Annotated in this window: 57 protein-coding genes and 4 tRNA genes (2 of these 61 cut by a window edge); 42 read left to right on the top strand and 19 right to left on the bottom strand. The window is 70.1% G+C overall.

Annotation, left to right across the window (positions count from 1 at the left end; genetic code table 11):
* The 7 genes from lepB to NFR93_RS03255 form a co-directional block, all read left to right on the top strand.
* Positions 1 to 577, top strand: the 3' portion of a protein-coding gene (lepB, locus tag NFR93_RS03285; protein ID WP_251449991.1) for a signal peptidase I. Its footprint begins 200 nt before the window's first position; the window shows 577 of its 777 coding nt (coding positions 201–777); its start codon lies off the left edge, out of view; its stop codon occupies positions 575 to 577.
* The gene (gene rnhB / locus NFR93_RS03280; protein WP_251449989.1) at positions 574 to 1233 is read left to right on the top strand and encodes a ribonuclease HII; all 660 of its coding nucleotides are present in this window, start codon (positions 574 to 576) and stop codon (positions 1231 to 1233) included. The genes lepB and rnhB overlap by 4 nt, the downstream gene beginning before the upstream one ends.
* A gap of 23 nt (positions 1234 to 1256) precedes the next feature.
* Positions 1257 to 1580 (top strand): DUF2469 family protein, encoded by a 324-nt coding sequence (locus NFR93_RS03275; RefSeq protein WP_121149251.1) that lies wholly within the window; start codon positions 1257 to 1259, stop codon positions 1578 to 1580.
* A gap of 107 nt (positions 1581 to 1687) precedes the next feature.
* Entirely contained in the window at positions 1688 to 2056 is a 369-nt protein-coding gene (locus tag NFR93_RS03270) for a YraN family protein (protein ID WP_251449987.1), read from the top strand.
* The gene (locus NFR93_RS03265) at positions 2053 to 3579 is read left to right on the top strand and encodes a YifB family Mg chelatase-like AAA ATPase (protein ID WP_251449985.1); all 1527 of its coding nucleotides are present in this window, start codon (positions 2053 to 2055) and stop codon (positions 3577 to 3579) included. Before NFR93_RS03270 ends, NFR93_RS03265 begins: the two co-directional genes overlap by 4 nt.
* Positions 3576 to 4772 (top strand): DNA-processing protein DprA, encoded by a 1197-nt coding sequence (gene dprA, locus NFR93_RS03260; protein ID WP_251449983.1) that lies wholly within the window; start codon positions 3576 to 3578, stop codon positions 4770 to 4772. The genes NFR93_RS03265 and dprA overlap by 4 nt, the downstream gene beginning before the upstream one ends.
* Positions 4773 to 4835: 63 nt before the next feature.
* The gene (locus NFR93_RS03255) at positions 4836 to 5795 is read left to right on the top strand and encodes a tyrosine recombinase XerC (RefSeq protein ID WP_251449981.1); all 960 of its coding nucleotides are present in this window, start codon (positions 4836 to 4838) and stop codon (positions 5793 to 5795) included.
* Between the two features lie 10 nt (positions 5796 to 5805).
* Here NFR93_RS03255 and NFR93_RS03250 read toward each other — a convergent pair whose 3' ends face one another.
* Complete coding sequence (locus NFR93_RS03250; protein ID WP_251449979.1) at positions 5806 to 6357, bottom strand: murein hydrolase activator EnvC family protein; 552 nt, start codon at positions 6355 to 6357, stop codon at positions 5806 to 5808.
* Between the two features lie 309 nt (positions 6358 to 6666).
* On the opposite strand from NFR93_RS03250, the gene rpsB reads away from it, so the two are divergent.
* From rpsB to NFR93_RS03205, 9 genes are all read left to right on the top strand, one after another.
* Positions 6667 to 7599 carry a 30S ribosomal protein S2 gene (rpsB, locus tag NFR93_RS03245; RefSeq protein WP_251449977.1) on the top strand — a complete coding sequence of 311 codons (933 nt, stop codon included), beginning with the start codon at positions 6667 to 6669 and terminating at the stop codon, positions 7597 to 7599.
* Positions 7600 to 7692: 93 nt separating this feature from the next.
* Positions 7693 to 8520: a translation elongation factor Ts gene (gene tsf / locus NFR93_RS03240; RefSeq protein ID WP_251449975.1), complete on the top strand. Its 828-nt coding sequence runs from the start codon at positions 7693 to 7695 to the stop codon at positions 8518 to 8520.
* A gap of 84 nt (positions 8521 to 8604) precedes the next feature.
* Entirely contained in the window at positions 8605 to 9324 is a 720-nt protein-coding gene (gene pyrH / locus NFR93_RS03235; protein ID WP_251449973.1) for a UMP kinase, read from the top strand.
* A 51-nt stretch (positions 9325 to 9375) separates the two neighbouring features.
* Positions 9376 to 9930 carry a ribosome recycling factor gene (gene frr / locus NFR93_RS03230; protein WP_251449971.1) on the top strand — a complete coding sequence of 185 codons (555 nt, stop codon included), beginning with the start codon at positions 9376 to 9378 and terminating at the stop codon, positions 9928 to 9930.
* Positions 9931 to 9938: 8 nt separating this feature from the next.
* On the top strand, positions 9939 to 10985 hold the full coding sequence (locus NFR93_RS03225) for a phosphatidate cytidylyltransferase (protein ID WP_251449969.1): 1047 nt from the start codon (positions 9939 to 9941) through the stop codon (positions 10983 to 10985).
* Positions 10982 to 11548: a DivIVA domain-containing protein gene (locus NFR93_RS03220; protein ID WP_251449967.1), complete on the top strand. Its 567-nt coding sequence runs from the start codon at positions 10982 to 10984 to the stop codon at positions 11546 to 11548. Before NFR93_RS03225 ends, NFR93_RS03220 begins: the two co-directional genes overlap by 4 nt.
* Positions 11549 to 11600: 52 nt before the next feature.
* Positions 11601 to 12383, top strand: coding sequence for an aggregation-promoting factor C-terminal-like domain-containing protein (locus tag NFR93_RS03215; protein WP_251449965.1), 783 nt, complete (start codon positions 11601 to 11603; stop codon positions 12381 to 12383).
* A 4-nt stretch (positions 12384 to 12387) separates the two neighbouring features.
* On the top strand, positions 12388 to 12672 hold the full coding sequence (locus tag NFR93_RS03210; protein ID WP_251449963.1) for an Rv1322 family protein: 285 nt from the start codon (positions 12388 to 12390) through the stop codon (positions 12670 to 12672).
* Between the two features lies 1 nt (position 12673).
* Complete coding sequence (locus NFR93_RS03205) at positions 12674 to 13402, top strand: alpha/beta hydrolase (RefSeq protein WP_251449961.1); 729 nt, start codon at positions 12674 to 12676, stop codon at positions 13400 to 13402.
* Position 13403: 1 nt separating this feature from the next.
* Here NFR93_RS03205 and NFR93_RS03200 read toward each other — a convergent pair whose 3' ends face one another.
* Positions 13404 to 14474: an AI-2E family transporter gene (locus NFR93_RS03200; RefSeq protein ID WP_251449959.1), complete on the bottom strand. Its 1071-nt coding sequence runs from the start codon at positions 14472 to 14474 to the stop codon at positions 13404 to 13406.
* 175 nt (positions 14475 to 14649) lie between these two features.
* Here NFR93_RS03200 and NFR93_RS03195 point away from each other — a divergent pair, with 175 nt between their 5' ends.
* Together NFR93_RS03195 and NFR93_RS03190 are read left to right on the top strand one after the other, a co-directional pair.
* Positions 14650 to 16536 (top strand): DUF8094 domain-containing protein, encoded by a 1887-nt coding sequence (locus NFR93_RS03195; RefSeq protein ID WP_251449957.1) that lies wholly within the window; start codon positions 14650 to 14652, stop codon positions 16534 to 16536.
* Positions 16533 to 17468, top strand: a complete 936-nt coding sequence (locus NFR93_RS03190) for a tetratricopeptide repeat protein (protein WP_251449955.1) — start codon at positions 16533 to 16535, stop codon at positions 17466 to 17468. The genes NFR93_RS03195 and NFR93_RS03190 overlap by 4 nt, the downstream gene beginning before the upstream one ends.
* A 39-nt stretch (positions 17469 to 17507) precedes the next feature.
* Here NFR93_RS03190 and glgB read toward each other — a convergent pair whose 3' ends face one another.
* The 3 genes from glgB to glgX all read right to left on the bottom strand — a co-directional run bounded on the left by glgB (position 17508) and on the right by glgX (position 23904).
* Entirely contained in the window at positions 17508 to 19685 is a 2178-nt protein-coding gene (gene glgB, locus NFR93_RS03185) for a 1,4-alpha-glucan branching protein GlgB (protein ID WP_251449953.1), read from the bottom strand.
* Positions 19682 to 21649 (bottom strand): maltotransferase domain-containing protein, encoded by a 1968-nt coding sequence (locus NFR93_RS03180; protein WP_251451461.1) that lies wholly within the window; start codon positions 21647 to 21649, stop codon positions 19682 to 19684. Before NFR93_RS03180 ends, glgB begins: the two co-directional genes overlap by 4 nt.
* Before the next feature lie 173 nt (positions 21650 to 21822).
* Positions 21823 to 23904, bottom strand: coding sequence for a glycogen debranching protein GlgX (gene glgX, locus NFR93_RS03175; protein ID WP_251449951.1), 2082 nt, complete (start codon positions 23902 to 23904; stop codon positions 21823 to 21825).
* A gap of 51 nt (positions 23905 to 23955) precedes the next feature.
* Between glgX and NFR93_RS03170 the strand changes: the two genes are divergently transcribed.
* Genes NFR93_RS03170 through NFR93_RS03130 form a run of 9 tightly spaced genes read left to right on the top strand, consistent with a single transcriptional unit; the run spans position 23956 to position 34228 of the window.
* Positions 23956 to 25149 carry a cysteine desulfurase family protein gene (locus NFR93_RS03170; RefSeq protein ID WP_251449949.1) on the top strand — a complete coding sequence of 398 codons (1194 nt, stop codon included), beginning with the start codon at positions 23956 to 23958 and terminating at the stop codon, positions 25147 to 25149.
* 9 nt (positions 25150 to 25158) lie between these two features.
* The gene (gene mnmA, locus NFR93_RS03165; protein ID WP_251449947.1) at positions 25159 to 26256 is read left to right on the top strand and encodes a tRNA 2-thiouridine(34) synthase MnmA; all 1098 of its coding nucleotides are present in this window, start codon (positions 25159 to 25161) and stop codon (positions 26254 to 26256) included.
* Positions 26257 to 26284: 28 nt separating this feature from the next.
* Complete coding sequence (gene ligA, locus NFR93_RS03160; protein ID WP_251449944.1) at positions 26285 to 28570, top strand: NAD-dependent DNA ligase LigA; 2286 nt, start codon at positions 26285 to 26287, stop codon at positions 28568 to 28570.
* A 50-nt stretch (positions 28571 to 28620) separates the two neighbouring features.
* Entirely contained in the window at positions 28621 to 28920 is a 300-nt protein-coding gene (gene gatC / locus NFR93_RS03155; protein ID WP_251449942.1) for an Asp-tRNA(Asn)/Glu-tRNA(Gln) amidotransferase subunit GatC, read from the top strand.
* Positions 28921 to 28928: 8 nt separating this feature from the next.
* On the top strand, positions 28929 to 30440 hold the full coding sequence (gene gatA / locus NFR93_RS03150) for an Asp-tRNA(Asn)/Glu-tRNA(Gln) amidotransferase subunit GatA (protein WP_251449940.1): 1512 nt from the start codon (positions 28929 to 28931) through the stop codon (positions 30438 to 30440).
* Positions 30440 to 31969, top strand: a complete 1530-nt coding sequence (gatB, locus tag NFR93_RS03145) for an Asp-tRNA(Asn)/Glu-tRNA(Gln) amidotransferase subunit GatB (RefSeq protein WP_251451459.1) — start codon at positions 30440 to 30442, stop codon at positions 31967 to 31969. Before gatA ends, gatB begins: the two co-directional genes overlap by 1 nt.
* A 47-nt stretch (positions 31970 to 32016) precedes the next feature.
* Positions 32017 to 33330: a DNA polymerase IV gene (locus NFR93_RS03140; RefSeq protein ID WP_251449938.1), complete on the top strand. Its 1314-nt coding sequence runs from the start codon at positions 32017 to 32019 to the stop codon at positions 33328 to 33330.
* Between the two features lie 9 nt (positions 33331 to 33339).
* Positions 33340 to 33660 (top strand): hypothetical protein, encoded by a 321-nt coding sequence (locus NFR93_RS03135; RefSeq protein WP_251449936.1) that lies wholly within the window; start codon positions 33340 to 33342, stop codon positions 33658 to 33660.
* A complete protein-coding gene (locus tag NFR93_RS03130; protein ID WP_251449934.1) occupies positions 33635 to 34228 on the top strand; it encodes a nucleoside/nucleotide kinase family protein in 594 nt (197 codons plus the stop codon). Before NFR93_RS03135 ends, NFR93_RS03130 begins: the two co-directional genes overlap by 26 nt.
* A gap of 1 nt (position 34229) precedes the next feature.
* Here the strand turns inward: NFR93_RS03130 and NFR93_RS03125 are convergent, their stop codons facing one another.
* The 6 genes from NFR93_RS03125 to NFR93_RS03100 form a co-directional block, all read right to left on the bottom strand.
* Positions 34230 to 34718, bottom strand: coding sequence for a DUF2017 family protein (locus NFR93_RS03125; protein WP_251449932.1), 489 nt, complete (start codon positions 34716 to 34718; stop codon positions 34230 to 34232).
* Positions 34715 to 35014, bottom strand: coding sequence for an ATP-dependent Clp protease adapter ClpS (clpS, locus tag NFR93_RS03120; RefSeq protein ID WP_502846251.1), 300 nt, complete (start codon positions 35012 to 35014; stop codon positions 34715 to 34717). The genes NFR93_RS03125 and clpS overlap by 4 nt, the downstream gene beginning before the upstream one ends.
* Positions 35014 to 35367, bottom strand: coding sequence for a metallopeptidase family protein (locus NFR93_RS03115; RefSeq protein WP_251449930.1), 354 nt, complete (start codon positions 35365 to 35367; stop codon positions 35014 to 35016). Before NFR93_RS03115 ends, clpS begins: the two co-directional genes overlap by 1 nt.
* Positions 35368 to 35443: transfer RNA gene (locus tag NFR93_RS03110), tRNA-His, on the bottom strand.
* 37 nt (positions 35444 to 35480) lie between these two features.
* On the bottom strand, positions 35481 to 36107 hold the full coding sequence (orn, locus tag NFR93_RS03105) for an oligoribonuclease (protein ID WP_251449929.1): 627 nt from the start codon (positions 36105 to 36107) through the stop codon (positions 35481 to 35483).
* A gap of 46 nt (positions 36108 to 36153) precedes the next feature.
* Positions 36154 to 36226 (bottom strand) — tRNA-Arg (locus NFR93_RS03100).
* Between the two features lie 101 nt (positions 36227 to 36327).
* Here NFR93_RS03100 and NFR93_RS03095 point away from each other — a divergent pair.
* Entirely contained in the window at positions 36328 to 36540 is a 213-nt protein-coding gene (locus tag NFR93_RS03095) for a methyltransferase (protein WP_251449928.1), read from the top strand.
* 30 nt (positions 36541 to 36570) lie between these two features.
* On the opposite strand, the gene yczE is transcribed toward NFR93_RS03095, so the two are convergent.
* The gene (gene yczE, locus NFR93_RS03090; protein ID WP_251449927.1) at positions 36571 to 37212 is read right to left on the bottom strand and encodes a membrane protein YczE; all 642 of its coding nucleotides are present in this window, start codon (positions 37210 to 37212) and stop codon (positions 36571 to 36573) included.
* 24 nt (positions 37213 to 37236) lie between these two features.
* On the opposite strand from yczE, the gene NFR93_RS03085 reads away from it, so the two are divergent.
* A complete protein-coding gene (locus NFR93_RS03085) occupies positions 37237 to 37437 on the top strand; it encodes a hypothetical protein (protein ID WP_251449926.1) in 201 nt (66 codons plus the stop codon).
* Between the two features lie 10 nt (positions 37438 to 37447).
* On the opposite strand, the gene NFR93_RS03080 is transcribed toward NFR93_RS03085, so the two are convergent.
* Positions 37448 to 37705, bottom strand: coding sequence for a hypothetical protein (locus NFR93_RS03080; protein WP_251449925.1), 258 nt, complete (start codon positions 37703 to 37705; stop codon positions 37448 to 37450).
* Between the two features lie 240 nt (positions 37706 to 37945).
* On the opposite strand from NFR93_RS03080, the gene NFR93_RS03075 reads away from it, so the two are divergent.
* From NFR93_RS03075 to NFR93_RS03060, 4 genes are all read left to right on the top strand, one after another.
* Positions 37946 to 38464 (top strand): single-stranded DNA-binding protein, encoded by a 519-nt coding sequence (locus NFR93_RS03075; RefSeq protein WP_251449924.1) that lies wholly within the window; start codon positions 37946 to 37948, stop codon positions 38462 to 38464.
* A gap of 54 nt (positions 38465 to 38518) precedes the next feature.
* The gene (locus NFR93_RS03070) at positions 38519 to 39037 is read left to right on the top strand and encodes a DUF6993 domain-containing protein (RefSeq protein ID WP_251449923.1); all 519 of its coding nucleotides are present in this window, start codon (positions 38519 to 38521) and stop codon (positions 39035 to 39037) included.
* A gap of 103 nt (positions 39038 to 39140) precedes the next feature.
* Entirely contained in the window at positions 39141 to 40820 is a 1680-nt protein-coding gene (gene ettA / locus NFR93_RS03065) for an energy-dependent translational throttle protein EttA (RefSeq protein ID WP_251449921.1), read from the top strand.
* On the top strand, positions 40813 to 41322 hold the full coding sequence (locus NFR93_RS03060) for an acyl-CoA thioesterase (RefSeq protein WP_251449919.1): 510 nt from the start codon (positions 40813 to 40815) through the stop codon (positions 41320 to 41322). The genes ettA and NFR93_RS03060 overlap by 8 nt, the downstream gene beginning before the upstream one ends.
* 8 nt (positions 41323 to 41330) lie before the next feature.
* Here the strand turns inward: NFR93_RS03060 and NFR93_RS03055 are convergent, their stop codons facing one another.
* Complete coding sequence (locus tag NFR93_RS03055; RefSeq protein ID WP_251451455.1) at positions 41331 to 42194, bottom strand: acyl-CoA thioesterase; 864 nt, start codon at positions 42192 to 42194, stop codon at positions 41331 to 41333.
* Between the two features lie 127 nt (positions 42195 to 42321).
* On the opposite strand from NFR93_RS03055, the gene NFR93_RS03050 reads away from it, so the two are divergent.
* On the top strand, positions 42322 to 43002 hold the full coding sequence (locus tag NFR93_RS03050; RefSeq protein ID WP_251449917.1) for a DUF8185 domain-containing protein: 681 nt from the start codon (positions 42322 to 42324) through the stop codon (positions 43000 to 43002).
* Here NFR93_RS03050 and NFR93_RS03045 read toward each other — a convergent pair.
* From NFR93_RS03045 to pepN, 3 genes are all read right to left on the bottom strand, one after another.
* On the bottom strand, positions 42991 to 43464 hold the full coding sequence (locus NFR93_RS03045; protein ID WP_251449915.1) for a globin: 474 nt from the start codon (positions 43462 to 43464) through the stop codon (positions 42991 to 42993). The two genes, NFR93_RS03050 and NFR93_RS03045, sit on opposite strands and share 12 nt — an antisense overlap.
* Positions 43461 to 44579 (bottom strand): mechanosensitive ion channel family protein, encoded by a 1119-nt coding sequence (locus NFR93_RS03040; protein WP_502846250.1) that lies wholly within the window; start codon positions 44577 to 44579, stop codon positions 43461 to 43463. Before NFR93_RS03040 ends, NFR93_RS03045 begins: the two co-directional genes overlap by 4 nt.
* A 77-nt stretch (positions 44580 to 44656) precedes the next feature.
* On the bottom strand, positions 44657 to 47218 hold the full coding sequence (pepN, locus tag NFR93_RS03035) for an aminopeptidase N (protein WP_251449913.1): 2562 nt from the start codon (positions 47216 to 47218) through the stop codon (positions 44657 to 44659).
* Positions 47219 to 47351: 133 nt separating this feature from the next.
* Between pepN and NFR93_RS03030 the strand changes: the two genes are divergently transcribed.
* The 5 genes from NFR93_RS03030 to NFR93_RS03010 are packed head-to-tail and all read left to right on the top strand — an operon-like array spanning position 47352 to position 52280.
* The gene (locus tag NFR93_RS03030; protein WP_251449911.1) at positions 47352 to 48560 is read left to right on the top strand and encodes a ferrochelatase; all 1209 of its coding nucleotides are present in this window, start codon (positions 47352 to 47354) and stop codon (positions 48558 to 48560) included.
* A gap of 20 nt (positions 48561 to 48580) precedes the next feature.
* Positions 48581 to 49126 (top strand): ribose-5-phosphate isomerase, encoded by a 546-nt coding sequence (locus NFR93_RS03025; RefSeq protein ID WP_251449909.1) that lies wholly within the window; start codon positions 48581 to 48583, stop codon positions 49124 to 49126.
* Between the two features lie 4 nt (positions 49127 to 49130).
* A complete protein-coding gene (locus NFR93_RS03020) occupies positions 49131 to 50135 on the top strand; it encodes an Fpg/Nei family DNA glycosylase (protein ID WP_251449907.1) in 1005 nt (334 codons plus the stop codon).
* Positions 50136 to 50139: 4 nt separating this feature from the next.
* Positions 50140 to 50775 (top strand): FMN-binding negative transcriptional regulator, encoded by a 636-nt coding sequence (locus NFR93_RS03015; RefSeq protein WP_251449905.1) that lies wholly within the window; start codon positions 50140 to 50142, stop codon positions 50773 to 50775.
* Complete coding sequence (locus NFR93_RS03010; RefSeq protein ID WP_502846249.1) at positions 50772 to 52280, top strand: amidohydrolase; 1509 nt, start codon at positions 50772 to 50774, stop codon at positions 52278 to 52280. The genes NFR93_RS03015 and NFR93_RS03010 overlap by 4 nt, the downstream gene beginning before the upstream one ends.
* Before the next feature lie 3 nt (positions 52281 to 52283).
* Here the strand turns inward: NFR93_RS03010 and NFR93_RS03005 are convergent, their stop codons facing one another.
* Positions 52284 to 52769, bottom strand: coding sequence for a Dps family protein (locus NFR93_RS03005; protein WP_251449903.1), 486 nt, complete (start codon positions 52767 to 52769; stop codon positions 52284 to 52286).
* A 162-nt stretch (positions 52770 to 52931) separates the two neighbouring features.
* On the opposite strand from NFR93_RS03005, the gene NFR93_RS03000 reads away from it, so the two are divergent.
* Both NFR93_RS03000 and NFR93_RS02995 read left to right on the top strand, forming a co-directional pair.
* Positions 52932 to 55043: an acyltransferase family protein gene (locus NFR93_RS03000; protein WP_251449901.1), complete on the top strand. Its 2112-nt coding sequence runs from the start codon at positions 52932 to 52934 to the stop codon at positions 55041 to 55043.
* Positions 55044 to 55054: 11 nt separating this feature from the next.
* The gene (locus NFR93_RS02995) at positions 55055 to 55594 is read left to right on the top strand and encodes a gamma carbonic anhydrase family protein (RefSeq protein ID WP_251449899.1); all 540 of its coding nucleotides are present in this window, start codon (positions 55055 to 55057) and stop codon (positions 55592 to 55594) included.
* Positions 55595 to 55623: 29 nt separating this feature from the next.
* On the opposite strand, the gene NFR93_RS02990 is transcribed toward NFR93_RS02995, so the two are convergent.
* A tRNA-Gly gene (locus tag NFR93_RS02990) sits at positions 55624 to 55697 on the bottom strand.
* Positions 55698 to 55827: 130 nt separating this feature from the next.
* Between NFR93_RS02990 and NFR93_RS02985 the strand changes: the two genes are divergently transcribed.
* Positions 55828 to 55847 (top strand) — tRNA-Pro (locus NFR93_RS02985) (it continues 54 nt past the right edge of the window).

The raw sequence follows: 55847 nt of genomic DNA, 5'->3' as shown, positions 1-55847 counted from the left end.
GATCCGCGATCGGATCCTCGTCGATGAGATCACCCCGCGATTCACCGACTACGAGCGGGGCGAGATCGTGGTGTTCCGCGACCCCGGCGGGTGGCTCCCGGTGACGCCCGAACCCGATCGGCCCCCCGTCGTCGAGGCGATCGACTGGATGCTCTCCCTGGTCGGGCTGTCCGCCCCCGATAGCGACGACCATCTCGTCAAGCGGATCGTCGGGCTCCCCGGCGACAACGTGGTGTGCTGCAACGCGATCGGGCAGATCACCGTCAACGGGGTCCCTGTGGACGAGAGCGATTACATCAAGACCCCGACGGCCGACTCCGCGGCATCCGCGGATCAGTTCGACGTGACCGTTCCCGCCGACAGCCTCTGGGTCCTCGGCGACAACAGGTATCGCTCGAAGGACTCCCGGTACAACACCGATCAGCCCGGCGCAGGATTCGTGCCGGTCGACAACGTCGTCGGCCGGGTCTTCCTCATCACCTGGCCGTTGAACCGCTTCGGCCCGGTCGACAGTCACAGCGCCGATTTCGCGGGTGTGCCGGAGCCGGTCGTGACGGAGCCCCAGGCGTCCCCATGACCGTCGTCGAGCCGCGGCTGACGCTCGAACGGCGTCTGCTCAAGGAGCACACCCTGGTCATCGCGTGCGACGAGGTCGGACGCGGCGCCCTTGCGGGTCCCGTCGCCGTGGGCGCCGTGGCCGTGGACGCTCCGCGCTCTCGCAAACGCGTCCCCACGGGCTTGCGCGATTCGAAGCTCGTCCCGGAGCACCGCCGCCCCGAGGTCGCCGCGCGGGCTGCGGACTGGGTCGCCGCCAGCGCCGTGGGGTGGGCCAGCGCCCGCGAGATCGACGAGATCGGCATCATCCGCGCACTGGGCCTGGCCACGCTGCATGCGCTGGCGGATCTTCGCGCCCACGGCGTCGCCCCTGAGGATGGGATCGTGCTCCTGGACGGGAACTACGACTACATCACGCCGGCCGGCGGCACCGACCTGCGGGTCCGTCCGGTGATCAAGGCCGACCGGGACTGCGCGAGTGCGGCGGCGGCATCCGTCATCGCCAAGGTGGCCCGGGACTGTCTCATGACCGGTCTCCACGACGAGTTCCCCGCGTACGGGTGGGGCCGCAACAAGGGCTATGCCAGCCCCGACCACCGGGCTGCCATCCGCGAGCACGGCATCTCGGCTCATCACCGCGCGTCCTGGGCGATCACCGACGCGCCGACGCTCTTCTGAGCGCGCCCTAGGATGGACTCACCATGGATGACGACGTCTTCGAAGACTACGACCGTGAGCTCGAGCTGGCCCTGTATCGGGAGTACCGCGACGTCGTATCGCAGTTCCAGTACGTGATCGAGACCGAGCGACGCTTCTACCTCGCCAACGAGGTGAACGTGGTCCGCCGCGACACCGAGCACGACTTCTACTTCGAGATCTCGATGACAGACGTGTGGGTGTGGGACATCTACCGAGCGGATCGCTTCGTCAAGTCGGTTCGCGTCCTCACGTTCAAGGACGTCAACGTCGAAGAGCTGTCGCGCCGTGACTTCCAGCTGCCGGAAGAGCTGTCGCTCGACAGCTGACATTCCGGGGTCATCCTCGACCCCACAGCCGGTCGCGACCGCTCACCTGTCCACGGGACGGTCCCGCAGCGCCGTTTCGACCGCGTCCGCGCGCGAGCATGGCCGGCATGGCAGACAAGGATGTGCTCGGGCGCGCCGGTGAGGACCGCGCGGCCCGCTACTTCGCCGACGACGGCTGGACCGTGCTGGATCGGAACTGGCGGTGCGCCGCCGGAGAGATCGACCTGGTGGTGGCACGCGGGCGCGACCTCGTCGTGGTCGAGGTCAAGACCCGTCGCGGTGAGGCGTTCGGCCACCCCCTCGAGGCGATCGATCAGCGGAAGCGGGAGCGGCTGTGGCGTCTGGCCGTCGCATGGATCGCCGCTCATCGCCCCCTCGCGCAGGGGCGCAGGCTGAGGCTGGACGCGATCGCGGTGGTCGGGCCCGATCCCGCCACCGGCGCACTCGAGCATCTGGTCGATATGGATCTGCAGTGACCGTCGCGCGCACGTGGGCGGCCGGACTGACCGGGCTGGACGGCGGCCTCGTCGCGGTGGAGGCCGATCTGTCGAACCAGACGCCGGGGTTCCGCATCATCGGACTGCCGGACAAGGCGCTCGGCGAAGCCGTGCAGCGGGTGCACAACGCGTGCGCGAACAACGGACTGCCGCTTCCGCGACGGAGGCTGACGGTGAACCTGTCGCCGGCGAGCGTTCCCAAGCAGGGCTCTGCGTTCGACGTGGCGATCGCGATCGCATCTCTCGCGACCGAGATGCGCATGGACGCGATGCGGCTCAGTCGGACGATGCACGTCGGCGAACTCGGGCTGGATGGGCGGCTGCGTCCTGTCCCGGGGGTGCTTCCGGCGGTGCACGCCGCCGCGCAGGCCGGCGTGCGCCGCGTCGTCGTGCCGCACGCGAACCGCGCCGAAGCCGAGCTCATCCGAGGCGTCGAGGTGCTCGGCGCGGTGAACCTCGCCGAGGTCGCCGCATGGCACGGCGCGGATGTGGTGCCGGTGCCGATGGAGCCGGTCACCCACGAGGCGGCGGCGCCCGCGGCGGGCGAGGACGTGGACCTCGCCGACGTGATCGGACAGCGGGAGGCGGTCGAGGCGATGGTGGCCGCTGCGGCGGGCGGCCACCACGTGATGATGTGCGGCCCGCCCGGCGCCGGGAAGACCATGCTGGCGCGTCGGCTCCCCGGCATCCTTCCCGATCTCGACGACGCCGCCGCCCTGACGGCGGCGTCCATCAGATCACTGTCGGGCCAGCCGATCGCGAGCATCTCGCACACGCCGCCGTTCGAGGCGCCGCATCACACCGCGAGCGTCGCGGCACTGGTGGGCGGCGGCTCGCGGATCGTCCGGCCGGGTGCCATCGCCCGGGCGTCCGAGGGGGTGCTCTTCCTCGACGAGGCGGGGGAGTTCCCCGCGCACTGTCTCGACGCGCTCCGCCAGCCGCTCGAGAAGGGCGAGATCACGATCGATCGCGCGGGGATCACGGCGACCTTCCCCGCCCGCTTCCAGCTGGTCCTCGCGACCAACCCCTGCCCATGCGGCGACTACGGCATACGCGGGGGCGACTGCGCCTGCCCGCCCTCCGCGATCCGCCGCTATCTGGGGAGGCTCTCGGGTCCGCTGCTGGATCGCATGGATATCCAGCTCTCGCTGACCCGCGTCGTCGTCGCCCATGCGGATGACTCCGTCCCGCGCCCGACGACCGCGAGCTCGCGCGTGCGCGTCACGGCGGCGCGCGCCCGCGCGGCCCGCCGGCTGAAGGACACGCCGTGGCGGGTCAACGCGCAGGTGAAGGGCACCTGGCTGCGCACGGGCCCGATGGCGCCCCCGCCCGACGTGCGGCGCCCGCTGGACACCGCCTTGAGAAGCGGAGCGCTCACGCTGCGCGGGTACGACCGCGTCCTGCGCGTCGCCTGGACCCTTGCCGATCTGGAAGAGGAGAGCCGGCTGACGCCCGCCCACATCGGCCGAGCGCTGTACCTGAAGAAGGGGATCGCGGCATGAACGCCGGAACCGAACTGACCGAGACCGCGGCACGCGCGGCGCTGCGGGGGCTCACTCCCGACAGCCGGTCGACGGACGCGGTGTCCGATTACGCGCGGGCGATCTGGTCGTTCCTCGCCGAGCCGGGCGACGGGATCGCCGGGTGCCTGCGCCTGGCGCTCGGGCCGGCGGCCGCCTTGCGCGTCGTGCTGAACGGAGAGGCGGTGCCGGCGTCTGCCGGCGTCACGCGCGAAGAGTTCGACCGCGCGCGCGCCCGCTGGGCTCCCCGGCTGGATCAGCGCGCCATCGCTGCGGGGCTCGCCACCGCCCGCGCCGCCGGCATCAGGCTGCTGACCCCCGGGCACGAGGAATGGCCCGGGCGGCTCGACGACCTCGGCATACACGGGCCGGCCTGCCTGTGGGTGCGAGGCGACCCTGCCGCGGCGAGCGCCGCGGTGAGCGTGGCGATCGTGGGTGCCCGCGCGGCGACCTCGTACGGAGAGCTCGTCGCGGGCGAACTCGCCGCCGAGCTCGCCGGCGCCGGGATCCTGGTGGTGTCGGGTGCCGCCTACGGCATCGACGGCGCAGCGCACCGGGCCGCTCTCTGCGCAGGGGGGACGACCGTCGCGCTCTCGGCCGGTGGGGTGGAGCGCCCCTATCCGTCGGGTCATGCCCAGCTGTCCGACCGCATCGCACGCTCAGGCGCGGTGATGAGCGAGGTGCCGTGCGGCGGTGCGCCGACGAAGTGGCGGTTCCTCCAACGGAATCGGCTCATCGCCGCGCTCTCCGACGTCACCGTCGTGGTCGAGGCCGGCTGGCGCAGCGGCTCGCTGAACACGGCCGGGCACGCTGCCGCCCTCGGCCGCCTGCTGGGTGCGGTGCCCGGACCGGTGACCAGCGCCGCCTCCGCGGGGACGCATCGGCTGCTGCGCGAGTACGACGCCGTGTGCGTCACCGGCGCCGCGGACGTGCGCGAGATGCTGGGCGTCGACCGCCCGACGCTCTCGCCGGCGGGGGACGGCAGGACCGACGACGTCACCCGCGTGCGGGATGCGCTCTCGTCGCGGTCACACCGCTCCATCGACGAGATCGCCGCACGCTGCGGGATGCCCCTCGAGGAGGTGACGGCCGTCCTCGGCCTTCTGCAGCTCGAGGGCACGGCCGAGCACGGCTCAGCCGGCTGGCGCCGCCCCACCGGCGCGCGGGCACGCTGACGCGATTCGGCCACGGCGGTGCGCCCCGCGAGCACACCCGGGCCTTCTTGGCACACTGACGGTATGCGCCTGTCCGAAGCCGCCGACCGATATGCGGAGCACCTCGCCCGCGTGCGGCGGCTCTCGCCGGCGACGGTGCGCGCGTACCGCGCCGATCTCGCCGATCTGGCCGCCACCTGCGACGACCGCGACGTGGCATCAGTCGACCTCGAGGACCTGCGCGACTGGCTGTGGCGGTCGACCGAGCGCGGCGATGCCAGATCGACGGTCGCCCGCCGCACCGCGACCGCTCGCGGCTTCTTCGCCTGGGCACTCGAGCACGGGCACGTCGCGCAGGACCCGAGCCTGCGTCTCGTGGCACCGAAACGCGGGCGCACGCTGCCCACCGTGGCAACCGCAGCGAACCTCGGGAACCTGCTCGAAGAGATGGCGACGCGAGCCGCGGGTGGCGACCCGGTCGCTCTGCGAGATCACGCCATCCTGGAGATCCTGTACGGCTCCGGTGTCCGCGTGAGCGAACTGTGCGGACTCGACATCGATGACGTCGACGGCGATCGCCGAACCGTGCGGGTCACCGGCAAGGGCGCGAAGGAACGCGTGGTGCCGTACGGGGCGCCCGCGTCCCGCGCGCTCGAGTCATACCTCGTGCGGGGACGTCCGGCGCTGGCGGCGCGTGCCGAGGTCGGCCCGCGGGGTGCTGCTCGGGATGCCGGTGGACCGCGGTCGTCGGTGGAACGTCCGATGCCCGCGGGTGCCGTCTTCCTGGGTGCCCGCGGCGGCCGGATCGGCCCGCGCGCGGTGTACGACCTGGTCGCCCGCACGGTCGGCCCGCTCGTGGGCGGAGACACCGGGCCGCATTCGCTGCGACACTCGGCGGCGACCCATCTGCTCGACGGCGGCGCGGACCTGCGCACGGTGCAGGAGATCCTCGGGCACGCGAGCCTCGGCACCACGCAGATCTACACGCACGTCTCGAGCGAGCGACTGAACGCGGCCTACCGGCTCGCGCACCCGCGCGCCTGAACGGGGAGCCTCAGCAGCAGGGCAGGAGCACCGCTCGCGGCACCTCGCCGAAGAGAGTCATCGGGTTGATGTACTCCCCATCCATACGCACGCCGATGTGGAGCGCGCCGGGCTCGGTGTGTCCCCCGACGGAGAGCTCCCCGACGGTGTCGCCCGCGGTGACGGGTTCGCCGGGCGACAGGGCGGATGTCACCGGTTCGAGCGTCGTGACGAGCCCGCCGCCGTGATCGATCGTCAGCACGTCGCGATCCACGACCCGACCGGCGAAGGCGACGACCCCTCCGGCGGGCGCGCGCACCGTGAGCACGCCCGCCGCCCGCACGTCGACCCCGCGGTGACCGCTGGCATACCGATGCGCCGGCGCCTCGAAGGGTCGCTCCAGGCTGAACGGCTCCAGCGGCCACGTCCATCGAGACGAGGTCGCGCCGTCCTCTGGCGCCGGCGGCGCCGGCACCGACGGATCACCCGACAACGTGCTCGTGGGAAGCAGCGCGACAGCCACAGCCAGGACGACGCCCGCCGCCCGGCGCGCGGCTCTGATCCGGATGCCACGGAGGAACATCTCCACAGCCTGACGGCCCGTGCCGCGCCCCCGACCCGACGGCCGACCACCGTGGACGAACCGTCGCCCGGGCGAGGCTGTGGAGGAACCGGTGACTGATACACTGGACCCCGCATCCCGCTCGTCGGGATGACTCCGCGTGCCCAGAGCGCGGCACTTTCGAAAGAAGCGTGCGGCGCGGCATCCACCCCCATCGGTCCTCGTAAACCTCGAGGCGGGCGTGCGCCGGGCACCAGGCACGTCGTCGAACACGACGACGCGAATCAACCGCAAGAACGGCGCCCCGTGCGCCAGAGAAGGAGAACGGCCATGGCCGTCGTCACCATTCGCCAGCTGCTCGACAGCGGCGTGCACTTCGGACACCAGACCCGCCGGTGGAACCCGAAGGTCAAGCGCTTCATCCTCACCGAGCGCAGCGGCATCCACATCATCGACCTGCAGCAGTCGCTGTCGTACATCGACAAGGCGTACGAGTTCGTCAAGGAGACCGTCGCCCACGGCGGCACCATCCTCTTCGTCGGAACCAAGAAGCAGGCGCAGGAGATCATCGCCGAGCAGGCGACGCGCGTCGGCCAGCCCTACGTGAACCAGCGCTGGCTCGGCGGACTGCTCACCAACTTCCAGACGGTGTCGAAGCGACTCCAGCGCATGAAGGAGCTCGAGGAGCTCGACTTCGAAGACCCCGCGGCGAGCGGCTTCACGAAGAAGGAGCTCCTGCTGAAGAAGCGCGAGCTCGACAAGCTGCACAAGTCGCTGGGCGGCATCCGCAACCTGCAGAAGACGCCGTCGGCGATCTGGGTCGTCGACGCCAAGCGCGAGCACCTCGCGATCGACGAGGCGGCCAAGCTCGGCATCCCCGTGATCGGCATCCTCGACACCAACGCCGACCCGGACGAGTTCCAGTACCCGATCCCCGGCAACGACGACGCGATCCGCTCGGTCAGCCTGCTGACCCGCATCATCGCCGATGCCGCCGCCGAGGGTCTCATCCAGCGTCACCAGCCCTCCGACGAGGCCGAGGCCGCCGAGCCCCTCGCCGACTGGGAGCGCGAGCTGCTCGAGCAGCCCACGCCGGAGCAGTCGTCCGCTGAGACCGAGAAGGTCGCCGACGAGAACGTCGCCCAGGCTGAGGCCGAGGAGATCATCGCCGAGGGCCAGACGGCGGAAGCTCAGGCACCCGAGGCCGAGGCACCCGAGGCCGATGCCGAGACCGCGGTCGCCGACGAGACCGCCGCGAAGTAAGCACTCCGCACGATCATCGCCTCGGCGGGATTCCCGATCGGGATCCCGCCGAGGCATCCACGAGAACGCATCACAACATAGGAGCCGCCACCCATGGCAAACTTCACGATCGCCGACATCAAGGCGCTGCGCGAGCAGCTCGGCACCGGCATGGTCGACACGAAGAAGGCCCTCGAAGAGGCCGATGGCGATGTCGAGAAGGCCGTCGAGATCCTGCGTCTGAAGGGCGCGAAGGGCAACGCCAAGCGCGCTGACCGTTCGACGAGCGAAGGCCTCATCGCCGCGCGCGAGCAGGGCGACAAGGTCACCCTCATCGAGCTGGCGTGCGAGACCGACTTCGTCGCGAAGAACGACCGCTTCATCGCCCTCGCGGACAAGGTGGCCGACGCTGTCGCCGCCGTGGCCGCCGACTCCGTCGACGCCGCTCTCGCCGCCCCCGCCGGCAGCCAGACCGTCGCGCAGCTGATCGACGATGAGGCCGCCATCATCGGCGAGAAGGTGGAGCTGCGACGCGTTCGCACGCTCTCCGGCGACAAGTTCGAGGTCTACCTGCACAAGACCAGCAAGGACCTTCCCCCGCAGGTCGGCGTCGTTCTGGCCTACTCGGGCGATGACGCCGAGACCGCGCGCAGCCTCGCGCAGCACATCTCGTTCGCCAACCCGTCCTACCTGAACCGCGACGAGGTCCCCGAGGCCGATGTCGACAAGGAGCGCGAGATCGTGACCGAGATCTCGCGCAGCGAGGGCAAGCCCGAAGCGGCGCTGCCCAAGATCGTCGAGGGGCGCGTGAACGCGTTCTTCAAGCAGGTGTCGCTCCTGGACCAGGACTACGCGAAGGACAACAAGCTCTCCGTCGCGCAGGTCGCCAAGGATGCGGGGCTGACCCTCACCGGGTTCGCCCGCTTCAAGGTCGGCGCGTAACACTCCGGAAAGGCCCGCATCGAGTCGCGATGCGGGCCTTTTCTCATGCGTTCGGTAGTTTCCAAGGTGACGAGAGGACCAATTGTGAGCAGTGAGTCGACCGGGCGCCGTCGCGTCCTTCTGAAGCTTTCCGGCGAGGCGTTCGGCGGGGGCCAGCTCGGAGTCAACCCGGACGTGGTGAGCCAGATGGCGCGCGAGATCGCCGCCGCCGTCGACACCGTGGAGATCGCCGTCGTGGTGGGCGGCGGAAACTTCTTCCGCGGCGCGGAACTCAGCCAGCGCGGCATGGACCGCGGGCGCGCCGACTACATGGGGATGCTCGGGACGGTCATGAACGCGCTCGCCCTGCAGGACTTCCTGGAGCAGGCCGGCGCAGCCACGCGCGTGCAGTCGGCGATCTCGATGACACAGGTGGCCGAGCCGTACATCCCGCGTCGCGCCGCCCGTCACATGGAGAAGGGCCGCGTGGTCATCTTCGGCGCGGGGGCGGGTCTGCCGTACTTCTCGACCGACACCGTCGCCGCGCAGCGCGCCCTCGAGATCGGGGCGCAGGAGGTCCTGGTCGCCAAGAACGGCGTCGACGGGGTGTACACCGCCGACCCCAAGAAGGACGCGTCCGCCACACGCATCGACCGCATCACCTACCTGGATGCCCTCCAGCGGGGACTGAAGGTCGTCGATTCCACGGCGTTCAGCCTGTGTATGGACAACAAGATGGACATGCGGGTGTTCGGCATGGAGCCTGCGGGCAACGTGACCAAGGCGCTGCGCGGCGAGACCATCGGCACGCTGGTCACGGCGTGACGCGGCCCGCCTGAGTAGACTGAACGGGCTCATCAACGCGAAGGAGACACAGTGATCGCGGACGTCTTGGCCGATACCGGAGCGCGCATGGACCGCGCCGTAGAGGCTGCGAAGGAGGACTTCGCGACGGTGCGCACGGGACGGGCGAACCCGCAGCTGTTCCAGAAGATCCTGGTGGACTACTACGGCTCCCCGACGCCGTTGGCGCAGCTGGCGTCGCTCAACAACATCGAAGCACGCACGATCGTCGTCACCCCGTACGACAAGTCGGCCCTCAAGGCGATCGAGCAGGCGATCCGCGACACCCCCAATCTCGGGGCGAACCCGACCAACGACGGGAATCTGGTCCGGGTGACGATGCCGGAGCTGACCGAGGAGCGCCGCAAGGAGTACGTCAAGCTCGTGCGCACCAAGGCCGAGGACGCGAAGGTCCACGTCCGCGGCATCCGACGCAAGGCCAAGGACGACCTCGACGCGCTCAAGAGCGACGTCGGGGAGGACGAGCTGGTGCGAGCCGAGAAGGAGCTCGACAGCCTCACGCGCGCTCACGTCGACGCCATCGACGACGCGCTCAAGCGCAAAGAAGCCGAACTCCTCGAAGTCTGAGCAGGTCCATGTCCGACGTGCCCGGGGGAGCGCCCGAACCGAGTCCGGCTGAACCGCCGGCCACTCGGCGTGCCTTCGCGCAGGCGCGTCGAGCGGATGCCGCGGCCGACCCCTCGCAGGCCTTCCAGTCGCACGTGCGGGCGGCCCGCTCCGAGTTCGAGCACCAGGTCGCCCACGCGCGCGCGGAGTTCGAGGAGGCGAACGAGCGCATCAAGGCCCGCACCGGCCGCGACCTCATCGTCGCGATCGCGATCGGTCTCGCCATCGGGGCGGTGGTGCTTTCGAGCCTGCTGTTCGTGAAGGCGCTCTTCGTGCTGTTCGCACTGGCCGCCGCACTGCTGGGGGTGTTCGAGTTCTCGCGAGCCCTCATCGGCGCCGGACGACGCGTGGATGTGATCCCGCAGCTTGCGGCCGCCGTCGTGCTGGTGGTGTCCGGCTATCTGCTGGACCTGTGGCTCGTCTGGGTGATGGTCTTCGTCGCCGTGGCATTCGTGGTGGTGTGGCGTCTGGTCGCCCAGATGGTGACCGCGGACGGGCGCGACTACGACCAGGTGCTGGGGGACGTGCTCGTCGCCGGCTTCATCCAGATGTACGTGTCCTTCCTCGCCAGCCTGTGCGTCGTCCTTCTCCGCCAGGACGGCGGCGAGTGGTGGGTGCTGGCGTTCATCATCGTCGCGGTCGCCTCCGACACCGGCGCCTACATCGCCGGGCTCACGCTCGGCCGCCACCCCATGGCGCCTCGCATCAGCCCGAAGAAGACGTGGGAGGGATTCGCCGGGGCGGCAGTGGCCGCCACGGTCGCCGGCGTCCTGCTCGCGCTGTTCATGCTCGGCCTGCCGTGGTGGACCGGAGTGGTGTTCGGCCTGGTCATCCTCGGCACCGCGACGGCGGGCGACCTCGGCGAATCCATGATCAAGCGCGACCTCGGCATCAAGGACATGAGCTCGTGGCTGCCCGGCCACGGCGGCGTCCTGGATCGGCTGGACTCCATCCTGCCGTCGGTGACCGCCGCTCTGGCCATGTACTACCTGCTCTCGCCGCTGGCGGTGTCGTGACCGCCGCAGAGACCGTCGCTGCGGCGGCGACTTTTCCGCGCGCCGTGGGGCGCTCCAAGGGCTACGACGTCGCAGCCGTCGACGAGTTCCTCGCGCGGGCACGCGGTGCCTTCGAGGGCACGGCGTCGCCGCTGACCGCCGCGGACGTCCGTTCCATCGCCTTCCCCCTCGTTCGGCACGGATACGTCGTGGATGCGGTCGACAATGCGCTCAGCCGGATCGAAGACGCCTTCGCGGCGCGGGAGCGCGAGCACGCGCTGTCCGCCGCGGGTGCACGTGCGTGGGTCGGCCGCGTGAAGCAGACCGGCCAGACGGTGCTGGACCGTCTCAGCAGGCCCCGCGGGCAGCGCTTCGACCGCGTCGGCCCCCTCCACTACGGCTACCGCGTCGACGAGGTCGACCTCGTGGCGGACAAGCTGGCACGCTACCTCGAGCGCGGTGACGCCGTGACCGTCGACCAGGTGCGGTCGGTGGCGTTCCGCATGCAGCGCGGGGGCTACCGGGAGCTCCAGGTCGACGCGGTTCTGGACGCGGTCGTGGAAGTGATGCTCGCCGTCCGGTAGCCCGTCCTGCCGGATGGCAGGCGTGGGACTTGGTCGCTAGACTCGGCTCACTGTGACTTCCGGCGACGAGATCCTTCCGACACGACGCGAGCTCCGCACCCACGCGGACCGCGTCACGCGGTCCTCCTCTCGGCAGGTCCCGACGAGCAGTTCGGCTCCGCAGCGCTGGTCGCGCCGCCGCAGCGTGCTGGGCGTGTTCGCCGCCTTCGCCGCCGTCGGATTCGTCGCCGCGTACGCCGGACCCACGGGCCTCGCGATATCGCAGGCGAGCGCCGAGGAGGCGCCCCCGGTGTCGCTGTACGCCAGCTCTATGGCCGATATCCAGACCCGGGTCGTCGCCGGCGATGCCGAGCCGGCGGAGCCGCGCGACCTCGATCGCGGCGGATACACGGTCTACGTCGAGCCGAAGCCCACCCCCACTCCCGAGCCCGAGCCCGAGCCCGTCATCACCGCCGTCGACGCTGCCGTGCCGGCCGAGCCTGTCGCTCCCGCCGAACCGGTCGTGTGGACGCTTCCGTTCGTGACGCCGGATCCCGGTTCAGCGCAGGCGATCGCGTACGACATGGTCAAGGCCCGAGGCTGGGGCGACGACGAGTTCTCCTGCCTCGTCGCGCTGTGGAACAAGGAGTCGGGCTGGCGTGTGAACGCCTACAACGCCTCGAGCGGTGCCTACGGCATCCCTCAGTCCCTTCCCGGCAGCAAGATGGCCACCGCCGGTGCGGACTGGGAGACGAACCCCGCGACGCAGATCACGTGGGGTCTGGGCTACATCAGCGGCCGCTACGGCGCTCCCTGCGGCGCGTGGGCGCACTCGCAGTCGGTCGGCTGGTACTGATCCGATGCCGCGATCTCACCGTCGCCGGCCGGAACCGGCCGGCGACGACTCCTTCGAGCGGCTGCTCGCCGGGTGGAAGCGGACGGAACTTCGCCGCGGTGTCGAGTGGACCGTGCAGCCCGTCTCGGCGGCTCAGGCGCAGAAGTCCTACATCTGCCCGGGATGCGGTCGATCCATCGACGTCGGGGTCGCCCATGTGGTGACCTGGCGAGCGGACGGCGTGCTCGGAGACGAGGCCGACCTGGCGGCGCGGCGGCATTGGCACGGACACTGCTGGAGGATCGGCTGACATGGAGATACGCGGACCCCTCATGCTCCCTGCGCGGCGGGAGGACATCGAGCTCGAGACCATCGACGGTCTGCGGCTGGTCGGCGAGCTCGCGCTGCCCGAGAACGGTGAACCGCGGGCGATGCTCGTGACCCTGCATCCGCTGCCGACCGCCGGCGGATTCATGGACTCCCACATCCTGCGCAAGGCGGCGGCTCGCCTTCCCGCACTGGCTGACATCGGCGTGCTGCGCTTCAACACCCGCGGTACCGAGTCTCCGCGCGGGCGCAGTGACGGCGAGTTCGACGGCGGCCGGGCCGAGGCGTTCGACCTGGCCGCGGCTGTCGACTTCGTCCGGGAGCGCGGACTCCCGCGACCGTGGCTGGTGGGCTGGTCCTTCGGGACCGAGCTGGCGCTGAAGTACGGGCGCGATCACGAGATCGAGGGAACCATCCTGCTCTCGCCGCCCCTGCATCGGGCGACGGACGACGACGTGGCGGCGTGGGCGGGGGACACGCGGCCCATGGTGGTGCTGGTGCCCGAGTTCGACGACTACTTGCGCCCGGATGCCGCGATGCGCCGTTTCTCGACCGTCCCACACGCGACGCTCATCCCCGTCGAGGGCGGAAAGCACCTGTGGGTCGGTGAGCACCAGACGCGGCGGGTGCTCACCGAGATCGTCGGCGCGGTGCATCCCGAGGCGCTGCCGCTGCCCGTGCAGTGGCACGGCGGCGCGGCGCACCGGGACTGAGTCAGCGCTCGTTCTGCCGAGGGATGATCACCTGGCGGTAGATGATCAGGATGCTGGCCGCCACCGGGATCGCCACGAGCGCGCCCAGGAGCCCGAGCAGCGAGCCGCCGGCGAGAGCGGCGATCACCACGACGGCGCCCGGCACCGAGACCGCACGGCCCATGATCCGGGGAGCGATGACATACGCCTCGATCTGCATGTAGATGAGGTAGTAGATCGCGGCGATGAGCGCCGTCTGCGGCGATCCGAGACCGGGGATGAGGCACGTCAGCACGATGATCGTCGATCCGGTGAGCGTTCCCACCAGCGGGATGATCGAGAAGAAGAACGCGATCACGGCCAGGACCGCCGGGAACGGCGCCTGGATGATGGAGAGGAAGATCGCGCTCAGCACGCCGTTGATCACCCCGAGGCTCAGCTGCCCGATGACGAAGTATCCCACCGAGTCGGTGATCTGCTCGCCGAGATCGATGAACCTCTCGCGCTTGGAGGCGGGCACGAGCTGATAGACCGCGCGCTTCAGGCTCGGCGTGGAGGCGGTGAAGTAGATCGTGAGGATGAGCACGATGAACGCCCCGGCCAGCCCACCCAGGATCGCGCCGCCGATCACGATGATGCTGCCGCCCACCTGTTCGCCGATCTGGCTGTAGTCCAGGGAGTTCAGCCATTCCTGCACGTACTCGAAGACGTCGTCGACGGCGAGCTGGGGGAAGTTCTCGGTCATCCACTGCCGCAGCTCCGACACCGGGTCCCAGGACCCGTCCTCGACGAGCTCGGTGATCTGCGCCACGAGCTGGGAGATCTGCTGCACGATGATCGGCACGATCATGAGGATGATGCCCGCGAAGGCGGCGAGCACGCCGAGGATCGTCACCAGCACCGCGGCCCAGCGCGGCAGCTTCCGCCGCTCCAGCCAGCCGACCACCGGATCCAGGCCCAGTGAAAGGAAGAGCGCGGTGCCGACGTACAGCAGGATCGTCGACAGCGTCTGGACGCTTCCGATCAGCAGCAGTCCCAGGCCGACGCCCAGAGTCGCGACCAGGGCGACCCGGAACGGGTTGTGGATCTTCATCGGCGCGCAGCCCTTCTCGGCGATGGCGCCGACTCGATGGTGTCAGGATACGCAGGGGAAGTCGTCGAGCCCGGCAATGGCTCCTCCCACGGCGCTTTCAGGTCGTTTTCGCTACGCTGGAACGTCGAGTCGAGGGTCCGCGCCGCCTATGCGCGGACTCATGAGAGGTGTTCGAGTGCGTTTCGTGTGGGCCGTTGCGGCATTCGTCCTCGCCGCTCTGATGATCGGTGCGGGCATCGCCCAGCGCACCCTCTTCCAGGGACCCGACACCGAGACGGTGGCCGTGGAGGCCGAGCAGGAGGCCCCGTATCTGGTGGTCGACGGCGCTGTTCTGAACCGACTGCCCGGTGCCCAGTCGTTGCGCGCCGAGGGCACGGGAGAGATCTTCGCCGCGTACGGTCGCACGGCCGACGTCCGCGCCTGGTTGTCGGATGCCTCCTACAACGCCGTCACCGTCGATGAGGCCGGTGCCGTGTCGGTCGCCCTCGTGGAGCCCGTGGCTCCGGGAGAGGAGGCCCCGGCCGAGGATACGCCGAGCCCCGAGCCGACCGCGACCGATGCGCCGGAGGAGTCCGAAGGCGCCGCGGCCGACGACGCAGCCGCGGCCGACGACGCAGCCGCGGACGCCGGTCGCGACCCGGCGGGGTCGGACCTCTGGCTCGAGGAGTTCGTCCAGGCGGACGAACTCGTCGCACCCTTGCAGCTGCCCTCGGAGATGAGCGTCATCATCGCCGCCGACGGCACGGCACCCGCCCCCTCGAGCGTGAGCGTGTCGTGGCCGATCGCGAGCACCACGCCGTGGGCCGGCCCGCTCATCCTCGCCGGAAGCGTCGTCATGGCCGTCGGCGTCCTGCTCTACATCCTCGGCATCCGTCACGCCCGACGCTCGCGCGGCCCGCGGCGCAAGGGGCTGCCGCTGCAGCAGACGCAGCCCATCGACGTGTCGGACGACGCTGAGGGCAAGGGCATGATCAGCTCCACATCTCGTGTCCGCCGCGCCCTCACCCGCGGCCGCCGCGTGGGCATGGCACTCCCGGTCATCGCGGTGTCGGCTCTGGCTGTCTCGGGCTGCTCGGCCGATGCCTGGCCCCAGCTCGGCGCCTCGCCGACCCCGTCGCCGAGCGCCTCGGTGATCGTCCCCGAAGGCCAGCAGGCGCCCGCGGTCACGGCCGTGCAGGCGGAGCGGATCCTCGCCCGGGTCGCGACCACGGTCGCGCAGGCGGACGAGGACCTCGACATCGACCTCGCCGCCACCCGGCTCGTCGGCGCCCCTCTGGCCGCCCGACAGACCAACTACACGCTGCGAGCGGAGATCGAGGACTACGCGTCGCCGGCGGCGATCCTCGACGGCGACCTGTCGCTCGTGCTTCCGCAGGCCTCCGACAGCTGGCCTCGATCGGTCCTGACCGTGGTGGACGACGCCGAGGCGCGCACGTCGAGCATAATGGTGCTCACGCAGGACGATCCGTGGGCGAGCTACAAGCTGAGCTACCTCGCCAGCCTCGAAGCCGACACGCTCATGCCGGACCTCGCCCCCTCGTACATCGGCGCGACCCAGGTGGCTCCGGACTCCCCATTCCTCGTGATGCCCCCCGAGCAGATCGCAGCGGCCTATTCGGACGTCATCAACAACGGCGAGGACAGCGAGTTCGCGGCGATGTTCGACGCCGAGACCGATCAGTTCCGCGCGAGCATCACCGCCGACCGCGAACGCCGACTCGAGGAGTTCAACGAGACGGCATCCCGTACCGGTCGCCTGACGTTCTCGTCCGAGCCCGGGGCGTACGACCCGTTCGCGATCGCCACTCTCGAGAGCGGCGCCGTCGTGGCCGTCACCATGAACGAGACCGATACGGTGAGGCCGACGAACGAAGAGGCCGTGATCAAGCTCGACGGGAACGCGACCGTGCGCACGCTCGCCGGGGCAGAGCAGTCGGCCACCGGGTTCACGACGACGTTCAGCGACCAGCTCTTCTTCTACGTGCCCGGACAGGGCTCGACCGAGAAGATCCGTCTTCTCGGCTATGCATCCGACATCCTCGACGCGAAGGTGATCAAGTGACCGATGTAGCCGCCGGGGCCGCGATGCGCGGCGCCGTGGACCTCTCCGCTCTCCGCAACCGCCCCGACCCGGCGGTGGCTCAGGGCGCGTCGCCGGGCGCGCCCGACGTCTCGCTCGTGATGGACGTCACGGACGAGTCCTTCCCCCAGGTCATGGAGCTGTCGCGGACCGTGCCGGTCGTCCTCGACCTGTGGGCGGAGTGGTGCGGCCCGTGCAAGCAGCTGAGTCCCGTCCTCGAGCGTGTGGTGCAGGAGCTCGCCGGCCGTCTGGTTCTGGCGAAGGTCGACGTCGACGCGAATCCGCAGATCTCTCAGGCCTTCCGCGCCCAGTCCATCCCGATGGTGGTCGCCCTGGTCGCCGGTCAGCCGGTCCCGCTGTTCAACGGCGCGGTCCCGGAGCAGCAGGTCCGCGAGGTGTTCGCTCAGCTGCTCCAGCTCGCGGGCCAGCACGGCGTCACGGGCGTCGTTCCCGTCGGCGATGCCCCGCCCGCGGACGAGGCGGCTCCGGAGGAGCCTCCGCTGCCGCCGCTGCATGCGGAGGCGCACGAGGCGATCGAGGTGGGGGACTATCCCCGGGCCATCGCGGCGTTCGAAAAGGCCCTCGCCGAGAACCCCCGCGACGCGGATGCTCGTGCCGGGCTCGGCCAGGTGCGCCTTCTCGAGCGGGTGCGGCAGGCCGGCCTCAGCGATGTCCGCGCTGCGGCCGCGCAGAATCCCGCCGACACGGACGCGCAGCTGGCCGTCGCGGATCTCGATGTCGCGGGTGGGCACATCGACGACGCCTTCGGGCGACTGCTCGATCTCTTCGGCGCACTTCCCACCGATGAGCGCGGGCCTGTCCGCGAGCGACTGCTCGAGCTGTTCGGGGTCGTCGGCGACACCGACCCCCGTGTCGTCCGTGCCCGGGCTCGCCTGGCTTCGCTGATGTTCTGACATTCCGGCCCGGCGCCTCAGGGCGCCGGGCCGGAATGATCAGCCGCGCGTCGGCGAGGGGATGTGCGCCTGCGGGTCGTGCCGCAGCCACAGCACCCCGAGTGGCGGCAGGACCATGTGGGCCCGTCCGGCGGCGTCGGTGTGGACCATGCCGAGGTTGCCGACTCCCGATCCGCCGTACTCCTGGGCGTCCGAGTTGAGGACTTCGTGCCACGCGCCCTGCTCGGGCATGTCGAGCTCGAACCCGTGGATCGGCACTCCGGAGAAGTTGCACACCACCACGACGGCGTTTCCGTGCCAGTCGCGGCGGGCGAAGGCCTGGACGTTGGGATTCCACGAGGGCGAGCCCAGGCGTGCGAAGGCGGCGCCGTCGGTGTCGCGCGCCCACAGCGCGGAGAGGGAGCGGTAGGTGCTGTTCAGCGTCCCGACGAAGCTGTGCAGCTGTGCGTGGGACGGCTGGTCGAGGATCCACCAGTCGAGGCCGCGTCCTTCCGACCACTCGGAGAGCTGCCCGAACTCCTGTCCCATGAACAGCAGCTGCTTGCCGGGATGCCCCCACATGTAGGCCAGGAATGCCCGCATGTTCGCCAGCTTCTGCCAGTGATCGCCCGGCATCCGGGTGAACAGGCTGCCCTTGCCGTGCACGACCTCGTCGTGGCTGATGGGCAGGAGGTAGTTCTCGCTGAACGCGTACACGAACGAGAACGACAGTTCACCCTCGTGGTGCGAGCGATACATCGGGTCGCGCGAGATGTACTGCAGCGAGTCGTTCATCCACCCCATGTTCCACTTGAACCCGAAGCCGAGTCCGGCGTGGTCGGTGGGGGCGGTGACGCCGGGGAAGCTCGTCGATTCCTCGGCGATCATGGCGATGCCGGGATACCGCTTGTAGGCGGTGGCGTTGACCTCCTGCAGGAACGAGATGGCCTCGAGGTTCTCGCGGCCGCCGTGCACGTTCGGCACCCACTCGCCGGCTTCGCGGGAGTAGTCCAGGTAGAGCATGGACGCCACCGCGTCCACGCGCAGCCCGTCCACGTGAAACTCCTCGAACCAGTAGAGGGCGTTGGCCACGAGGAAGTTGCGCACTTCGCGGCGACCGTAGTCGAAGATGTACGTGCCCCAGTCGCGATGCTCGCCGCGGCGCGGGTCGGCGTGCTCGTAGAGGGGGTCGCCGTCGAATCGGGCGAGGGCGAAGTCGTCCTTCGGGAAGTGACCCGGCACCCAGTCCATGATCACGCCGATGCCCGCCTGGTGGAGCCGGTCGATCAGGTAGCGCAGATCGTCCGGGTTGCCGAACCGGCTGGTGGGCGCGTAGTACCCGGTCACCTGGTATCCCCACGAGCCGCCGAAGGGGTGCTCGGCCAGCGGCAGGAACTCCACGTGGGTGAACCCGAGGTCGGTGACGTAGTCGACGATGGCGTCGGCGGCCTCGCGGTAGCCGAGGCCCGGGCGCCACGATCCGAGATGCAGCTCGTACACGGACATGGGCTGGGACAGAGGCGTCGAGCGGGCGCGACGGGTCATCCACTCGTCGTCCTGCCAGCGGTAGGACGAGTCGTCGACGACGACGGATGCCGTGGCGGGCGGGACCTCGGCGAAGCGCGCCATGGGGTCGGCCTTGACGACCCAGTGCCCGTGGCGCGTGCGGAACTCGAACTTGTAGTTCTGACCGGCGGTGACGCCCGGGATGAAGAGCTCCCAGATTCCGCTGGCGCCCATCGAACGCATCGCGTGGCCGGAGCCGTCCCACCCGTTGAAGTCGCCCACGATGCGCGCCGAGCGCGCGTTGGGCGCCCAGACGGCGAAGGCGGTGCCGGTGGCGCCGTCGTGCTCGCGCACGTGCGCGCCCAGAACCTGCCAGAGCTGCTCGTGGCGGCCCTCGGCGATGAGATGCAGGTCGAGGTCGCCGAGCAGCGGCGGGTGCCGGTACGGATCGTCCGCGACGTAGTCCGAGCCGTCCTCGTAGGTCGTCTCGATCTCGTAGCGTCCGCCGGTGCCCTTCTTCACGCCTTCCCAGATGCCGGCGTGCAGATGCTCGAGCGGCACGCGCGTGCCGTCTGCGAACACGGCGGTGACCGTTCGCGCCAGAGGCCGGCGTGTGCGGACGGTCCAGGCCGTGGCGCCGTCGACCGTCACGGGGTGCAGGCCCAGCACGGCGTGGGGGTCGTGATGGGCGCCGGCTGCGATCTCGTCGAGCAGCTCAGGTGCGATGGTCATCGGGACTCCTTGACATGCAGGATGTGGACGGGCTCGCGGAAGGCGTCGAGCTGGACGTAGTTGTGATCGGACCAGGTCCACTGCTCGCCGGTGACGAGGTCTTCGACCTCGAACGGCTCGCCGAGGGGCACACCCCACACACGCGAGTCGAGGTGGACCATCGTCTGCCGCACCGAGTGGGGATCGACGTTGACCACGACGATGATCGTGTCGCTTCTGCCGTCGGGCGACAGCGCGGCGTCGATGTGCTTGGCGTAGACGAGGATCGCGTCGTCGTCGCTCCAATGCACGCTGAGGTTGCGCAACTGGCGCAGTGCCGGATGAGCGCGACGTATCTCGTTGAGACGCGCGAGATACGGTGCGAGCGAGTCGCCGTGCGCCTCGGCTCCGGCCCAGTCCCGCAGCTTGTACTCGTACTTCTCGTTATCGATGTTCTCTTCCGAGCCCGGGCGGGCGACATTCTCGTACAGCTCGTAGCCGGCGTACACCCCGTAGGTGGGTGCGGCGGTCGCGGCGATCGCCGCACGGATCCGGTAGGCGGGTCGCCCTCCGAACTGCAGGTACTCGGTGAGGATGTCGGGGGTGTTGACGAAGAGATTCGGACGCAGGAAGTCCGCGGTGTCGTGGGCGAGTCCGCTGAGGAACTCCTCCAGCTCGACCTTCGTGTTGCGCCACGTGAAATAGGTGTAGCTCTGCTGGAAGCCCGCCGAGGCGAGGCTCTGCAGCGGTGCGGGACGCGTGAAGGCCTCGGCGAGGAACACGACATCGGGGTCCTCGGCGTTGATCGTGCCGATCAGCCACTCCCAGAACTGCAACGGCTTGGTGTGGGGGTTGTCGACCCGGAAGATCTTGACGCCCTGCGCGATCCAGTGCCTCACCACGCGCAGGGCTTCGGCGCGGATGCCCTCCGGGTCGTTGTCGAAGTTGATCGGATAGATGTCCTGATACTTCTTGGGCGGGTTCTCGGCGTACGCGATCGACCCGTCGGGAAGCGTCGTGAACCACTCCGGGTGCTCGGCCACCCAGGGATGATCCGGTGCCGCCTGAAGGGCGAAGTCGAGAGCGACCTCGATGCCCTCGGCGCGCGCAGCGCGGACGAACGCGCGGAAGTCCGCGAGCGTTCCGAGATCCGGGTGGACGGCGTCGTGACCGCCCTCGGCCGCTCCGATCGCCCAGGGGGAGCCCGGATCGGATGGCTGCGGGTCGAGCGTGTTGTTTCGGCCCTTGCGGTTGATGCGGCCGATGGGGTGGATCGGGGGCAGGTACAGGACGTCGAAGCCCATCCGCGCGACCTCGGGCAGGCGACGCGTGGCCGTGCGGAACGTGCCGCTCTTGATCGACCCGTCCTTCATCAGCTTGGCTCCCTCGGAGCGCGGGAAGAACTCGTACCACGCGCCGACTCCGGCGCGCGCGCGTTCCACTCGGAGCTCGAACTCGTCGCCGAAGGTCATGAGCGATGTGAGGGGCCGATCGTGGAACGAGGCGGCGATGGCCGGATCCGCGACGATGTCCAGCGCTGCGGCGTCATCCACGCCGGCGTCCCGCAGGCGCTCGACCGCGTCCTGGAGCAGTCGGCGCTGCGGGGCCGGCCGGGTCCGCTCCCGAGCCGCCTGATCGAACAGCCGCGCACCGATCTCGCGCATGAGCGGCGCGTCGACGCCGGCCGCGATCTTCAGCGTGGCGGCGTGCTTCCAGGTGCCGAAGTCGTCGGCGAAGGCCTCGAAGCGGAAGCGCCAGACGCCTTCCTCGCACAGTGCGACGAGTGTCTGCCACTGGTCGAGCCCGTTCTCCAGCGAGGTCAGACGGTGCAGCGACACGTCTCCGCCGGGGGAGGTCAACCTCAGTTGCACGCCGATGCGATCGTGTCCCTCGCGGAAGGCGGTGACGCGGAACGGGACGACCTCGCCGCTGAAGGCCTTGGGTCGGAAATCGCCCCACGGGACCGAGGGAACGGGTTTGGCCATCGGTATGCGCGAGGAGCGGGTCTGCCGGTCGGGCTGCTGGTCTCGGGTGTCGCGGACGGGAATGGACGAGGCGCTCTTCCAAGGCTGGGGATGCGCGGTGCGTGAGGTGCTGGCCACGTTCCGAACCTATCGTCCGTCGGGCCAGGTCGGAACCCGCCCGGCCGGGTGCGGGCTCACTCGGCGCGGAACAGGCGCATCGTCGTACCCGTGAGGGTGACGACCTCACCGGGGTCGAAAACCGGGCAGGACTCGTCGGGAATCTCGTCCGCGCTGGACCACAGCGACACGTAGCGCTTCACGCCGTCGATGGCGGGCAGGGTCACCTCGATCGGGGTCTCGTTGCCGTGGATCATCAGCAGGATTCGGTTGAAGTCCTCGTTCTCGGGGGTGGACGCCGCCACGTACTGGAGTGTGCGGTGCGCGGGGTTGGTCCACCGCTCGATCGACATCGTCTCGCCGTGCTCGTCGTACCAATCCATCACGGATGCCGAGGGCGTGTACTCGTCGTCACGGGCGAACCGGCTCGGGCGCAGTGCGGGGTTCTCCTGGCGCAGCCGGATCAGGCGGCGCACGTGCGCCTGGAGTTCCCGCTGCCACGGCGCGTGGTCCCACGACAGCCAGGTGAGCGCGGAGTCGTGGCAGTAGGCGTTGTTGTTCCCTCGCTGAGTGCGTCCGAACTCGTCGCCGGCGGTCAGCATCGGCACGCCCGCCGACAGCAGCAGGGTGCCGAGGAGGTTGCGCATCGCCTTCCTGCGGGTGGCGAGGATGCCCTCGTCGTCCGTGCGCCCCTCGGCGCCGTGGTTGAAGGAGCGGTTGGTGTCGGCTCCGTCGCGGTTCTGCTCGCCGTTGCCGAGGTTGTGCTTGACGTCGTACGAGACGAGATCGCGCAGCGTGAAGCCGTCGTGGGCGGTGACGAAATTGATGCTGGCCAGGGGGCCGCGCTCGTGGGTGAAGGTGTTGGACGATCCCGCCAGGCGTGTGGCGAAGCCGCCGATGCCGACGGGGGCCGTCGAGGCCCGCCGGGCGTAGTCGACATCGCTCAGCCAGAAATTGCGCACGCGGTCGCGGTACCGGTCGTTCCACTCGTGCCAGCCCGGACCGAAGTTGCCCGTCTGCCAGCCGCCCATGCCGACGTCCCAGGGCTCGGCGATCTTCTTGACGTCCGCGAGTGCGGGATCCTCTCGGATGGCCCGCAGCAGCGGATGCTCCGGAGTGAAGTGGTGGGCGCCGTCCCGCCCGAGCGTGGTGGCCAGGTCGAACCGGAAACCGTCCACCTGCACGTCGTTCGCCCAGTAGCGCAAGGAATCCAGAATGAGCCGCGCGGCGGCATCCGTCGCGGTGTTCACCGAGTTCCCGCACCCGGTGACGTCCACATACGCGCCGTCGTCCTGCTGCCGGTAGTACGACCGGTTGTCGATGCCGCGAAGGCTGGTGCGCGGCCCGCCGAAGCCCTCTTCGGCGGTGTGGTTGTAGACGACGTCGAGGATGACCTCGAGCCCGGCTTCGTGGAGCAGCCGCACCATGCCCTTGAACTCCCGGAGCACAGCCTCCGGGCCCTCGCGGCGCGCGTTCTCCGTCGCGTACGGAGCATGCGGGGTGAAGAAGTTGACGCTGTTGTAGCCCCAGTAGTTCGACAGCCCGTGCTGGAGCAGGCGCGGCTCCGTCGCGAAGGCGTGGACGGGGAGGAGCTCGACCGCCGTCACGCCCAACGAGAGGAAGTGCTCGATCATCGCCGGGTGAGCCAGCCCCGCGTAGGTGCCGTGCAGGGCCGGCGGGACGTCGGGGTGCCGCTTGGACAGACCCTTCAGGTGGCCCTCGTAGATCACGGTGCGATCCATGGGGGTGGCGGGCTTGCGGATGCCGCCCCAATCGAAGCCGTCGTCGACCACCACCGCGCGCCAGTCGGCGATGCCGTCGCCGACGAGGCCCCTCGCATACGGCTCGACCAGCAGAGCGCCGCGATTGAACGCGTTTCCCGGACCGGTCGGGCCGTCCACCCGGATGGCGTAGCGGGTGCCCGGACGAAGGAGCGGCGTCGTCACGGTCCAGACGCCGCCGGCGTCCGGTTCCAGCGGTATGACGTCGACGGCCCAGTCGATGTCGCTGTCGTCGAAGACGACGAGCTCCAGCGCCTGCGCGTGCCCGGACCACACACGCAGGGTGCCTCCGGCCGGACCGAGGACGACGCCGAGGTCGTCCAGATCGGCGGCGAGGAGGCCCGGTGCTGCCAGGGCCGACAGCTCGGGTCGGGACATGCGATCTACAGTAGTGACGCCAAGAGTCGCTCGGGTACCGGCGGAACGGGGGTGAAGGCCGTGATCTACCTCGATCATGCGGCGACCTCGCCTCTGCGGGCCGAGGCGCGTGAGGCATGGATCGCCGCGGCCGAGACGACCGGCAACGCGTCGTCGATCCACGGGTCCGGACAGGCCGCGCGGCGCGTGCTGGAGGACGCGAGGGAGCGCTTGGCCGGCGTCCTCGGCTGCGACCCGATCGAGATCGTGTTCACGTCCGGCGGGACCGAGGCGGTCAATCTCGGTGTCACCGGTCTGTGGCGAGCGCCCGCGGCACGAGGGCGGGCGATCGTGCTCCCGGACGGCGAACACCATGCCACGCTCGACACCGTCGCCGGCCTCGCCGAGAGCGAGGGGGCCGAGGTCCGGCCGGTCGGGCTCGACCGGCGGGGACGCATCCGGGTCGACGCGTTCGCAGCCTCGCTGGGCGAGGCGCGCCTGGCGACCGCGCTCGCCGCCAACAACGAAGTCGGCACCGTGAACGACGTGGCCGCGCTCGCCGCTGCCGCCGCCGCCGCCGCCGTCCCCTTCCATGTCGACGCCGTCGCCGCCTTCGGGCACGTTCCCGTCGACTTCGCCGCCTGGCGGGGGGATCCCGTCGGCCGCGGGGGGCTGGTGGCGATGAGCGTGTCGGCGCACAAGGTCGGCGGACCCACCGGTGTGGGCGCGCTCGTGGTGTCCCGGCGCGCGGTCCTCGCACCGCTGATCCGCGGTGGGGGACAGCAGCGCGGGCTCCGCGCCGGAACGCAGGATGTCGCCGGGGCCGCGGCCTTCGCCGTGGCGGCGGAACTCGCCGAGCGGGAGCGCGCGCAGGAGGCGGTGCGGCTGGCCGCGCTGCGTCGCAGACTCGTGACGTCCGCCACGTCGATCCCCGGGGTCGAGCTGCTGGGCGACCCCGAGGAGCGCATTCCGGGAAACGCGCATCTGCTGTTCGCCGGGGCGCGAGGCGAGTCGCTGCTCTTCCTCCTGGACATGGCCGGGATCAGCGTGTCGACGGGTTCGGCCTGCCAGGCGGGCGTGCCCGAGCCCTCGCACGTGGTGCGGGCGCTGGGCCGCTCCGAAGAGGAGGCCCGCCAGGTGCTGCGCATCTCTTTGGGGCGCACGACCACCGAGGCCGACGTGGCTGCCCTGGCGGCGGCGCTCCCTGACGCGGTCGCGCGGGCACGGGGGAGTGCATCCGGCCCCCGTTCAGCCGGGCATTCGTAGACTGGGCGGATGCGTGTACTGGCGGCAATGAGCGGTGGAGTGGATTCCGCGGTCGCCGCCGCGCGTGCCGTCGATGCCGGACACGATGTCGTCGGGGTGCACCTCGCCCTGTCGCGCGCGGGCGGGACCCTGCGCACCGGCAGCCGCGGATGCTGCACGATCGAGGATGCGATGGACGCCCGCCGTGCCGCCGACCGACTCGGAATGCCCTTCTACGTGTGGGACTTCTCGGAGCGCTTCCGCGACGACGTCATCGAGGACTTCGTCGCGGAGTACCGGGCCGGCCGCACGCCGAATCCCTGCATGCGCTGCAACGAGCGGATCAAGTTCGCCGCACTGCTCGAACGTGCGCTCGAACTGGGTTTCGACGCGGTCTGCACGGGTCACTACGCCGCGCTCGTGGACGGACCCGACGGGCGGGAGCTCCACCGGGCGTCCGACGCCGCGAAGGACCAGTCCTACGTCCTCGGCGTCCTCACCGCCGAGCAGCTCGCCCACACGCTGTTCCCGCTGGGTGACACGCCCAGCAAGGCCCTGGTGCGCGCCGAGGCGCAGGAGCGCGGCCTGACGGTCGCGCAGAAGCCCGACAGTTACGACATCTGCTTCATCCCGGACGGCGACACGCGCGGCTGGCTGGCGGAGCGCGTGGGGGCCGAGACGGGCGAGATCGTGGACCGCACGGGAGCGGTGGTGGGGTCGCACCCGGGGGCGCACGCGTTCACCGTCGGCCAGCGTCGCGGTCTGCAACTCGGTGTGCCCGCACCGGACGGCAAGCCGAGGTTCGTGCTGGAGGTGCGCCCGGTCACCAACACCGTGGTGGTCGGCCCCAAGGAGGCGCTGGCCACCTCTCGCATCGCCGGCGCCCGTTACTCCTGGGCGGGTCGGCCGCAGCCCGACGGCGTCTTCGCCTGCGACGTGCAGATCCGCGCCCACGCCGACCCCGTTCCCGCGGTCGCCACCCTCGCGGACGGCATCCTGGCCGTGGTCCCCGATGTCCCGTTCGACGGTGTCGCCCCGGGGCAGACCGCGGTGCTCTACGACGGCACACGCGTGATCGGCCAGTTCACGATCGACACGACGGTCTCCGCGGAGGCCCTCCCCGCGTGATGTCGGCGCCCGCGCCTACACTTGCCGGGTGGCTGGCGAATCTATCGACGCATCCGAGCTCGAGGCGCTGGGCCTCGACGACGCACGCGCGCAGGCGCGGCTGCTGACCGACAGGATCCTGGACGCCCGCGAGGCGTATTACGGCTCCGATACGGTGCTGGTCGACGATGCCACCTACGACGAATGGATGCTGCGGCTCGAAGCGCTCGAACGACTCCACCCCGAGCTTCAGGGGCAGGATTCCCCGACCCTCACCGTCGGCGCCGCGACGCAGACGCTGTTCGCGCCCGTCGAGCACGCACAGCGCATGCTCAGCCTCGACAACGTCTTCAGCGACGAGGAGTTCGCGGCTTGGGCCGCGCGCGTGCAGAAGGCGGCGGGACGGGATGTGCCGTTCCTGTGCGAGCTGAAGATCGACGGCCTCGCCTTGTCGCTGCGGTATCGGCGCGGCCGACTGGTCTCGGCGGCGACCCGTGGTGATGGGCGCGTGGGGGAGGACGTGACCGAGAACGTCGTGCGTATCGCGGGGATACCCGAGACGCTCGCGGGCGACGGTCATCCCGACCTCGTCGAGGTGCGCGGCGAGGTGTTCTTCACCGTCGCCGACTTCGCGGCGCTCAACGAGTTCCAGCAGGAGCAGGGCGACCGCCTCTTCGCCAACCCGCGCAACGCCGCATCCGGTTCGCTCCGGCAGAAGACCGAGGGCAAGAACGAACGCCAGCTGCACGCGATGCACGAGCGCCTTTCGCGCCTGCGGATGACGGTGCACGGCATCGGCGCGTGGCCGAACCCGCCCGTGACGACCCAGAGCGAGGTGTACGGGCTGCTGGGCTCCTGGGGTCTTCCCACGAGTCCGTACTTCCGTGTGGCATCCGGCGCCGAGGAGGCCGCGGACTTCATCCGCCATTACGGGCAGCATCGGCACGACGTGGAGCACGAGATCGACGGCATCGTCGTCAAGGTGGACGAGCTGGCTCTGCAGGCCGAACTCGGACAGACCAGCCGCGCGCCGCGGTGGGCGATCGCCTACAAGTACCCGCCCGAACAGGTCAACACCATCCTGCTCGACATCGTCGTCTCGGTCGGGCGGACCGGTCGTGCGACGCCTTTCGCCGTGATGGAACCGGCGCGCGTGGCCGGTTCTGTGGTTCGGCAGGCCACACTCCACAATCAGGACGTCGTGAAGGCGAAGGGCGTGCTCATCGGCGACACGGTCGTGCTCCGCAAGGCCGGCGACGTCATCCCCGAAGTGCTCGGGCCCGTCGTCGAGCTGCGCGACGGCACCGAGCGCGCGTTCGTCATGCCTCGGGAGTGCCCCGAGTGCGGGTCGCCGCTCCGCCCCGCCAAAGAGGGCGACATCGATCTGCGCTGTCCCAACGCGCGCTCGTGTCCGGCGCAGGTGCGTGGTCGCGTCGAGCACATAGGCTCCCGAGGGGCGCTCGACATCGAGGGTCTGGGGGAGGTCTCGGCCGCCGCCCTCACCCAGCCGGTCCGCCCCGACACCCCGCCGCTGGTCACCGAGGCGGGCCTGTTCGATCTCCGGGCCGAGGACCTGTTCGGCATCGACGTGGTCGTCCGCGACGCCGAGACCGGTCTGCCGCGCCTGCTGGCAGACGGGACGCCCGACACCCGATCGCCCTTCCGGCGGCAGCGGAAGAAGTCCGATCCTCCCTTCGACGAGTCCCTGCCGTTCGACGGGGACGCGACATCGGTGCTGTCGAAGTCGGCTGTCGAACTGCTCGCCAACCTGCAGACGGCCAAGACGAAAGAGCTCTGGCGCTTCCTCGTCGCCCTGAACATCCGGCACGTCGGCCCGGTCGCCGCCCGCGCGCTCGCGCAGTGGTTCGGCTCGCTCGACGCCATCCGTGCAGCCGGGCGCGACGAGCTGGCGGCGGTCGACGGCGTGGGAGGGATCATCGCGGACGCGGTGACGGAGTGGTTCGAGGTCGACTGGCATCGCGACATCGTGGAACGCTGGGCTGCCGCCGGCGCGCAGCTGAGCACGCCCGGCCACCCCGGGCCCGGAGCCGCCGCCGCGAGCGGCGGTGTCCTCGACGGGGTCACCGTCGTCGCGACCGGGAGCCTCGAGGGGTACACCCGCGAAGGCGCGCAGGAGGCCATCATCCGTGCAGGCGGCAAGGCGGGTTCGAGCGTGTCGAAGAAGACCGACTTCGTCGCGGCGGGCCCGGGCGCCGGATCCAAACTGGCCAAGGCCGAAGAGCTCGGCGTCCGCATCATCGATGCCGAGCAGTTCCACCGCCTGGTGACCGAAGGCCCCGCCGCGCTGGCTGAGCCCGCCCCGGATGCCGGGTGAGCACACCGGCACGGTCGAGGGTGCGCCGCGGGCGCTCGTAGGATGGTGGGGTGTCGGAAATCACCCCAGATCTCGTGCGCCACCTCGGCGTGCTCGCCCGGATCCAGCTGAGCGACGAGGAGGTCGAGCGCCTGACCGGTCAACTCGATGTCATCGTCGACAACATCGCCAAGGTGTCCGAGGTCGCCACGCCCGACGTGCCGGCGACCAGCCACCCGATCGCGCTGACCAATGTCTTCCGCGCCGACACCGTCGGCGACCAGCTCAGTCAGGCCGAGGTGCTGGCCAACGCCCCGGATGCCGCCGACGGACGCTTCCGGGTGACCGCCATCCTCGGTGAGGAGCAGTAAGGATGACGATGACGGATCTGACCAGGCTGACCGCGGCCGACCTCGCCGACCGGCTCGCCGCGCGGGACGTCTCGAGTGTCGAGGCCACCCGGGCGCACCTCGACCGGATCGCCGCCGTCGACGGCGACATCCACGCGTTCCTCCACGTGAGCGAGCACGCCCTCGAGGTCGCGGCCGACATCGATCGCCGACGTGCCGCGGGCGAGGCGCTGGGGCCTGTCGCCGGTGTGCCTCTCGCCATCAAGGACGTGCTCGTCACCACCGACATGCCCTCCACGAGCGGATCGAAGATCCTCGAGGGCTACATGTCGCCCTACGACGCCACCGTCGTGCGGCGTGCGCGCGAGGCCGGCATGGTTCCGCTGGGCAAGACGAACATGGACGAGTTCGCCATGGGCTCCTCCACGGAGCATTCGGCCTACGGACCCACGCGCAACCCGTGGGATCTGGATCGCATCCCCGGCGGCTCCGGGGGAGGCTCGGCCGCGGCGGTCGCCGCGTTCGAAGCGCCTTTGGCCCTCGGTTCCGACACCGGTGGGTCGATCCGTCAGCCCGCGCACGTCACGGGCACCGTCGGGCTCAAGCCGACCTACGGCGGTGTCAGCCGATACGGCGCCATCGCGCTCGCCTCCAGCCTCGACCAGGTGGGGCCCGTCACCCGCACCGTGCTGGATGCCGGCATCCTGCACGATGTCATCGGCGGTCACGATCCTCACGACTCCACCTCGCTCACCGACGTCTGGCCGTCCTTCGCGGCCGCCGCGCGCGAGGGTGCCCGAGGCGACGTCCTGAAGGGGCTTCGCGTCGGCGTCATCTCGGAGCTGCCTGACAGCGGCTTCCAGCCGGGCGTCGCGGCATCCTTCCGGGCCGCGCTGGAACTCATGCAGGCGCAGGGCGCCGAACTCGTCGACGTCAGCGCGCCGCACTTCGAGTACGGAGTCGCCGCCTATTACCTCATCCTCCCCGCGGAGGCATCGAGCAACCTCGCGAAGTTCGACTCGGTGCGCTTCGGCATGCGGGTGGACGTGCCGGGCGGCACCGTCGAGGACGTCATGGCGGCGACCCGCGACGCCGGCTTCGGCGACGAGGTGAAGCGCCGCATCATCCTCGGCACCTATGCGCTCAGCGCCGGATACTACGACGCCTACTACGGCTCGGCGCAGAAGGTCCGAACCCTCATCCAGCGCGACTTCGACCGTGCGTTCGCCGAGGTGGACGTGATCGCGACGCCGTCGGCGCCGACGACGGCTTTCCCGTTGGGTGAACAGCTCGAGGACCCGATGCAGATGTACCTCAACGACGTCACCACCATTCCGGCGAACCTCGCCGGAGTGCCGGGTATCTCGATCCCCTCCGGCCTCGCCGAGGAAGACGGTCTGCCCGTGGGCATCCAGTTCCTCGCGCCCGCTCGCGAGGACGCGCGCCTGTACCGCGTCGGAGCCGCGCTGGAGGCTCTTCTCGTCGACTCATGGGGCGGCGGTCTTCTCGACCGCGCTCCGGCGCTGGGAGGTGCCCGATGATGGCCAAGGCCGATCTCATGGACTTCGACAAGGCACTGGAACTGTTCGAGCCCGTCCTCGGATTCGAAGTCCACGTCGAACTGAACACCCGGACGAAGATGTTCTCGGCGGCGGCGAACCCCGCCCACGCCGACAACCACGGCGCCGGCCCCAACACGCTCGTGGCGCCGGTCGACATGGGGCTTCCGGGTGCGCTCCCGGTCGTCAACGCCGATGCGGTGCGATCCTCGATCAGCCTCGGCCTCGCGCTGGGATGCTCCATCGCGCCCTCCAGCCGGTTCGCGCGCAAGAACTACTTCTACCCGGACCTCGGCAAGAACTACCAGATCTCCCAGTACGACGAGCCGATCGCGTTCGAGGGTCGGATCGAGGTGGAGCTGACCGACGGCTCGATCGTGGAGGTCCCGATCGAGCGCGCCCATATGGAGGAGGATGCCGGCAAGCTCACGCACGTCGGCGGGTCGACCGGCCGCATCCAAGGGGCCGAGTACTCCCTCGTGGACTACAACCGCGCCGGTGTGCCTCTGGTCGAGATCGTGACCAAGCCGATCTTCGGCGCCGAGCACCGAGCTCCCGAGATCGCCAAGGCGTACGTGCAGACCATCCGCGACATCGTGCTGTCGCTGGGCATATCCGAGGCGCGCATGGAGCGGGGCAATCTGCGATGCGATGCCAACGTGTCGCTGCGACCGCGCACTCCTGCGGGAGAGGCGCCCGCACCCCTGGGAACCCGTACCGAGACGAAGAACGTCAACTCGATGCGCTCGGTCGAACGTGCTGTCCGCTACGAGATCCAGCGTCAGGCGGCCATCCTCGCCGGGGGCGGGACGATCATCCAGGAGACGCGTCACTGGCATGAGGACACCGGCACGACCAGTGCCGGCCGGCCGAAGTCCGACGCCGACGACTACCGCTACTTCCCCGAGCCCGACCTCCTTCCCGTCGAGCCGACCGACGATCTCATCGAAGAACTCCGGGCAGCCCTGCCGGAGCCGCCGGCCGCCCGCCGTCGCCGTCTGAAGGCGGAATGGGGATACACCGACCTGGAGTTCCAGGATGTGGTCAACGGAGGTCTGCTGACCGAGGTCGAGGCCACGATCGCCGCCGGCGCCGCGCCCGCTTCCGCGCGCAAATGGTGGACAGGCGAGATCACACGACTCGCCAATGCGTCCGGACGCGAAGCCGCCGAGCTCGTGTCTCCGGCGGATGTCGCGGCACTGCAGGGTCTCATCGACACCGGGACGCTCACCGACAAGCTCGCCCGGCAGGTGCTCGAGGGCGTCATCGCGGGCGAGGGCACTCCGCAGGAGGTGGTCGATGCCCGGGGACTCGCCGTGGTCTCGGACGACGGTCCGCTCCTCGCCGCGATCGATGAAGCCCTCGCCGCGCAGCCGGACGTCCTCGCCAAGATCCGCGACGGCAAGGTTCAGGCAGCCGGAGCCATCATCGGTGCGGTCATGAAGGCGATGCGCGGGCAGGCTGATGCCGCCCGTGTGCGGGAGCTCGTGCTGGAGCGCGCCTCGGCGTAGCCGCGGTCCGCCCGGCGCGAGTCGGCGGTCCGGGAGAGAATCGGCCTATGGGACGAGGAGACGGAACCGGTCGGCTCGTGTCGCCGGTCGATGCCGACGACACCGGCGCCGGCATCCTCCACGTCGACATGGACGCGTTCTATGCCGCCGTCGAAGTGCTCGACGACCCCTCGCTGCGGGGCAAGCCGATCATCATCGGCGCCCCGGAGGGGCGGGGCGTGGTCTCGAGCGCGTCGTACGAGGCTCGACGGTTCGGGGTGCGCTCCGCGATGCCGGTGGGACAGGCTCTGCGCCTCTGTCCGACCGCGATCGTGGTGCCACCGCACTTCGCCAGGTATGTCGAGCTCTCGGGCCAGGTCATGCAGCTCTTCCGAGACGTGACGCCGCTGGTGGAGCCGCTGTCGATCGACGAGGCCTTCCTCGACGTGCGGGGGGTGCGACGGCTGTGGGGAAGCCCGGGTGTCATCGCCCGTGACCTTCGCCGCCGGGTGAAGGAGGAGACGGGACTCACGTGCAGCATCGGCGCGGCGGCCACGAAGCATGTCGCCAAGATGGCCTCCACGATCAGCAAGCCGGACGGGCTCCTCATCGTCGCGGAGGCGGACACCGCACGATTCCTCGCACCGCGCTCGGTGCGTGCCCTCTGGGGCGTCGGCCCCAAGGCGTCCGAGGCGCTGGAAAGTCGCGGCATCCGGACGGTGAGCGACGTCCTCGCCACTCCCCGGCCGGTGCTGGAGCGTGCGCTCGGCCCCGCGATGGGCGAGCGGATCTGGCATCTCGCCCGCGGAATCGACCCTCGACAGGTCGACACCCTTCGCGTCGAGAAGAGCGTCGGACATGAGGAGACGTTCGACGAGGACGTGACGGACGCCGTCGTCCTGCGTACCGAACTGCGTCGGCTCGCCGATCGGGTGGGTGCTCGCCTGCGTCACGGCGGGTGGGAGGCTTCGTCGGTGGCTGTCAAGGTGCGGTTCTCCGACTTCACCACCATCTCCCGGTCGCTGACGCTGTCCGAGCCGACCGCAGTCGGACAGCGCATCGGTCGGGCCGCTCTGGATCTGTTCGCCGCCGTGGACCAGGCCCTTCCCGTCCGGCTGATCGGTGTACGGGCCGAACGGCTGGTCCCGGCCGGAGCGGCGCCTCCGGCCCTCTGGGACGATGACGAGGAGTGGCGGCGGGTCGAGGATGCCCTCGACGGAGCGGCAGCGCGATTCGGGCGGGGGGCTGTGACGCGTGCAGCGTTGCTCGGCACCGCCCGAGGCGGTGGGACGCTGCCTTCGCACCCACGCGTGCCGCACCCCGAGGAGAACGGATCGGACACCGATCGCGCGCGCCTGGGCAGGCGCGCCTCTGACGAGTAGCGTGGACACATGCCCAACATCGCACTCGAACTCGCCAAGCAGTCCGCCGCGCTCGGAGTCACCAGCGCCTATGGAGAGCAGCAGGACGTGGATGGGGTGAAGCTCATCCCGGTCGCCCTCACGTGGACAGGATTCGGCGGCGGCTCCGACGAGTCCGGCAACGGCGGCGGCGGGGGAGGGGGATACACGTTCCCGGTCGGCGCCTACGTGCGCCGGGGCGATGACCTGCGCTTCGAGCCCAACCTGGTATCGCTGCTGGCCGTCGGCATCCCGTTCGTCTGGGTCGCCGGACGTGCTCTCAGCCGTGTCATCCGCGCCCTCAAGAAGTAAGCCGGACCCCCTCGCCCGCGCGCTGGACACCGCCGCGACGCAGGTGCTGGCGGACGTCGTCAGGTTGTCCGCCGCGAATCCGGTCATCTTGATCGACGGTCGCAGCGGCGCCGGCAAGTCCTCGCTCGCCCGCCGGCTCGTGGCGCTCTGGCCTGGGCGGGGACGCGTGCAATCCGTGGCCATGGATTCGATCTATCCGGGCTGGGACGGCCTCGACGCAGGGGTGGAGGCCGCCTTCGCCTCGATCCTGCATCCGCACGCGCGAGGGCTCGTCGGGGTCTGGCAGCGGTGGGACTGGGAGCGGAGCGAGCATGCGGAGGCCCACGCCATCGATCCGTCGCTTCCGCTGATCGTCGAGGGTGCGGGCATTCTGACCGAGAAGACGGCCAGGCTGGCCGACGTCAGCGTGTGGCTCGACGCGCCGGCTGCCGCACGACGGCGCCGCGCGCTCGACCGCGACGGGGAGGCGTACCGGCCCCACTGGGAGCGCTGGGCGCATCAGGAGAGCGTGCACATCGACCGGGACGACCCGCGGGCACGAGCGACCCACGTCTTCGAGGTGCCGTGACTCAGTCCGTGCCGTCGACGGCGCGGACCAGCCCTTCGAGGCGGTAGCCCAGCCACTCGTAGACGCCGAAGCGAGGGTCGTCGTCGTCATGGGCGGTGCCCTCCTCGACGCCGAGGCGAGTCGCGATCACCAGTCTCACGGCTGCGAGGGTGCGAAGCCACGCTCGCGTCTCGGTTTCGTCGAGCACCAACCCGACGGTGTCGGTCGCGTCCGCATCGTCGTCCGCAACGGTCGCCGCACCTGTCAGCGACTCCATGACGGTCTCGGCGTCCGCGCGACGCCGTTCGAGGAGATCGGACGCGGTGAGCGAGCGGAACTCGGCTGCGGCTCGGGCGTCGTCGGGGTAGGCGGGGGGTGACAGACGGCGCAGGGCGGGGTCGTCGCCGCCGGCGTCCGTCTCGGCCACGAGGTCGCGGAACTGCTCCACGAGGAGCCGCAGGTGCCGGGCTTCGAGACGGGTGATGTCGACGACGACGATGCGCCCCGTCACGTCGACACCCGGTTCACCGTGGCCCACAGCCCGTAGTCGTGCATCGCCTGCGCGTGCAGTTCCATCTGCTCGCGCGCGCCCTCGGCCACGACGGCGCGGCCTTCTCGGTGAACCGCCAGCATGAGCCGCTCGGCGACGTCCTTGGGGAAGCCGAAGTACTCCTGGAAGACGTGGGTGACGTAGCTCATCAGATTGACCGGGTCGTCCCAGACGACGGTCTGCCACGGCACGTCCGGGCCGACGACACGCTCGAGGTCGAGGTCGAGGTCGGTGAGGGGAGATGCGATGCGGGACATCACGCCCAGCCCAGTTCGTGCAGGCGGGCGTCGTCGATCCCGTAGTAGTGGGCGATCTCGTGGACGAGGGTCGTATGGACCTCGTCGCGCAGCTCGTCCTCATCGGTGCATGCGGCCAGGTGCGATTCGCGGTAGACGATGATCCGGTCGGGCAGTTCTCCCGCGGAGCCGTAGCGGTCGCGCTCGGTGAGCGACCATCCGTCGTACAGCCCGAGCAGATCGAGGCTGCCGTCGTCGGGACGGTCTTCGACGACGAACACGACGTTGTCCAGTCCGTCGACCATGTCGTCCGGGAGCGCATCCAGTTCGGCGACGACCAGCTGTTCGAACGCGACGGCATCCATCTCAAGCATTGGGGTGAGTAACGGGACTTGAACCCGCGGCCCCCTGGACCACAACCAGGTGCTCTACCAACTGAGCTATACCCACCATGTCTCCCACTCGCGTGGGCAACCAGACGATTCTCTCATATTCCGGACGCGAATGACGACACGACCGAGGCCGCGGCCGCGCGTGCGCCGTCGCTCGTGGGACCGGGTTCGGGCACGAAAACGGCCTGCCGGTAGTAGGCGAGTTCGCGAATGGACTCGAGGATGTCGGCGAGCGCGCGATGGCCGCCGTCCTTGGCCGGCGCATGGATGTACGCACGCGGGTACCAGCGTCGCGAGAGCTCCTTGATGCTCGAGACATCCACGTTCCGGTAGTGGAGCCAGCGGTCGACGCGCGGCATGTACTTGGCGAGGAACATGCGGTCGGTGCCGATGGTGTTCCCGGCCAGCGGAGCCTTTCCCTCGATCGGGGCGAACCGCTGGATGTACTCGAGGACCTGAAACTCGGCGTCGGCGACCGTCACGCCATGCGGGATCTCATCGAGCAGCCCGGACGAGGCATGCATCTTCGTCACGAAGTCGTTCATGTGCTCGAGCGCCGAGGCGTCGGGGCGGATCACGATCTGAAATCCCGGGTCGAGCGGCCGGAGCTCGAAATCGGTCACCACGACGGCGATCTCGACGAGTTCGTCGACCGCGAGGTCGAGTCCCGTCATCTCGCAGTCGATCCATACGAGACGATCGTTGTCGGAGCCCCCCACCATGGGGACCATCCTAGCCACGGGGCGGGACACGGTCGCCGTCCGCGCGTCCCCCAGAGGTGATTCGAACACCTGACCGGCGGATTAGAAGGCCGCTGCTCTATCCACTGAGCTACTGGGGGTCGCGTTCCAGATTACCGGTTCGCACATCCCGGATCGGGTCTTCCGCCCACCCGTGAGCTGGCGTAGCGTTCGTGTCAGGAGCATCGGAAGGAGTTCTCCCATGAGCACCACGGAAACCCACCACGCCCTCTGGGTCGCCTACGGGGCGTCCGGCGTCGTCGGCACGATCCGCAAGAGCGACGAGGGCTACACCGTCACGATGGCCGGGGCCGACGCGGCCGCCGGCACCTATCCCACGATGGAGATCGCCAAGGGCGCGCTGCATTCCCACATGACGCCGGGCAGCGATTGGCCTCAGTTCCGGGAGCACTGACCCCACCGGCCCCGGCAGCCGGCCGCAGGATCACCGGACCGGCGCGATGCGTCGGCGCGATCGATCGGATCCGCCCCTCCGGCCGGCAGTCCGCGCTGGGCGCCGGGTGTCGAGCGCGCGCAGCGCGACGTGCACGAGCGGGCCGATCAGCAGCGCGAACAGCACGGTTCCGACGCCGACCGTGCCGCCGAGCGACCATCCGAGCGCGAGCACGGTCACCTCGACGCCGGCCCGGCACGCCCAGATGGGCCATCCGAAGCGGGTGTGCAGGCCCGTCATCAGCCCGTCTCTCGGGCCCGGCCCGAAGCGCGCCCCGATGTACAGGCCCGACGCGATCGCGACGATCACGATCCCCGCCAGCAGCATCGCCCCTTGCCCGACGAGACCCTGCGCCACCGGCAGGACGCCGAGCGTGAGCTGCATGGACGTTCCGACGAGCAGGATGTTGGCGACGGTTCCGATCCCGGGTCGCTGCCGAAGCGGAATCCACGCCGCCAGGACGACGAGTCCGATGATGTTGGTGACCCACCCGACACCGACGCCCGTCACCGCCGACATCCCTTCCGCGAGGACGGTCCACGGGTCCACCCCCAGTCCCGCCCGGACCGTGAGTGCGCATCCGGCGCCGTAGAGGGCGAGCCCGACCACCAGCTGCAGAATCCTTCTCGTCACAGGTCGATCCAACTCCACTATTGGATGCTGCGCGGCAGTCCAATTCAGATATCGTGGCCGGATGGACTCTCCGTCGACGGCGGACACGAGCGTCACCTGCGCATCCCGTTCACGGCGCCGGGCGGCGACCTCGTCCGCGCGGTCGAGATCCTCGCCGAGGCGTGGCCCCGCGTGCGTGACAGCGCCCCCACCTCGGTCCACCGCCAGATGGAGCCGGTCATCTGACGTCAGCGCGTCAGCGGCTGTCGTGCAACGCCGAGACGGCGTCGTCGGCGGACCAGAAATCGCCGATGTCGACGAATCCGTGCGCCGCGAAACGCAGTCGTCGCGCGCGGTAGCGGTCGTCGTCGAGGCGCTGCAGGTGGCCGATCACCACCCCGCGTCCGTCGACGACGCGCCATAGCGAAGGGCCGGCGCCGATCAGGCGAACCGGACGGCGGCGCCCGAGCGCCGGCGGCGTGCGTGGCTCGGCGAGGGCGGGTGTCGTGTGCATCGGTTGCCCCGTTTCCTGTCGTGTCCGCCCACGCTATGGGCAGGCTCCGACATTTGCGGCCGGTCGCGTCGCACCCTGTCCTCCCCAGCCCCGATCCCGGTCGCGATCCTCCACAGCGCCGGCTCCCGCGTCGGGTTCGCCCGTCGGGCCGGACAGTCTGATCGTGGCATCGGTGACCGGCGGGCACCCGGCCACCGATGCCACCGGGGAAGGTCCCCGGATCAACGAACGGGAGATGACATGTACGACACGATCACGATCACCGGGAACGTCGCCACGCCGCCGGTGCAGAGGACGCTGCCCAGCGGGGTGACGGTCACCTCTTTCCGACTGGCGAGCAACCGGCGTCGACTCGACCGCGACAGCGGTCAGTGGATCGACACCGGTACGTCCTGGTACTCGGTATCGGCGTACCGTCAGCTGGGCGAGCACGCAGCGGCGTCGTTGCAGAAGGGAGAGAGCGTTCTCGTCACCGGCCGCCCGCTCGTTCGGGAGTGGGAGAACGACTCCAAGCGCGGGACGTCCGTCGACATCGATGCCGAGTCGATCGGCCACGACCTGCGCTTCGGCACGAGCGCGTTCGTGAAGCGCTCCCGCCCGCACGCCGGCGCATCCGACGGCGGGGCGGGCCCGCAGGCATGGGCGGTGCCCGGATCCGCACCGGAGTCGGCCGATGCGTGGGAGACCGCCTCCCTGCCGGACCCTCTCGACGCCACCGCCGAGCCGGAGAGCACGTCCGCCGATCCGGTGCCGTTCTGAGCGAGGAGGTGGGCGGTGTCGGAGCCCTTTCGCGGAGCGCTTTAGACTCGCCCCGTGGTCCGATTCCTCGAGCGTCACCGCCCACGGCCCCGGGCAGCAGGCCGGACGGTCGCCGTTCTGGCGGTACTGATGGTCCTCAGCGGGTGCGCTGCGACGACTGAACCCGAGCCCACGACCGCCTCGTCGAGCGACGGTCCGGCACCGTCGGCCTCACCGGAGACCACGCCGGCTCCAGAGCCGACGACGGTCGACCCCGAGGCGTCGGCCGAAGCGAACCTGCCGGTGTTCCGCAGAGTGGTGGAAGACGTGTGGGGGAGCGGTGACCGGGCTGCGGGCCGGGCCTACATCGACGCCCTGGTCACGGCGGGCTTCGACAAGGCGCAGATGGAGCTCACGCCCGACACCTCGACGGTGGGAAATCCCGCCGAGAGCATCCAGTTCTCGGTGCGGTGGGGAGATGACTGCCTCATCGGCCAGGTGGGCCCGGCCACCGGCGAGCCGCTGTCGACCGTCGTGCCCGTCCTCGTCGAGGGGCGCTGCCTCGTCGGCGAGACGCGTCCGATCGACTGGTAGCCGCGGCCGCCGACCACTGCCGCGGTCGGTCGAACGTCGGTCCACAGCACGGCCGGTAGGCTGGGGGGCTGACGTGTGAAGACCGACGAAAGCAGAATCCCGCATGGCTGAGTACATCTACTCGATGGTCCGCGCTCGTAAGGCGGTCGGCGACAAGCTGATCCTCGACGACGTCACGATGGCATTCCTCCCTGGCGCCAAGATCGGCATGGTGGGCCCCAACGGCGCCGGAAAGTCGACGATCCTCAAGATCATGGCGGGCTTGGACACGCCTTCCAACGGCGAGGCCAAGCTCAGCCCTGGCTTCAGCGTCGGCATCCTCATGCAGGAGCCCGAGCTGGACGAGACCAAGACCGTTCTGGAGAACATCCAGGACGGGATCGCCATCAAGGCCAAGCTCGATCGCTTCAACGAGATCTCGGCACTCATGAGCGATCCGGATGCGGATTTCGACACGCTCCTGTCCGAGATGGGGACGCTGCAGGAGGAGATCGATGCCGCCGACGCGTGGGACCTGGACTCTCAGCTCGAGCAGGCGATGGACGCGTTGCGCACTCCTCCCGGGGATGCGGAGATCGCACCCCTCTCGGGCGGCGAGAAGCGCCGCGTCGCGCTGACCAAGCTGCTGCTGCAGAAGCCCGACCTGCTGCTGCTGGACGAGCCGACCAACCACCTCGACGCGGAGAGCGTGCTGTGGCTGGAACAGCACCTGCAGAAGTACCCCGGTGCCGTCATCGCCATCACGCACGACAGGTACTTCCTCGACAACGTCGCCGAGTGGATCGCCGAGGTCGACCGCGGGCGCCTCATCGGATACGAGGGCAACTACTCGACGTATCTCGAGAAGAAGTCCGAGCGCCTCGCGATCCAGGGCAAGAAGGACGCGAAGCTCGCCAAGCGCCTCGCCGAGGAATTGGAGTGGGTGCGCTCGAACGCCAAGGGCCGCCAGGCCAAGTCCAAAGCGCGCCTCGCGCGCTACGAGGAGATGGCTGCCGAGGCGGACCGCACGCGCAAGCTCGACTTCGAGGAGATCACGATCCCGCCGGGGCCGCGACTCGGGAGCATCGTGATCGAGGCGAAGAATCTCAAGAAGGGCTTCGGCGACCGATCGCTCATGGACGGGCTGAGCTTCAGTCTGCCGCCGAACGGCATCGTCGGTGTGATCGGCCCCAACGGTGTGGGAAAGACCACGCTGTTCAAGACGATCGTCGGACTCGAGCCGCTCGACGGCGGCGATCTGAAGATCGGCGAGACCGTCAAGATCAGCTACGTCGACCAGTCCCGCGCGAACATCGATCCTAACAAGACCCTGTGGGAGGTCGTGTCCGACGGGCTCGACATCATCACCGTCGGCAAGACCGAGATCCCCTCCCGCGCCTATGTCTCGAAGTTCGGCTTCAAGGGCCCCGACCAGCAGAAGAAGGCCGGTGTGCTGTCGGGCGGCGAGCGCAACCGCCTCAACCTCGCGCTGACCCTGAAGGAGGGCGGCAACCTCCTCCTGCTCGACGAGCCGACGAACGACCTGGACGTCGAGACCCTGCAGTCCCTCGAGAACGCCCTGTTGGAGTTCCCCGGCTGCGCGGTGGTCATCACGCACGACCGGTGGTTCCTCGACCGCATCGCCACGCACATCCTCGCCTACGAGGGGACCGACGAGGACCCCGACCGCTGGCACTGGTTCGAGGGCAACTTCGAGGCCTATGAGGAGAACAAGATCGAGCGCCTCGGACCGGATGCGGCCACGCCCCACCGCTCCGCGTACCGCAAGCTCACTCGTGACTGACGCGTCGGCGCCTGCAGCCGCCGGGCCTCGCGCGCGGCGGCTGCACATCCCCATCCACCTGCGATGGGGTGATCTGGACGCGTTCAACCACGTCAACAACACCGCGATGCTGAAGCTCCTCGAAGAGGCGCGGGTGCGGGCGTTCTGGCTCCCGGGCCCGGGCGAACAGGCCCCGCCCACGGCGGTGCTGGAGTCCGGCATCCACAGCGGAGTGCTCACCCTCATCGCGCGCCAGGAGATCGAGTACCTCGGCCCGGTGCCGTATCAGCGGGACCCGCTCGACGTGCAGATGTGGTTCGGCAAGCTCGGCGGGTCGAGCATCGAGGTCTGCTACGACGTGATGAGTCCCGTCGGCCGTGCGCAGACGCTGTACGCGCGCGCCACGACCGTCGTGGTCAAGGTGGATGCCGGATCGGGACGCCCGATGCGGCTTTCGGCGCAGGAGCGCGCCGCCTGGGAGCCGTATCTCGGGCCCGCGATCGACTACGCGCACCGCGGCTAGCCGGCCGGTCACGCCGGACGGCCACCGCCGTCGGCCGGGGTGCGCACCATGATCTCCTGCGCGACGCTGGCCAGGAGCGTGCCCTCAGCCGAGTAGATCCGCCCGGTCGCGAGACCCCGCCCGCCGCGGGCGCTGGGGGATTCCTGCGCGTACAGCATCCACTCGTCGGCGCGGCCGAAGCGATGCCACCACATCGCGTGGTCCAGGCTCGCCACCTTCAGTCCGGGCGTGGCCCAGGACAGGCCGTGGGCACGCAGGATCGACTCCTGGATGGTGAGGTCGCTGAGATAGGCGAGTGCGGCACGGTGGACCGCCGGATCGTCGGTGATCGGTCGGCGCACCTTCACCCAGACCGCCTGATGGGGTCGACGAGTGTCGTCAGCGGCGAGGTAGATCGGTCCGGGCACGTGGCGCAGGTCGATCGGGCGATCCGTGAACAGCCGCTTGGACATCGGATGCAGGCCCTTCAGGTGCGATTCGATGTCGGGCAGCTCGTCGGGACCCGGAATCCCGACGGGCATGTCCGCCTGATGATCGACGCCGGGGTCCTCGTCCTGGAACGACGCGATCATCGAGAAGATCGGGACCCCGTCCTGGAACGCCTGGGTCCGGCGGGTCGAGAAGGAGCGTCCGTCGTGGATCCGATCCACCGCGAAGGTGATGCCCTTCGCGGAGTCGCCGGGGCGGAGGAAGTATCCGTGCATGGAGTGCACGATGCGCTCGTCGGGCAGCGTCCGCTCCGCGGCGACGATGGCCTGTGCGAGAACCTGCCCGCCGAACACGCGGCCCAGCGGCATGGACTGCGACACCCCCGTGAAGATGTCCTCTGTGGTGCGGGCGTCCGATCCGGCGAGGTCGAGCACGGCGAGCATGGACGCGACGGGATCGCTGTCGCTCGACGACACCGGGGTATCGATCGGATGCTCGTCGGTCACAGAAGGTCCGCCTCTCGTATCGCGCGGTCCGGTGGTCCCCGGATCGCTTGGTAGTTTAGGGCGGATGTCGCAGCGCCTTCTCTTCCCCGATGCCGCGGGCGCCGCGGACGCCCTCACCTTCTGTGCGCGATCCGCGTCTCTCGGCGAGGGAACCGTACGCCTTCGGGCCGAGCGCGGCGTGCTCGCCATGACGTGCGCCCCGCTCGCACCGCGCGGACTGTTCGACACCACCCCGACCATCATCGGCATGCGGACACTGGCCATCGATCCCGAGCTGCAGTGCGACTTCGTCGTCGCCGCGGCCCAGGTGGCCGGTGCGGGCGATGACGCCACGGCTCTGGTGCTCCCCGAGACGGCGGTGACCGCCTCCTGGGCGGGGGTCTCGCCGCCGCGGTCCGGCTGGCAGCCCGGCGCGCCCATCCCCGCAGCCGTCCTCGCGCAGCGGGCGCAGTGGGGGATAGCCTCGGTCGCCGAGGCGATGCCGCAGAATCCTGGCGAGGACGTCGTGCGCAGCATCCGGGCATCGGTGTGGGGCGTCGCCGACGACGCCCTCGATCAGCTCCCGCTGGGCGCGGCCTTCGCCGCGTTCGCGCTGGGGTTCGTCGCCGGCGAGGAGCAGGCCCGGGTGTTCACCGCGCCCGCGTGGACCCGCCTCACCCTCGACCGCGGCCACGTGCTGGTGCGCGGCCCGGCCAAGTCCGGCCTCACCGCTGTCCGGGCGACCGGAGGAGCGTCACCGGCCTGAGGCCGGCGACTCGGGTGCGGCGCGCAGCGGCAGCGAAGAATCCGATCGTGCCCCCGCCGACGGCCCGATGCCGGTGGGCTCGAAGGTGTTGACCATCGCGTACGCCGCGCGTTCGAGATAGTCCCACAGCGTGGCCTCGTGCACCGGCGGCAGGGCGAGTTCGTCGACGGCCGTCCGCATATGGGCGAGCCATCGATCGCGGGCCTCCGGATTGACGTGGAAGGGTGCGTGGCGCATGCGGAGGCGCGGATGACCGCGCTGCTGGCTGTACGTGGTCGGCCCGCCCCAGTACTGCTCGAGGAAGAGCGTCAGGCGCTCCCGGGCGGGGCCCAGATCCTCTTCGGGGTACATAGGCCGCAGGACCTCGTCGTCGGCGACCCCTCGGTAGAACGCGTCGACGAGGCGGACGAAGGCGTCGTGACCGCCGATCTCTTCGTAGAAGGACATGGGGGCGGGGGTCATTCGCTCTCCTTCGCCGGCTCGGCGCCGCCGGTCGCCGGGCCGCTGGCCGGCGGCTCGGTGGTGCCGGGCCTCTTCGTCTGACGCTTCGGTCGCCATACGGGGCGCACGGGCACCTCGTCGGTGGCCGGCGTCGTCGGGTTGGGCCTGGTCTTGGGCGGATTGGCGCCGCGGACGCGCTGGGCCCCCTCGATGCCGCTCAGCGTGACGGAGGCGAGCTGGGGGAGCGCCACGCCGATGGCGTCGACGGCTGCGCGCAGGCGCACGCGCAGTTCCCGCGCGACATCGTCCTTCGCTGCGGCACGCGTCTTCATGACGACGCGGATGACGAGGGCGTCGCCGCTGACGGACTCCAGTCCCCAGATCTCCGGCTTGTCGATGATCCGCGTGCGCCACTTCGGGTCTTTCGCCAGCGTCGTCGCGGCCTCGAGGAGTGCCGACTCCACCTCTTGGATGTCGGAGTCCGGCGGGACGCCGAGGTCGACGATAACCCGCGACCATCCCTGCGACATGTTGCCGATGCGCGTCACCTCGCCGTTGCGGACGTACCACAGGGTCCCGTTCACGTCGCGGACGTGGGTGACCCGGACGCTCACGTACTCGACGATGCCGGTCGCGAGCCCGAGGTCCACGACGTCGCCGATGCCGATCTGGTCCTCGGCGACGATGAAGATGCCGTTGAGGACGTCCTTGACGATGTTCTGGGCGCCGAATCCGAGTCCGGCGCCGATCGCCGCAGTCAGCAGCGTGAGCGACCCCAGCGCCGTGGGGGCGACGACGTCGACGATGAGCAGCAGCGCGACGATGACGATCGCGACGTTCACGACGTTCTGCAGGATGGAGCCGAGGGTGCGGGTGCGCTGGACCAGTCGCACCGACGCCAGCGGAGAACGTTCGAGCGCCTGCGTGTCATCGACGTTGGCCTTGGACTTCGCCCCGTTCACGATGCGGTCCACGACGCGGCGGATGACGATGCGCAGGACGGCGCTGAGGACGAGCGCGCCGACGATGATCGCCGCGATCGTCAGGACGTTCCATCCGACGCTCATGAAGAAGGCGCCGACCCCCTGCCAGAGGGCGGGGTCGGTCAGCGCGGTGTCGAAGGCGAGGGGCATCATCGGGTCGATCCTAACGACGGACGCCTCGGCGGCACCTGTGTGCAGCCGAGGCGTCCGAGCCGTGCGTTGTGGCGGGGTCAGCCCGCGTCGCGCTCCTGGACGGCGAGCGCCCGTTCGACCCCGGCGAGGTTCTCGTGGACGAGGCGCCGCAGCGCGGCGGGTGCGTCCGCGTTCGCCTTGAGCCAGCCGCGAGTGGCCTCGCGCAGTGCGACGTTCGCCAGCGGCGCGGGGTACAGGCCGACGATGAGGTACTGCGCGATCTGGTAGGAGCGCGACTCCCACACCGGCAGCAGCATGTCGAAGTATCGCGGAACGAACGCCTCGAGCTGCGCGAGCCCCGCCGGGTGCACGAAGCCCAGCGCGGTCGAGCGCACGATCGTGTTCGGCTGATCGTCGTTGTCGATCAGGGACTCCCAGGCGAGCGACTTGGCCTCGGCAGTGGGCAGTGCGGCCTTCGCCTGCGCGGCGAACTCGCCGCCCTTGGCGGTGTTGTCCGCCGCGAGGGCGGCGTCGATGTCGTCAGCGGTCACGGCGCCCGACGCGGCGAGCGACACCAGCAGCTGCCACGACAGGTCGGTGTCGATCTCCAGCCCGGGCAGGGTGGTCTCGCCGTCGCGGAGGCCCCGCACCGTCTCGGCGTGCGCCGGGGTGGCCGAGGCCGCCGCGAAGGAGGTCACGAACTGCAGCTGACTGTCGCTGCCGGCATCCGCGCTCTGGGCGAGCGCCCACAGGCCGTCGGCCACCTTCGCGCGGGTGGCATCGCGTCGCTCCGGAGCCACGTACGCGTTCGCCGCCAGCAGCAGCTGAGCGAGCGTCGTGCGCACCGTGGTCGACTCGGTCTCGGCGCCGATGTTCCCCAGCACCAGATCGACATAGTCGGATGCCGCGGCCTCCGCGTCCCGGGTCTGATCCCACGCCGCACCCCACACCAGCGAGCGGGCGAGGGGATCGGCGATCTTGCCGAGATGCGCGATCGCGGTCGCGAGCGAGCGCTCGTCGAGCCGGATCTTCGCATAGGCGAGGTCGTGGTCGTTCAGCAGGATGAGGTCGGGACGGGCGTGACCCTTCAGCTCGGCGACCTCGGTGAGGTCGCCGTCCACGTCGAGCTCGATGTGGTGAACGCGCACGAGGGCGTCGCCCTCGAGGTTGAACAGGCCGATGCCGAGCCTGTGGGGCCGGATCGTGGGGTAGTCCGCAGGCGCGGTCTGGACGACGGCGAACCGGGTGATGGTGCCGTTCGCGTCCTCCCTGACCTCGGGCGACAGCGTGTTCACACCCGCGGTCTCGAGCCACTTGCGCGACCAGCCCGACAGCTCGCGACCGCTGGTGGTCTCGAGCTCGGTGAGGAGGTCCACCAGCTCGGTGTTCGACCATTCGTGCTTCTTGAAGTACGCGGCGACGCCGGCGAAGAAGGCGTCGGTCCCCACCCAGGCCGCCAGCTGCTTGAGTACCGAGCCGCCCTTGGCATAGGTGATGCCGTCGAAGTTGACCTGCACGTCCTCGAGGTCGTTGATCTCGGCGACCACGGGGTGCGTCGACGGCAGCTGGTCCTGGCGGTATGCCCAGGTCTTCTCCATCGCGTTGAAGGTGGTCCAGGCTTCGGTCCACTCGGTGGCTTCGGCCGTGGCGATCGTCGACGCCCATTCGGCGAACGACTCATTCAGCCAGAGGTCGTTCCACCACTTCATGGTGACGAGGTCGCCGAACCACATGTGCGCGAGCTCGTGCAGGATCGTGACGACGCGGCGCTCGCGCACGGCGTCGGTCACCTTGCTGCGGAACACGTACGTCTCGGTGAAGGTCACCGCTCCGGCGTTCTCCATCGCACCGGCGTTGAACTCCGGGACGAAGAGCTGGTCGTACTTGGCGAACGGGTACGGGTAGTCGAACTTGTCCTCGAAGTAGGCGAACCCCTCACGGGTCTTGTCGAAGACGTAGTCGGCGTCGAGGTGCTGCCACAGGCTCTTGCGGGCGTACACGCCGAGCGGGATGACACGACCCGACGCGCTCGTGAGCTCGGAGAAGGTCGCCTGGTACGGGCCGGCGATGAGGGCGGTGATGTACGACGAGATCACCGGGGTCGGCGCGAACGACCACGTCGCGGTGCCGTCGCCGTGCTCGACCGGGTCGGGCGTGGGGGAGTTCGACACGACCTTCCACGCCGCCGGCGCGTTCACCGTGAAGCGGAAGGTCGCCTTCAGATCGGGCTGCTCGAACACCGCGAAGACGCGACGGGAGTCGGGCACCTCGAACTGGGAGTACAGGTAGACCTCGCCGTCGACGGGGTCGACGAACCGGTGCAGGCCCTCACCGCTGTTGGTGTAGAGGCAGTCGGCGTCCACGACGAGCTCGTTGTGCGCAGCCAGGCCCTCGAGGGCGATCCGCGAGTCCGCGAAAACGGTGGCGGGGTCGAGGGCGCGGCCGTTGAGCACGATCTCGCGCACGTCGCCGGCGATGAGGTCGATGAACGTCGACGCGCCCTCGGTCGCGGCGAAACGCACGACGGTGCGGGATCCGAAGACCTCGGCCCCGCGGTTCAGATCGAGGGCCACCTCGTACGTGAGGCCGGAACCGGCGGTCGGGTCGATGATCGCGCGGCGCTCCTGCGCCTCGATGCGGGTGAGGTTCTCTCCAGGCACTGCATTTGCTCCCGTGGGTGAGGGTGGATGCTTCGATGAGCTGAGCTCTGGTGCCGCACGGGGGCGCTGCTGGCGCCGGCGGCAACCGCTCAAGCCTACGCCAGCCCCTCCGGAACGGTGTCAGGATGGTGGGGTGAGTGCGAACCAGCATCCCGAGCCCCCCGCCGCCACCTCCGACCGCGTCCCGTTCTCTTCGGATGCCGCATCCGGCGGTCCTCGCCACGTCGAGGTCCCGGTCGCCTACGACGCGCTGCTGCTGGCGGGATTCGGAGGCCCGGAAGGGCAGGACGACGTGATCCCGTTCCTGCGCAACGTGACGCGCGGGCGCGGCATCCCCGATGAGCGCCTGGAAGAAGTCGCCCATCACTATCGGCACTTCGGCGGCGTGAGCCCGATCAACGCCCAGAACCGCGCGCTCAAGCAGGCCCTCGAGGCCGAGCTCGCACGCCGCGGCATCGACCTGCCGGTGTACTGGGGCAACCGCAACTGGGCGCCGTACCTCGAGGAGGCCGTGACCGACGCCGCCGAGGCCGGGCACACCACGCTGCTGGGGCTGGCCACGAGCGCGTACTCGTCGTTCTCGAGCTGCCGGCAGTATCGCGAGGATTACGCCCGCGTCCTGACCGCCACGGGCCTGGGCGAGACGGTGACCATCGACAAGGTCCGCCAGTTCTTCGACCACCCCGGCTTCGTCGCCCCCTTCGTCGACGGCGTGCGCGATGCGATCGCCGGGCTGCTGGCCGAAGGTGTGCCTGCCGCGGAGATCCGCGTGCTCTTCTCCACGCACAGCATCCCCCTCGCGGACGCGGAGCGATCGGGTCCACGCGACCTCGAGCTCGGCGAGGGCGGCGCCTATGCCGCACAGCACATGGCCGTCGCGCACGTGGTCATGGACGCCGTCGCCGCCGAGGTCGACGGAGCCCTCGGCATCGCGTGGGATCTCGTGTACCAGTCGCGGTCCGGTCCGCCCACCCAGCCGTGGCTCGAGCCCGATGTCTGCGACGTGATCGAGACCCTGCCCGCCGCGGGCGTCACCAGCGTCGTGATCGTGCCGCTCGGGTTCGTCAGCGACCACATGGAAGTGCTGTGGGATCTCGACACCGAGGCGATGGAGGCGGCGGCCGACGCCGGCCTTCGCGCGGTGCGCACGCCCACGCCCGGGATCGATCCGGCCTTCGTCAGCGGGCTGATCGATCTCGTCGAGGAGCGGCTTCGGGGAACCCCGGCGGCGGAGCGTCCTCACCGCACCGCGCTCGGCCCCTGGTACGACGTGTGCCGGCCGGGCTGCTGCGAGAACATCCGGGCCGGCTTCAAGCCGGCGGCGGCCGGGATCGCCCCCTAGGCGACTCTAGGATTGGGCTCATGCGCATCCACATCGCGACCGATCACGCCGGCCTCGAGTTCTCGACGCAGCTGCAGCATCACCTCGCCGCGCAGGGCCACGAGGTCCGCGATCACGGACCCGTCGAGTACGACCCGCTGGACGACTACCCCGCTTTCTGCATCCGCGCGGCGCAGGCGGTCGTGACCGACCAGCGGGACGGTGTCGAGGCGCTCGGGGTGGTGTTCGGGGGTTCGGGCAACGGCGAGCAGATCGCAGCGAACAAGGTGACCGGGGTGCGTGCCGCCCTCGTGTGGAGCGTGGCGACCGCGGAACTCGCGCGCGAGCACAACGACGCCAACGTCATCGCGATCGGCGCGCGCCAGCACACCTTCGATGAGGCGCTGTCGTTCATCGACCGGTTCATCGCCACCCCGTTCTCGGGCGAGGAGCGCCACGCGAGGCGGATCCGGCAGCTCGCGGCGTACGAGACCGACGGCACGTTGGAGCCCGACCCGCGTGCGGTCACGGGTGTGCCCGACGTCCTCGACGCCGACGACAGCTCGTTCGACCCCGAAGCGGGCTGACCCGATGCCCGAAGGGCATTCGGTCCACCGCATCGCCCGACAGTTCGACCGCAACATCGTGGGTCGTGCCGTGTCGGCCTCCAGCCCGCAGGGCCGGTTCGCCGAGGGCGCCTCGGTCGTGGACGGGCGGACGGCCACCTCGGTCCGGGCCGTGGGCAAGCAGATGTTCCTCGAGTTCGACGGTGACATCTGGCTCCGCGTGCACCTGGGCATGTACGGCGCGTGGGACTTCGCCGGCGACATCTCGATCGACGCCACGATCGCCGCGGCGAACGGCCGGATGGGGCAGACGAACCAGCGCGGCGCCGTCGTCCCCGGCGATGCCGTGTTCGACACCGCCGGCGAGAACTCGCTGACCTCGATCGGCGCGCCCCGTCGGGCACGCGGTCACGTCCGGATGTCGGAGCAGACCACGGGCCTTCAGGATGACGACGGCACGTGGCCGCCGCCGGTCGTGGGACAGGTCCGGCTCCGGCTGCTCACCGAGACGACGTGCGCCGACCTGCGCGGGCCGACCGCGTGCGAGCTGCAGACGCCGGACGAGGTCGCCGCCGCCATCGCCCGGCTGGGTCCGGATCCCCTCGTGGACGACGTCGAGGAGGGCGAGGCGCGCTTCGTCGACACCGTGCGCGCCAAGCGCACGGCGATCGGCCTCCAGCTGATGGACCCGGCCGTGGTGAGCGGCATCGGGAACGTGTACCGCGCGGAGCTCCTCTTCCGCGCCCGGCTCGATCCTCATTCTCCCGGCAAGGACGTCCCCGTCGACGTGCTCCGCGGAATCTGGCGCGATTGGGTTCGCCTGCTGTCGATCGGTGTCGAGACGGGTCAGATGATGACCATGGACGATCTCTCGCCCGAGGACTACCGTCGGGCGATGGCTCACCGCGACGACCGCCACTGGGTGTACCACCGTGCAGGACTGCCGTGCCGCGTGTGCGGGACCGAGGTGGTCGTCGAAGAGGCCGCCGGTCGCAAGCTGTACTGGTGCCCGAACTGTCAGAAGGGCTGACCCCATGCGGCAGAACCCCAGCTTCGCCATGACCGACGTCGCCGAGCTTCGACGGCTGATCGACGAGAATCCGTGGGTCACCCTCGTCAGCCATACCGAGGACGGCCTGGTCGCCTCGCACTACGCCGTCATGCTCGACGGCGGGCGGGACGACCTCACGATCGTCGGTCACGTCGGCAAGCCCGACGATCTGGTCCACGGTCTGGGCGAACGCGAACTGCTGGTCGTCGTCCAGGGCCCCCATGGATACATCTCGCCCGGATGGTACGGCGACGTCGCGGCGGTCCCGACCTGGAACTTCGTGTCGGCGCACCTGTCGGGCGTGCCCGAGATCCTTTCGGCCGACGAGAACCTCCGTGTCCTCGAGCGCCTCGTCGATCGCTTCGAGCGGGGGATGCCGCAGCCGCGCGGTCTGTGGGAGCTCCCCAACGACGAGGAGTTCGTCACCCGTCTCGAGCGCGGCACCGTCGGGTTCCGCCTCACCCCGTCGCGCGTGGTGGCCAAGCGCAAACTCAGCCAGAACAAGCCCGTCGAGACCGTCGAGACCATCGCGCGCGAAGTGGCTGCGCGCGGCCTGCCGCTCGACTCCGCCCTCGCCGACGAGATGCGCCGGGCGGAAGAGGCGAGGGGACGCCGATGAGGCACGCCGTCGGCGACGCGGTCTCGGGCCTGCGCAACGTCCGTATCGTCGGCCCCGGCAGCGAGCTGCTGCCCGAGGCCGGCCCGATGGACCTGGTGCTCTCGCAGGGCCGGATCGTCGATATCGCGCCGGCCGGGTTCCTCACGCTCGACGGGCTGGTCCTCGACGGTGACGGGTGCTGGCTCGTGCCGGGACTGTGGGACCACCACGTCCACGTCGTGCAGTGGGCGCTGGCGGCCGAGCGGGTGAAGCTCGGTCACGCCGAGTCCGCGGCGCATGCCGCTGCGATCATGGGCGAGGCGGACCCGCAGGACACCGGCATCCGGGTGGGTACGGGCTTCCGCGACGCGCTCTGGCCCGACGAACCCACACTCGCCGCGCTGGACGCGCGGACGGGGGAGACCCCCACCTACCTGATCAACGCCGACGTCCACAGCGTCTGGCTTAACTCCGCGGCGCTGCGCCGTGAGGGCCTGGACCCGTCCCCCACAGGCGTGCTCCGCGAAGAACCCGCCTTCGAGATCTCACGTCGCCTGAACGCCGTCGCTCCCGAGACGGCGGATCGTGCCGTCCAGCGCATGTCTCGCGAGGCGGCGGCACGGGGCGTGGTCGGTCTCGTCGACCTCGACATGTCATGGAACGAAGAAGCGTGGGCGCGGCGCCTGGAGGCGGGGTTCGACGTCCTCCGCGTGGAGTTCGGGATCTACCCGGCGATGCTCGACCGCGCGATCGCCGAGGGGCTCAGATCCGGCGATCCGGTGCGCGGCGCCGACTCGGATCTGGTCCGGGTGGGACCCCTCAAGGTCATCACCGACGGCTCGCTCGGCACCCGCACCGCCGCGTGCTCCCACGCCTATGCCGGCGGAAGCGATCCACACGGTCTGCTCACCGTGCCTCCGCACGAGCTCCGCGATCTCATGGCCCGAGCCGCAGGGGCCGGTCTGTCGTGCGCCATCCACGCCATCGGCGACATCGCGAACACCCACGCGCTCGACGCCTTCGCGGCGACAGGGGCATGGGGCACGATCGAGCACGCACAGCTCGTCGCCCACACCGACATCCCGCGGTTCGCGCGACTGGGAGTGGGGGCCAGCGTCCAGCCCGAGCACGCGGTCGATGACCGTGACCTGACCGACGCACTGTGGGCGGATCAGCCCGCGCGCCCGTACCCGCTGCGGGCGCTGGCCGACTCCGGCGCCAACCTGCTCTTCGGCTCGGACGCACCGGTGTCGCCGCTGGACCCCTGGGCCGCCATCTCAGCCGCCGTGCATCGCACCCGCGACGGTCGCGCGCCCTGGCAGCCCGACCAGCGCGTGGATGCCGCCACCGCACTCGCGGCATCCACCCACGGCGGGTCGTCGGAACCGGATCGCATCGAGCCGGGCGCGGCCGCGGACCTCGTCCTGTGCGAGCGGAACCCGCTGACCGCGGACGACGCCGAACTGCGGCGTCAGCGCGTCGCGGCGACCATCGTGGGCGGCCGCGTGACGCACGTCAGCGTCTGAGCGTCACTCCGCGACGTGCGCGAAGAGGAACCAGCGGTCCTTCTCGAGGGCGTTCATGATCGAGATCGCGAGGTCCTGGCTGGTCAGATCGATCTCGTCGAGCCCCTCGATCGCGGCCTTCACATCGACGATGACGCGGTCCATGTCGGCGATCACGGCGCGCACGGTGTCGGTCCAGGGCGAGAAGCCGGCGGCGACGGCAGTAGCCTGCGCCTTGGCTGCGACCGTGGACACGCGTGCGTCCACGGGGAGACCCAGAGCGACGATGCGCTCCGCGGCGGTGTCGGCACCGTTCTGAGCGTTCTCGACGATGGTGTCGAGGAGTTCGTGGATCGCGATGAAGTTGGCGCCGCGGACGTTCCAGTGCGCCTGCTTGCCGTTCACGGCGAGTGCCTGGAGTCCGATGACGACGGGGGTGAGGAACTGTGCGACGCCGGCGGCGACGGTGGGGTCGGCGGCGGTCGCGGGGGTGGTGGTGATATCGGTCATGACGGTTGCCTCCCTCTCGGCCGACGGAGATGCGCCGGCCACGTTGGGTGCAACGCTACTCAGCGCTCCCCATTCCGCAAGCAAGCGAAGGCTCGGCTAACGACGTGCCGCAGCCGTGGTTCGCTGAACGGGTCGGCCGGGATCAGGCACTAACGTCGAGGGGTGCCGTCCGCCGATCATGCCCTGGCTTCGCCGAAGCGCTCCGAACAGTCTCCCGAGCACGCGACGTCGTCGCGGTTCATCCCGCACGTCCAGGGACTGCGCGCGATCGCCGTGCTGTTCGTGGTGCTCTATCACTTCTGGCCGGGGCGCTTCCCCGGCGGGTACGTCGGCGTCGACGTGTTCTTCGTCATCTCGGGGTTCCTCATCACGGCGCACCTGACGCGCGAGCTGATGCAGACGGGCACGGTCCGGCTGACCCAGTTCTGGGCCCGACGCGCCCGCCGGCTGCTGCCCGCGTCGCTGCTGGTCCTGCTGTTCTGCGCGGTCGTGGCGGGCTCGCCCTACCTGATGCCGCTGTCGGCGCTGCCGAACGAGGTCAGCGAGATCATCGCGGCGACGTTCTACGTCGAGAACTGGTATCTCGCCTTCACCTCGGCGGACTACCTCAATCACTCGGGTGACCCCACGACGGTGCAGCACTACTGGTCGCTGTCGCTCGAGGAGCAGTTCTACGTCCTGTGGCCGCTGATCCTGCTGTTCGCCGCGTGGCTCGGCGTGAAGCACTTCCGGGCCACCCGCCGACGTGCCGTCCTCGTTGCCCTCGGTGTCGTGACGGCGGCATCCTTCGTCTTCTGCGTCGTGTTCACGCTGACCGATCCGGCGCCGGCGTACTTCGTGACGTTCACCCGCATGTGGCAGTTCGGCGTAGGGGCGTTCGTCGCCCTCATCCCGCTCCTGCGGGTGCGCCACCCGCTGATCAGCTTCGTCCTCGGCTGGGGTGGGGTGCTGACGCTGCTGGCGGTGCTGTTCCGCTTCGACGGCCAGACGCCTTTCCCCGGATACGCGGCCCTGGCCCCGACGCTCGGCGCGGCCGCCATCATCGCCGCGTCCAACACCGACCGGTGGTGGTACCCGACGCGCGTGCTCGCGCTGCGTCCGGCCCAGTTCGTGGGCGACATCTCTTACTCGCTGTACCTGTGGCATTGGCCGCTCATCATCATCGCGCCGTCGGTGCCCTTCTGGGGTCTGACGATCTACCACCGTGTCGCCCTCCTGGCCCTGTGCTTCGTCCTCGCGTGGCTCACCAAGCGCTTCGTCGAGGATCCGGTGAGGTCGTGGCGGGTGCTCACCTCGCGCCCGTCGCGGGTCACGCTGTGGGCCTCTCTCGGCGCGATGGTCCTCGTCGCGGGCGTCGCCGGCGGCGCGTGGGCGGTCAACGCAGGGGCGTACCGCCAGGGCGTGCAGGCGATCGAGGACCTCCGCGCCGACCCGCCGGACTGCTTCGGCGCCGCCGCCGTGCTGGAGGAGGGGTGCACGGATGCCGCGCCGTCGGACTCGATCCTCCCCGCCCCCGGGTTCGCCGGGGTCGATCGGCCGGCCGACGGGCAGTGCTTCGTCCAGCTGAACGACGCCCGCCCGGTCTCGTGCGAATTCGGCTCCGACGCCGAGGACGCCCCCACCGTCGCGCTCGTCGGCGACAGTCATGCCTTCCAGCTGCTGAGCACGTTCCAGCGCATGGCCGACGACAACGGCTGGCGGCTGATCACCTACTTCAAGGGCGCGTGCCCGTGGAACACCACGCCGCTGGCGACTCCGGGTGCGTTCGGCGCCGCGTGCAGCGAATGGCGCGAGGGCGTGACGACCGCGATGTCGGAGCAGCAGATCGACGCGGTCTTCACCGCTGCGATCGCGACCACGCCCTACGCGTCCGCCGGTTTCGGGTCGTCGGCCGAGGCCGCGGTCGCCGGCTACCGCGAGGCATGGAGCCAGGTGCTCGATCGCGGCATCCCGGTGGTCACGGTGGTCGACAATCCGGTGTGGGAGACCGACCCGAACAAGTGCCTGCGCACGCGGGACCAGGCCGAGTGCGATGCCGGCCGGGGTGAGGTGCTCGTCGCCGACGACCCGCTCCGCGAAGCCGCCGAGGGGATGCCGGGGGTCACGCTGCTGGACTTCACCGACGTGTTCTGCGACGCCGACAGGTGCCGCACGGTCGTGGGCGGCGCCAACATCTATCGTGACCAGGACCATCTGACGGTCACCTTCGCCGACACGCTCGCGCCCTGGTACACCGCCGCCATCGAAGAGGCGCTGGGCTCGAGCGCGCCGTAGAGTGCGGTCTCATGACCGTCGCCGAAGGTGCCAGCATCCTGTCGCTACCCGGGAGGGATCCCCGGCTCGACCCGACATCGTTCGTCGCTGACGGTGCGCGCATCGTCGGCGACGTGACGCTCGGCCCCGCCGTCAGCGTGTGGTACAACGCCGTCCTGCGAGCAGAGGCCGCGACGATCATCGTCGGCGAGGGCAGCAACCTGCAGGACGGGGTCGCCGTGCACGTCGACCGCGGCTTCCCCGCCGTGATCGGGGCGGACGTATCGGTGGGACACAACGCGGTCATCCACGGCTGCGCGATCGGCGACGGCTCGCTGATCGGGATGGGGGCGGTGGTGCTCAACGGCGCCCGTATCGGCGTGGAGTGCCTCGTCGCCGGGGGAGCGGTGGTGCTCGAAGGAGCCGAGATCCCCGACGGCTCACTCGTCGCCGGTGTCCCGGCGAAGGTGCGACGGGCGCTCACCGCCGAGGAGCGGGAGGGGCTTCGGCGCAACGCCGACGCGTATCGCGCCCACACGACGACACACCTCGAGGCGAGACGTCGGGGATGATCGAGCCCGCAGGCGGGCTGATCGCGGTATGGAGGGGATGACGGGAATCGAACCCGCACCATCAGTTTGGAAGACTGAGGCTCTACCATTGAGCTACATCCCCGCAGCAGCGAACTGCGGCTGGTCAAGTCTAGCGGCACCGGAGCCGCTTCTCGGACAGCGCGGGCAGGCGGCGGGTGTGTCGGCTAGACTTGCGTGGGCCGTTCGGCGTGCGTCCGCGTGCGCAGCCCGCCCGGGGCGTAGCTCAGCTTGG

This window comes from Microbacterium sp. Marseille-Q6648, assembly GCF_943181415.1.
Lineage (GTDB): Bacteria > Actinomycetota > Actinomycetes > Actinomycetales > Microbacteriaceae > Microbacterium.
This window is presented reverse-complemented; position numbering and strand designations above follow the sequence as displayed.

Excerpts from the sequence above, each read along its gene's own strand:
- glgB (WP_251449953.1), bottom strand. The coding sequence starts at position 19,685 with ATGACCATCGCACCTGAGCTGCTCGACGAGATCGCAGCCGGCGCCCAT.
- NFR93_RS03135 (WP_251449936.1), top strand. The coding sequence starts at position 33,340 with ATGCCCAACATCGCACTCGAACTCGCCAAGCAGTCCGCCGCGCTCGGA.
- NFR93_RS03270 (WP_251449987.1), top strand. The coding sequence starts at position 1,688 with ATGGCAGACAAGGATGTGCTCGGGCGCGCCGGTGAGGACCGCGCGGCC.
- gatA (WP_251449940.1), top strand. The coding sequence starts at position 28,929 with ATGACGGATCTGACCAGGCTGACCGCGGCCGACCTCGCCGACCGGCTC.
- NFR93_RS03200 (WP_251449959.1), bottom strand. The coding sequence starts at position 14,474 with ATGAAGATCCACAACCCGTTCCGGGTCGCCCTGGTCGCGACTCTGGGC.
- NFR93_RS03115 (WP_251449930.1), bottom strand. The coding sequence starts at position 35,367 with ATGCTTGAGATGGATGCCGTCGCGTTCGAACAGCTGGTCGTCGCCGAA.
- NFR93_RS03210 (WP_251449963.1), top strand. The coding sequence starts at position 12,388 with ATGCCGCGATCTCACCGTCGCCGGCCGGAACCGGCCGGCGACGACTCC.
- NFR93_RS03025 (WP_251449909.1), top strand. The coding sequence starts at position 48,581 with ATGCGCATCCACATCGCGACCGATCACGCCGGCCTCGAGTTCTCGACG.
- gatB (WP_251451459.1), top strand. The coding sequence starts at position 30,440 with ATGGCCAAGGCCGATCTCATGGACTTCGACAAGGCACTGGAACTGTTC.
- NFR93_RS03225 (WP_251449969.1), top strand. The coding sequence starts at position 9,939 with ATGTCCGACGTGCCCGGGGGAGCGCCCGAACCGAGTCCGGCTGAACCG.
- NFR93_RS03080 (WP_251449925.1), bottom strand. The coding sequence starts at position 37,705 with ATGCACACGACACCCGCCCTCGCCGAGCCACGCACGCCGCCGGCGCTC.
- NFR93_RS03180 (WP_251451461.1), bottom strand. The coding sequence starts at position 21,649 with ATGGCCAAACCCGTTCCCTCGGTCCCGTGGGGCGATTTCCGACCCAAG.
- tsf (WP_251449975.1), top strand. The coding sequence starts at position 7,693 with ATGGCAAACTTCACGATCGCCGACATCAAGGCGCTGCGCGAGCAGCTC.
- glgX (WP_251449951.1), bottom strand. The coding sequence starts at position 23,904 with ATGTCCCGACCCGAGCTGTCGGCCCTGGCAGCACCGGGCCTCCTCGCC.
- NFR93_RS03020 (WP_251449907.1), top strand. The coding sequence starts at position 49,131 with ATGCCCGAAGGGCATTCGGTCCACCGCATCGCCCGACAGTTCGACCGC.
- rpsB (WP_251449977.1), top strand. The coding sequence starts at position 6,667 with ATGGCCGTCGTCACCATTCGCCAGCTGCTCGACAGCGGCGTGCACTTC.
- orn (WP_251449929.1), bottom strand. The coding sequence starts at position 36,107 with ATGGTGGGGGGCTCCGACAACGATCGTCTCGTATGGATCGACTGCGAG.
- NFR93_RS03250 (WP_251449979.1), bottom strand. The coding sequence starts at position 6,357 with ATGTTCCTCCGTGGCATCCGGATCAGAGCCGCGCGCCGGGCGGCGGGC.
- clpS (WP_502846251.1), bottom strand. The coding sequence starts at position 35,014 with ATGTCCCGCATCGCATCTCCCCTCACCGACCTCGACCTCGACCTCGAG.
- dprA (WP_251449983.1), top strand. The coding sequence starts at position 3,576 with ATGAACGCCGGAACCGAACTGACCGAGACCGCGGCACGCGCGGCGCTG.
- NFR93_RS03095 (WP_251449928.1), top strand. The coding sequence starts at position 36,328 with ATGAGCACCACGGAAACCCACCACGCCCTCTGGGTCGCCTACGGGGCG.
- NFR93_RS03015 (WP_251449905.1), top strand. The coding sequence starts at position 50,140 with ATGCGGCAGAACCCCAGCTTCGCCATGACCGACGTCGCCGAGCTTCGA.
- rnhB (WP_251449989.1), top strand. The coding sequence starts at position 574 with ATGACCGTCGTCGAGCCGCGGCTGACGCTCGAACGGCGTCTGCTCAAG.
- NFR93_RS03050 (WP_251449917.1), top strand. The coding sequence starts at position 42,322 with ATGTCGCAGCGCCTTCTCTTCCCCGATGCCGCGGGCGCCGCGGACGCC.
- NFR93_RS03085 (WP_251449926.1), top strand. The coding sequence starts at position 37,237 with ATGCTGCGCGGCAGTCCAATTCAGATATCGTGGCCGGATGGACTCTCC.
- NFR93_RS03205 (WP_251449961.1), top strand. The coding sequence starts at position 12,674 with ATGGAGATACGCGGACCCCTCATGCTCCCTGCGCGGCGGGAGGACATC.
- NFR93_RS03140 (WP_251449938.1), top strand. The coding sequence starts at position 32,017 with ATGGGACGAGGAGACGGAACCGGTCGGCTCGTGTCGCCGGTCGATGCC.
- NFR93_RS03275 (WP_121149251.1), top strand. The coding sequence starts at position 1,257 with ATGGATGACGACGTCTTCGAAGACTACGACCGTGAGCTCGAGCTGGCC.
- NFR93_RS03005 (WP_251449903.1), bottom strand. The coding sequence starts at position 52,769 with ATGACCGATATCACCACCACCCCCGCGACCGCCGCCGACCCCACCGTC.
- NFR93_RS03255 (WP_251449981.1), top strand. The coding sequence starts at position 4,836 with ATGCGCCTGTCCGAAGCCGCCGACCGATATGCGGAGCACCTCGCCCGC.
- mnmA (WP_251449947.1), top strand. The coding sequence starts at position 25,159 with ATGCGTGTACTGGCGGCAATGAGCGGTGGAGTGGATTCCGCGGTCGCC.
- NFR93_RS03055 (WP_251451455.1), bottom strand. The coding sequence starts at position 42,194 with ATGCTCGCCGTGCTCGACCTCGCCGGATCGGACGCCCGCACCACAGAG.
- NFR93_RS02995 (WP_251449899.1), top strand. The coding sequence starts at position 55,055 with ATGACCGTCGCCGAAGGTGCCAGCATCCTGTCGCTACCCGGGAGGGAT.
- ettA (WP_251449921.1), top strand. The coding sequence starts at position 39,141 with ATGGCTGAGTACATCTACTCGATGGTCCGCGCTCGTAAGGCGGTCGGC.
- NFR93_RS03010 (WP_502846249.1), top strand. The coding sequence starts at position 50,772 with ATGAGGCACGCCGTCGGCGACGCGGTCTCGGGCCTGCGCAACGTCCGT.
- NFR93_RS03045 (WP_251449915.1), bottom strand. The coding sequence starts at position 43,464 with ATGACCCCCGCCCCCATGTCCTTCTACGAAGAGATCGGCGGTCACGAC.
- NFR93_RS03040 (WP_502846250.1), bottom strand. The coding sequence starts at position 44,579 with ATGATGCCCCTCGCCTTCGACACCGCGCTGACCGACCCCGCCCTCTGG.
- NFR93_RS03075 (WP_251449924.1), top strand. The coding sequence starts at position 37,946 with ATGTACGACACGATCACGATCACCGGGAACGTCGCCACGCCGCCGGTG.